This window comes from Geodermatophilus sp. Leaf369, assembly GCF_001424455.1.
In the GTDB taxonomy this organism is placed as follows: Bacteria; Actinomycetota; Actinomycetes; order Mycobacteriales; family Geodermatophilaceae; genus Klenkia.
Window position 1 is genome coordinate 226,040 of sequence record NZ_LMQA01000003.1, and the last position, 56,245, is coordinate 282,284.

Annotated in this window: 56 protein-coding genes, 1 tRNA gene and 1 pseudogene (2 of these 58 cut by a window edge); 29 read left to right on the forward strand and 29 right to left on the reverse strand. The window is 74.6% G+C overall.

Annotation, left to right across the window (positions count from 1 at the left end; genetic code table 11):
- From ASG36_RS15440 to ASG36_RS15450, 3 genes are all read right to left on the reverse strand, one after another.
- Positions 1-592, reverse strand: partial view of a glycosyltransferase family 4 protein gene (locus ASG36_RS15440; RefSeq protein WP_055765755.1) — the beginning only. Its footprint begins 680 nt before the window's first position; the window shows 592 of its 1,272 coding nt (coding positions 1-592); it begins with the start codon at positions 590-592; its stop codon lies off the left edge, out of view.
- A gap of 78 nt (positions 593-670) precedes the next feature.
- Positions 671-1,954, reverse strand: coding sequence for a serine hydroxymethyltransferase (glyA, locus tag ASG36_RS15445; RefSeq protein ID WP_055765758.1), 1,284 nt, complete (start codon positions 1,952-1,954; stop codon positions 671-673).
- A 77-nt stretch (positions 1,955-2,031) separates the two neighbouring features.
- Positions 2,032-2,673, reverse strand: coding sequence for an L-threonylcarbamoyladenylate synthase (locus ASG36_RS15450; RefSeq protein WP_055765760.1), 642 nt, complete (start codon positions 2,671-2,673; stop codon positions 2,032-2,034).
- A gap of 34 nt (positions 2,674-2,707) precedes the next feature.
- Here ASG36_RS15450 and ASG36_RS15455 point away from each other — a divergent pair, with 34 nt between their 5' ends.
- A complete protein-coding gene (locus ASG36_RS15455) occupies positions 2,708-3,469 on the forward strand; it encodes an endo alpha-1,4 polygalactosaminidase (RefSeq protein ID WP_055765762.1) in 762 nt (253 codons plus the stop codon).
- Here ASG36_RS15455 and prmC read toward each other — a convergent pair.
- The 9 genes from prmC to argS form a co-directional block, all read right to left on the reverse strand.
- The gene (gene prmC / locus ASG36_RS15460) at positions 3,466-4,320 is read right to left on the reverse strand and encodes a peptide chain release factor N(5)-glutamine methyltransferase (RefSeq protein WP_055765765.1); all 855 of its coding nucleotides are present in this window, start codon (positions 4,318-4,320) and stop codon (positions 3,466-3,468) included. The two genes, ASG36_RS15455 and prmC, sit on opposite strands and share 4 nt — an antisense overlap.
- Positions 4,317-5,387, reverse strand: a complete 1,071-nt coding sequence (prfA, locus tag ASG36_RS15465) for a peptide chain release factor 1 (RefSeq protein ID WP_157498845.1) — start codon at positions 5,385-5,387, stop codon at positions 4,317-4,319. The genes prmC and prfA overlap by 4 nt, the downstream gene beginning before the upstream one ends.
- A 90-nt stretch (positions 5,388-5,477) precedes the next feature.
- Positions 5,478-5,702 (reverse strand): 50S ribosomal protein L31, encoded by a 225-nt coding sequence (gene rpmE / locus ASG36_RS15470; RefSeq protein WP_055765767.1) that lies wholly within the window; start codon positions 5,700-5,702, stop codon positions 5,478-5,480.
- 123 nt (positions 5,703-5,825) lie between these two features.
- The gene (gene rho / locus ASG36_RS15475) at positions 5,826-8,234 is read right to left on the reverse strand and encodes a transcription termination factor Rho (RefSeq protein ID WP_055765770.1); all 2,409 of its coding nucleotides are present in this window, start codon (positions 8,232-8,234) and stop codon (positions 5,826-5,828) included.
- A gap of 253 nt (positions 8,235-8,487) precedes the next feature.
- Positions 8,488-9,411 (reverse strand): homoserine kinase, encoded by a 924-nt coding sequence (gene thrB, locus ASG36_RS15480; protein ID WP_055765773.1) that lies wholly within the window; start codon positions 9,409-9,411, stop codon positions 8,488-8,490.
- A complete protein-coding gene (gene thrC / locus ASG36_RS15485; protein ID WP_055765776.1) occupies positions 9,408-10,469 on the reverse strand; it encodes a threonine synthase in 1,062 nt (353 codons plus the stop codon). The genes thrB and thrC overlap by 4 nt, the downstream gene beginning before the upstream one ends.
- Positions 10,466-11,782, reverse strand: a complete 1,317-nt coding sequence (locus ASG36_RS15490; protein ID WP_055765779.1) for a homoserine dehydrogenase — start codon at positions 11,780-11,782, stop codon at positions 10,466-10,468. Before ASG36_RS15490 ends, thrC begins: the two co-directional genes overlap by 4 nt.
- Complete coding sequence (gene lysA, locus ASG36_RS15495) at positions 11,779-13,260, reverse strand: diaminopimelate decarboxylase (protein ID WP_055765782.1); 1,482 nt, start codon at positions 13,258-13,260, stop codon at positions 11,779-11,781. The genes ASG36_RS15490 and lysA overlap by 4 nt, the downstream gene beginning before the upstream one ends.
- Positions 13,257-14,918 (reverse strand): arginine--tRNA ligase, encoded by a 1,662-nt coding sequence (gene argS / locus ASG36_RS15500; RefSeq protein ID WP_055765784.1) that lies wholly within the window; start codon positions 14,916-14,918, stop codon positions 13,257-13,259. The genes lysA and argS overlap by 4 nt, the downstream gene beginning before the upstream one ends.
- Before the next feature lie 214 nt (positions 14,919-15,132).
- Between argS and ASG36_RS15505 the strand changes: the two genes are divergently transcribed.
- The 6 genes from ASG36_RS15505 to ASG36_RS15530 all read left to right on the forward strand — a co-directional run bounded on the left by ASG36_RS15505 (position 15,133) and on the right by ASG36_RS15530 (position 19,412).
- Positions 15,133-16,002, forward strand: coding sequence for a DUF3105 domain-containing protein (locus ASG36_RS15505; protein ID WP_082523209.1), 870 nt, complete (start codon positions 15,133-15,135; stop codon positions 16,000-16,002).
- The gene (locus ASG36_RS15510) at positions 15,999-16,691 is read left to right on the forward strand and encodes a DUF305 domain-containing protein (RefSeq protein ID WP_235495073.1); all 693 of its coding nucleotides are present in this window, start codon (positions 15,999-16,001) and stop codon (positions 16,689-16,691) included. Before ASG36_RS15505 ends, ASG36_RS15510 begins: the two co-directional genes overlap by 4 nt.
- A gap of 63 nt (positions 16,692-16,754) precedes the next feature.
- Positions 16,755-16,829 (forward strand) — tRNA-Arg (locus ASG36_RS15515).
- Positions 16,830-16,911: 82 nt separating this feature from the next.
- Complete coding sequence (locus tag ASG36_RS15520; protein WP_235495075.1) at positions 16,912-17,391, forward strand: SRPBCC family protein; 480 nt, start codon at positions 16,912-16,914, stop codon at positions 17,389-17,391.
- Complete coding sequence (locus ASG36_RS15525; protein WP_200944513.1) at positions 17,388-18,563, forward strand: MFS transporter; 1,176 nt, start codon at positions 17,388-17,390, stop codon at positions 18,561-18,563. Before ASG36_RS15520 ends, ASG36_RS15525 begins: the two co-directional genes overlap by 4 nt.
- Before the next feature lie 63 nt (positions 18,564-18,626).
- A complete protein-coding gene (locus ASG36_RS15530; RefSeq protein WP_157498846.1) occupies positions 18,627-19,412 on the forward strand; it encodes a hypothetical protein in 786 nt (261 codons plus the stop codon).
- On the opposite strand, the gene ASG36_RS15535 is transcribed toward ASG36_RS15530, so the two are convergent.
- The 3 genes from ASG36_RS15535 to ASG36_RS15545 form a co-directional block, all read right to left on the reverse strand.
- The gene (locus tag ASG36_RS15535; RefSeq protein WP_055765793.1) at positions 19,384-21,021 is read right to left on the reverse strand and encodes an ABC-F family ATP-binding cassette domain-containing protein; all 1,638 of its coding nucleotides are present in this window, start codon (positions 21,019-21,021) and stop codon (positions 19,384-19,386) included. The genes ASG36_RS15530 and ASG36_RS15535 overlap by 29 nt on opposite strands.
- 8 nt (positions 21,022-21,029) lie before the next feature.
- Positions 21,030-21,812 (reverse strand): adenylate/guanylate cyclase domain-containing protein, encoded by a 783-nt coding sequence (locus ASG36_RS15540; RefSeq protein WP_235495077.1) that lies wholly within the window; start codon positions 21,810-21,812, stop codon positions 21,030-21,032.
- Positions 21,813-22,092: 280 nt separating this feature from the next.
- Complete coding sequence (locus ASG36_RS15545) at positions 22,093-22,551, reverse strand: universal stress protein (RefSeq protein ID WP_055765799.1); 459 nt, start codon at positions 22,549-22,551, stop codon at positions 22,093-22,095.
- Between the two features lie 161 nt (positions 22,552-22,712).
- On the opposite strand from ASG36_RS15545, the gene ASG36_RS15550 reads away from it, so the two are divergent.
- The 6 genes from ASG36_RS15550 to ASG36_RS15575 all read left to right on the forward strand — a co-directional run bounded on the left by ASG36_RS15550 (position 22,713) and on the right by ASG36_RS15575 (position 31,310).
- On the forward strand, positions 22,713-23,567 hold the full coding sequence (locus tag ASG36_RS15550; RefSeq protein WP_055765802.1) for an ankyrin repeat domain-containing protein: 855 nt from the start codon (positions 22,713-22,715) through the stop codon (positions 23,565-23,567).
- 180 nt (positions 23,568-23,747) lie between these two features.
- Positions 23,748-27,545, forward strand: a complete 3,798-nt coding sequence (locus ASG36_RS15555) for a multifunctional oxoglutarate decarboxylase/oxoglutarate dehydrogenase thiamine pyrophosphate-binding subunit/dihydrolipoyllysine-residue succinyltransferase subunit (protein ID WP_235495079.1) — start codon at positions 23,748-23,750, stop codon at positions 27,543-27,545.
- 5 nt (positions 27,546-27,550) lie between these two features.
- Positions 27,551-27,742: a DUF6104 family protein gene (locus ASG36_RS15560; RefSeq protein ID WP_055765808.1), complete on the forward strand. Its 192-nt coding sequence runs from the start codon at positions 27,551-27,553 to the stop codon at positions 27,740-27,742.
- A 33-nt stretch (positions 27,743-27,775) separates the two neighbouring features.
- Entirely contained in the window at positions 27,776-29,089 is a 1,314-nt protein-coding gene (locus ASG36_RS15565) for an MFS transporter (protein WP_055765810.1), read from the forward strand.
- Positions 29,086-30,531, forward strand: coding sequence for an aminotransferase class V-fold PLP-dependent enzyme (locus tag ASG36_RS15570; protein WP_055765814.1), 1,446 nt, complete (start codon positions 29,086-29,088; stop codon positions 30,529-30,531). The genes ASG36_RS15565 and ASG36_RS15570 overlap by 4 nt, the downstream gene beginning before the upstream one ends.
- Positions 30,532-30,605: 74 nt before the next feature.
- Complete coding sequence (locus ASG36_RS15575; RefSeq protein ID WP_055765817.1) at positions 30,606-31,310, forward strand: metal-dependent hydrolase; 705 nt, start codon at positions 30,606-30,608, stop codon at positions 31,308-31,310.
- A 2-nt stretch (positions 31,311-31,312) separates the two neighbouring features.
- On the opposite strand, the gene ASG36_RS15580 is transcribed toward ASG36_RS15575, so the two are convergent.
- Positions 31,313-32,506, reverse strand: a complete 1,194-nt coding sequence (locus tag ASG36_RS15580) for an NADP-dependent malic enzyme (protein ID WP_055765820.1) — start codon at positions 32,504-32,506, stop codon at positions 31,313-31,315.
- A gap of 32 nt (positions 32,507-32,538) precedes the next feature.
- Positions 32,539-32,901, reverse strand: a complete 363-nt coding sequence (locus ASG36_RS15585) for a S26 family signal peptidase (protein WP_055765823.1) — start codon at positions 32,899-32,901, stop codon at positions 32,539-32,541.
- A gap of 51 nt (positions 32,902-32,952) precedes the next feature.
- On the opposite strand from ASG36_RS15585, the gene sodN reads away from it, so the two are divergent.
- From sodN to ASG36_RS15615, 6 genes are all read left to right on the forward strand, one after another.
- On the forward strand, positions 32,953-33,357 hold the full coding sequence (sodN, locus tag ASG36_RS15590) for a superoxide dismutase, Ni (protein WP_055765826.1): 405 nt from the start codon (positions 32,953-32,955) through the stop codon (positions 33,355-33,357).
- Positions 33,358-33,440: 83 nt separating this feature from the next.
- A complete protein-coding gene (locus ASG36_RS15595) occupies positions 33,441-34,679 on the forward strand; it encodes a PP2C family protein-serine/threonine phosphatase (RefSeq protein WP_055765828.1) in 1,239 nt (412 codons plus the stop codon).
- Positions 34,680-34,718: 39 nt separating this feature from the next.
- The gene (locus ASG36_RS15600) at positions 34,719-35,405 is read left to right on the forward strand and encodes a phosphatidylserine decarboxylase (protein ID WP_055765830.1); all 687 of its coding nucleotides are present in this window, start codon (positions 34,719-34,721) and stop codon (positions 35,403-35,405) included.
- Entirely contained in the window at positions 35,402-36,217 is an 816-nt protein-coding gene (pssA, locus tag ASG36_RS15605; RefSeq protein WP_235495082.1) for a CDP-diacylglycerol--serine O-phosphatidyltransferase, read from the forward strand. Before ASG36_RS15600 ends, pssA begins: the two co-directional genes overlap by 4 nt.
- Positions 36,214-36,699: a GNAT family N-acetyltransferase gene (locus ASG36_RS15610; protein WP_055765836.1), complete on the forward strand. Its 486-nt coding sequence runs from the start codon at positions 36,214-36,216 to the stop codon at positions 36,697-36,699. The genes pssA and ASG36_RS15610 overlap by 4 nt, the downstream gene beginning before the upstream one ends.
- Positions 36,696-37,475 (forward strand): HAD-IIA family hydrolase, encoded by a 780-nt coding sequence (locus ASG36_RS15615; protein WP_055765839.1) that lies wholly within the window; start codon positions 36,696-36,698, stop codon positions 37,473-37,475. The genes ASG36_RS15610 and ASG36_RS15615 overlap by 4 nt, the downstream gene beginning before the upstream one ends.
- Before the next feature lie 4 nt (positions 37,476-37,479).
- Here ASG36_RS15615 and ASG36_RS15620 read toward each other — a convergent pair whose 3' ends face one another.
- On the reverse strand, positions 37,480-37,989 hold the full coding sequence (locus ASG36_RS15620) for a hypothetical protein (RefSeq protein ID WP_055765842.1): 510 nt from the start codon (positions 37,987-37,989) through the stop codon (positions 37,480-37,482).
- A 41-nt stretch (positions 37,990-38,030) separates the two neighbouring features.
- Between ASG36_RS15620 and ASG36_RS15625 the strand changes: the two genes are divergently transcribed.
- A complete protein-coding gene (locus tag ASG36_RS15625; RefSeq protein WP_055765845.1) occupies positions 38,031-38,987 on the forward strand; it encodes a diacylglycerol kinase family protein in 957 nt (318 codons plus the stop codon).
- Between the two features lie 293 nt (positions 38,988-39,280).
- Positions 39,281-39,532, forward strand: a complete 252-nt coding sequence (locus tag ASG36_RS15630; protein WP_055765848.1) for a WhiB family transcriptional regulator — start codon at positions 39,281-39,283, stop codon at positions 39,530-39,532.
- A 78-nt stretch (positions 39,533-39,610) separates the two neighbouring features.
- On the opposite strand, the gene ASG36_RS15635 is transcribed toward ASG36_RS15630, so the two are convergent.
- Entirely contained in the window at positions 39,611-41,101 is a 1,491-nt protein-coding gene (locus tag ASG36_RS15635; RefSeq protein WP_055765851.1) for a sensor histidine kinase, read from the reverse strand.
- Between the two features lie 32 nt (positions 41,102-41,133).
- Between ASG36_RS15635 and ASG36_RS15640 the strand changes: the two are divergent.
- Positions 41,134-41,625, forward strand: a pseudogene (locus ASG36_RS15640) (GNAT family N-acetyltransferase); the annotation flags it as partial.
- A gap of 5 nt (positions 41,626-41,630) precedes the next feature.
- Here the strand turns inward: ASG36_RS15640 and ASG36_RS15645 are convergent.
- Together ASG36_RS15645 and ASG36_RS15650 are read right to left on the reverse strand one after the other, a co-directional pair.
- Entirely contained in the window at positions 41,631-41,852 is a 222-nt protein-coding gene (locus ASG36_RS15645; RefSeq protein ID WP_082523186.1) for a biotin/lipoyl-binding carrier protein, read from the reverse strand.
- 84 nt (positions 41,853-41,936) lie between these two features.
- The gene (locus tag ASG36_RS15650) at positions 41,937-42,962 is read right to left on the reverse strand and encodes a biotin carboxylase N-terminal domain-containing protein (RefSeq protein ID WP_235495084.1); all 1,026 of its coding nucleotides are present in this window, start codon (positions 42,960-42,962) and stop codon (positions 41,937-41,939) included.
- A gap of 175 nt (positions 42,963-43,137) precedes the next feature.
- Between ASG36_RS15650 and ASG36_RS23105 the strand changes: the two genes are divergently transcribed.
- Positions 43,138-43,212 carry a 50S ribosomal protein bL37 gene (locus ASG36_RS23105; protein ID WP_014742531.1) on the forward strand — a complete coding sequence of 25 codons (75 nt, stop codon included), beginning with the start codon at positions 43,138-43,140 and terminating at the stop codon, positions 43,210-43,212.
- A gap of 63 nt (positions 43,213-43,275) precedes the next feature.
- On the opposite strand, the gene rsrA is transcribed toward ASG36_RS23105, so the two are convergent.
- Both rsrA and ASG36_RS15660 read right to left on the reverse strand, forming a co-directional pair.
- The gene (rsrA, locus tag ASG36_RS15655) at positions 43,276-43,611 is read right to left on the reverse strand and encodes a mycothiol system anti-sigma-R factor (RefSeq protein WP_055765857.1); all 336 of its coding nucleotides are present in this window, start codon (positions 43,609-43,611) and stop codon (positions 43,276-43,278) included.
- Positions 43,608-44,465 (reverse strand): sigma-70 family RNA polymerase sigma factor, encoded by an 858-nt coding sequence (locus ASG36_RS15660; RefSeq protein WP_304437802.1) that lies wholly within the window; start codon positions 44,463-44,465, stop codon positions 43,608-43,610. Before ASG36_RS15660 ends, rsrA begins: the two co-directional genes overlap by 4 nt.
- 54 nt (positions 44,466-44,519) lie before the next feature.
- Here ASG36_RS15660 and ybaK point away from each other — a divergent pair, with 54 nt between their 5' ends.
- Positions 44,520-44,999, forward strand: coding sequence for a Cys-tRNA(Pro) deacylase (gene ybaK, locus ASG36_RS15665; RefSeq protein WP_055765860.1), 480 nt, complete (start codon positions 44,520-44,522; stop codon positions 44,997-44,999).
- Between the two features lie 7 nt (positions 45,000-45,006).
- Here the strand turns inward: ybaK and ASG36_RS15670 are convergent, their stop codons facing one another.
- Entirely contained in the window at positions 45,007-46,473 is a 1,467-nt protein-coding gene (locus ASG36_RS15670) for a fused MFS/spermidine synthase (protein ID WP_235495087.1), read from the reverse strand.
- A gap of 102 nt (positions 46,474-46,575) precedes the next feature.
- Positions 46,576-47,322 (reverse strand): SOS response-associated peptidase, encoded by a 747-nt coding sequence (locus ASG36_RS15675; protein ID WP_055765865.1) that lies wholly within the window; start codon positions 47,320-47,322, stop codon positions 46,576-46,578.
- 120 nt (positions 47,323-47,442) lie between these two features.
- Here ASG36_RS15675 and ASG36_RS15680 point away from each other — a divergent pair, with 120 nt between their 5' ends.
- From ASG36_RS15680 to ASG36_RS15695, 4 genes are all read left to right on the forward strand, one after another.
- Complete coding sequence (locus tag ASG36_RS15680; RefSeq protein WP_055765869.1) at positions 47,443-48,855, forward strand: NAD-dependent succinate-semialdehyde dehydrogenase; 1,413 nt, start codon at positions 47,443-47,445, stop codon at positions 48,853-48,855.
- A gap of 49 nt (positions 48,856-48,904) precedes the next feature.
- Positions 48,905-50,188, forward strand: a complete 1,284-nt coding sequence (aroA, locus tag ASG36_RS15685) for a 3-phosphoshikimate 1-carboxyvinyltransferase (RefSeq protein WP_055765872.1) — start codon at positions 48,905-48,907, stop codon at positions 50,186-50,188.
- Positions 50,189-50,204: 16 nt separating this feature from the next.
- A complete protein-coding gene (gene rsgA / locus ASG36_RS15690) occupies positions 50,205-51,221 on the forward strand; it encodes a ribosome small subunit-dependent GTPase A (protein WP_055765875.1) in 1,017 nt (338 codons plus the stop codon).
- Positions 51,222-51,333: 112 nt separating this feature from the next.
- The gene (locus tag ASG36_RS15695) at positions 51,334-53,082 is read left to right on the forward strand and encodes a bifunctional diguanylate cyclase/phosphodiesterase (RefSeq protein ID WP_157498848.1); all 1,749 of its coding nucleotides are present in this window, start codon (positions 51,334-51,336) and stop codon (positions 53,080-53,082) included.
- Here the strand turns inward: ASG36_RS15695 and ASG36_RS15700 are convergent.
- On the reverse strand, positions 53,049-53,597 hold the full coding sequence (locus tag ASG36_RS15700; protein WP_055765881.1) for a DUF2087 domain-containing protein: 549 nt from the start codon (positions 53,595-53,597) through the stop codon (positions 53,049-53,051). The genes ASG36_RS15695 and ASG36_RS15700 overlap by 34 nt on opposite strands.
- Positions 53,598-53,636: 39 nt before the next feature.
- Here ASG36_RS15700 and hisN point away from each other — a divergent pair, with 39 nt between their 5' ends.
- On the forward strand, positions 53,637-54,431 hold the full coding sequence (gene hisN, locus ASG36_RS15705) for a histidinol-phosphatase (RefSeq protein WP_055765883.1): 795 nt from the start codon (positions 53,637-53,639) through the stop codon (positions 54,429-54,431).
- Between the two features lie 19 nt (positions 54,432-54,450).
- Here the strand turns inward: hisN and ASG36_RS22365 are convergent, their stop codons facing one another.
- The 3 genes from ASG36_RS22365 to ASG36_RS15715 all read right to left on the reverse strand — a co-directional run.
- Positions 54,451-54,627, reverse strand: a complete 177-nt coding sequence (locus ASG36_RS22365; protein WP_200944514.1) for a hypothetical protein — start codon at positions 54,625-54,627, stop codon at positions 54,451-54,453.
- A 266-nt stretch (positions 54,628-54,893) separates the two neighbouring features.
- Positions 54,894-55,400 (reverse strand): XdhC family protein, encoded by a 507-nt coding sequence (locus ASG36_RS15710; protein WP_055765886.1) that lies wholly within the window; start codon positions 55,398-55,400, stop codon positions 54,894-54,896.
- A protein-coding gene (locus ASG36_RS15715; protein ID WP_055766313.1) for an aldo/keto reductase crosses the window boundary here: on the reverse strand, positions 55,397-56,245 show its 3' portion. The gene runs 153 nt beyond the window's last position; 849 of the gene's 1,002 nt are visible here — the last part of the coding sequence; its start codon lies off the right edge, out of view — the gene reads right to left on this strand; its stop codon occupies positions 55,397-55,399. The genes ASG36_RS15710 and ASG36_RS15715 overlap by 4 nt, the downstream gene beginning before the upstream one ends.

Genomic DNA, 56,245 nt, shown 5'->3' on the forward strand with positions numbered 1-56,245 from the left:
GGGCCGAGGCGGTGTCGTCGTAGCCGACGAGGCCCAGGTTGTAGCTGTAGGCGAACAGGGCCAGCGCCGAGATCGCCGAGACCCCGGCGGCGAGGCCGTCGAGGCCGTCGATGAAGTTCAGCGCGTTGACCACCAGCACCGTGACCAGGATGGTCAGCGGCACCCCGACGTCCCCCAGCGACAGCGTGCCGATGTTGGCGAAGGGCAGGAAGACGAAGAGGAACTGCACCCCGAGCAGCACCATGACCCCGGCGCAGGCGATCTGGCCGGTCAGCTTGGTGAGCGCGTCGATGCCGAACCGGTCGTCCAGCACCCCCAGCAGGCAGATCAGCCCGCCGGCGACGAGCACCGCGTAGGTCTGGGAGTCCTCGAAGGTGCGCTGCAGGGCCGGCAGCCGGCTGGCGACCAGCACAGCGGCCGCGACGCCGAGGTACATCGCCACCCCTCCCCCGCGCGGGGTGGGGATGACGTGCACGTCCCGGTCGCGCACGGCGGCCACGACCTTCAGCCGCACCGCGAGCATGCGGACGACCGGCGTGGTCAGGAAGGTGACCAGCGCTGCCACGAGGCAGACGACGACGTACTCGCGCACCGGTGCTCGGGCTCCTCGCGGTCGGACGTCGGGTGGGCGGTCACGTCCGGGCCGCGGGGGGCGGCCCGGACGCCGGGGTCAGCGGACGGGCTCGGGGTAGGCCGGGTGCGCGGTGACGAGCTCGTGGACGCGGCCGGCGACCTCGGCGGTGCGCGAGCCGTCGGTGTCGCGGATCGCGACGCCGATCAGCGAGGCGATCTCCTTCATGTCCGACTCGGCCATGCCCTGGGTGGTCACCGCGGGGCTGCCGACCCGGATGCCGGAGGCGATCGAGGCCGGCTGGGGGTCGAAGGGGATGGCGTTCTTGTTCAGCACGATGCCGGCGGCGTCGCAACGCGCCTCGGCCTCGGCGCCGGTGACCCCGGTGGACTGCAGGTCCAGCAGCGCCAGGTGCGTGTCGGTGCCCCCGGCGACCGGGCGCAGGCCCTCGGCGGTCAGGCCCTCGGCGAGCGCCTGGGCGTTGGCGATGACCTGGCGGGTGTAGGCCTGGTACTCGGGCGTCAGGCACTCCTTGAGGTTCACCGCCTTTGCGGCGACGGCGTGCATGAGCGGCCCGCCCTGCATCATCGGGAACGCGGCCTTGTCGATGGCCTTGGCGTGCTCGGCCTTGCAGACGATCGCGCCGCCGCGGGGCCCGCGCAGCACCTTGTGCGTGGTGAAGGTGACGACGTCGGCGTGGGGCACCGGTGAAGGGATCGCCTTGCCGGCGACCAGGCCGATGAAGTGCGCGGCGTCGACCATGAAGACCGCGCCCACCTCGTCGGCGATCTCCCGGAACGCGGCGAAGTCGATCAGCCGCGGGATGGCCGAGCCACCAGCGATGATCAGCTTGGGCCGGTGCTCGCGGGCCAGGTCGCGGACCTGGTCGTAGTCGATGTGCTCGGTCGTCGGGTCCACGCCGTACTGCACGGCGTTGAACCACTTGCCCGAGAAGGACACCTTGGTGCCGTGGGTGAGGTGCCCGCCCATCGGCAGTGCCATGCCGAGCATCGTGTCGCCGGGCTTGAGGAACGCGCCGTAGGCGGCCAGGTTGGCGCTGGCCCCGGAGTGCGGCTGCAGGTTGACGTGCTCGGCCCCGAAGAGCTCCTTGCCGCGCTCGATGCCGATGGACTCGGCCCGGTCCACGACCTCGCAGCCGCCGTAGTACCGCTTGCCCGGGTAGCCCTCGGCGTACTTGTTGCTCAGCGTGCTGCCCAGCGCGGCGAGCACCGCGGGGCTGGTGAAGTTCTCACTGGCGATCAGCTGCAGACCGCTGCGGAGGCGGTCGAGCTCGTCGGTGACGACGCCGGCGATGTCGGGGTCGAAGGACGCCAGGGCGTCGAAGTCCGGACCCCAGTAGGGGGTGTCGGCGAGGGTGCTCATCGCGGCTGCGCTCCAGAGGGAGGGGGCGCCGCGTGCCCGGGGACGGGCACGCGGAGGTCACCCCACGGTATCGCCCTTCAGTCGGTGACCGAGGGCACGACCTCGCGGAGGCGGTCGGGGTCGATGGCGCCGACGCGGAGGACGCGCGGGTGGTCGCCGGTGCAGTCGACGATGGTGCTGGCGGCCGAGGAGTCGCGGGGGCCGCCGTCGAGGACCACGGCCACGTGCTCGCCGAGCTGGTACTCCGCCTGCTCGGCCGTGGTCGCGGCCGGGCGGCCGGAGCGGTTGGCACTGGAGACCGCGAGCGGGCCCGTGCGGCGCAGCAGGTCGCGGGTCAGGTCGTCGTCGGGCAGCCGGACGGCGACGGTGCCCTCGGCCTCGCCGAGGTCCCAGGACAGCGTCGGGGTGTGCTCCAGGACCAGGGTGAGCCCGCCGGGCCAGAACGCCTCGGCCAGCCGGTGCGCCATCGGGGGCACGACGGTGACCAGGCCGGCCAGTGTCGAGGCCTCCCCGATCAGCACCGGCACCGGCATGTTCCGGCCCCGGTTCTTGGCCGCGAGCAGCTTGCCCACCGCCTCGGGGGTGAAGGCGTCGGCGGCCACCCCGTAGACGGTGTCGGTGGGCAGGAGCACCAGGTCACCGCGGGAGAGCGCGCCGGCCGCGGCCGTGAGGCCCGCGGTGCGCTGCTCGTCGTCGGTGCAGTCGTAGACGTCGGCCACGGTTGCCCAGTCTCCCCCACCTAGAGTCCCGGCCGTGCGCGGGTTCCTGCTGGTGGCGGTGCTGCTGCTGGGCGCCTGCGGCTCCCCCGCGGCCGACCGGCCGTCGATGGGCACCCGGGTGGACTACCAGCTGGGCGGCGCGTACGAGCCGGCCGACGACGTCACCGGCGTCGTCCGCGACCGCACCGACTCCCCCGCCCCCGGCCTGTGGTCCTCCTGCTACGTCAACGCCTTCCAGACCCAGCCGGGCGAGTCGGCCTTCCCCGAGGACGTGCTGCTGCACGACGCGGCCGGTGATCGCGTCGAGGACCCCGACTGGCCGGGTGAGTTCCTGCTCGACATCGGCACCCCGGAGCAGCGGCAGCGGGTGCTCGACGTCGTCGGCCCGTGGTTCGACGGCTGCGCCGCGGACGGCTTCGACGCCGTCGAGCCGGACAACCTGGACAGCTGGACCCGCTCGGAGGGCCTGCTGGACGCCGACGACGCGGTGGCGATGGCCCAGCTCCTGGTGGACCGCGCCCACGACGCCGGGCTGACCATCGCGCAGAAGAACACCGCCGAGCTGCTGGACGCCGACCTCGGCTTCGACCTCGCCGTCACCGAGCAGTGCCAGGAGTTCGACGAGTGCGACGCCTTCACCGACGTCTACGGCGCCGACGTCATCGAGGTCGAGTACACCGACGACGCCTTCGCCGCGGCGTGTGCGGCCCGGGGCGGGGAGATCGCCGTCCAGCGGCGCGACCTCGACGTCAGCACCCCGGACTCCCCGGACCACGTCTCGCGCTTCTGCGACTAGCCCCGACCCAGTCGTGCCGTCGTGTACCGCGGCCGGCCCGCGAGGTCGGGGTGGTCGACGACGTCGGCCCACGGGCCGTGCGCCCGGACCAGCGCCGGCAGGGAGTCGCCCTGCAGGTCGGCGTGCTCGATCGCGAGCAGCCCGCCGGGGCGCAGCAGCCGGGCGGCGGTGCGCAGCAGGCCCCGGACGACGTCCAGCCCGTTGGGGCCACCCCACAGGGCCAGCGGCGGGTCGTGCTCGGCCACCTCGCGGGGCAGCCCGGCGCCCTCGGGCACGTAGGGCGGGTTGGAGACCACGACGTCGACAGCACCCTCGAGCTCGGTGAGCAGCCCGGGGTCGGTCATGTCCCCCGCGGTGACGGTGACCGGGGTGTCCCCCGCGGCGGCGCGGGTGGCGGCGTTGGCCCGGGTCCAGACGATCGCGTCGGGGTCCCGCTCGACCGCGGTGACCCGGGCGCCGGGGTGCTCGTGCGCCACCGACAACGCGATCGCCCCGGAGCCGGTGCCCAGGTCGACCACGACCGGCACCTCGACGCCGGCGACCTGCTCCAGCACCCAGCCGGCGATCTGCTCGGTCTCCGGGCGGGGCACGAACACCCCGGGGCCGACGGCGAGCTCGACGTGCCGGAAGGCCGCGGTCCCGGTCAGGTGCTGCAGCGGCACCCGGTCGGCGCGCTGGTCGACCAGGGCCAGGAAGCGGGCGGGGTCGGCGACGTCGTCGGCGGTGATCAGCCGGGCCCGGGAGACGCCGAGCGCGTGGGCGAGCAGCAGCTCGGCGTCCACCCGCGGGGACTCGACCCCGGCGGCGGCCAGTCGTGCGGTGGCCTGCCGGAGGAGCTCGCGCGGGCTCAGCTGCCGGCCTCGAGCAGCTCGGCGGTGTGCGCGGTGACCAGGGCGTCGAGCACGGGGTCCAGCTCGCCGTCGAGCACGGCGTCGAGGTTGTGCGCCTTGAAGCCCACCCGGTGGTCGGAGATCCGGTTCTCCGGGTAGTTGTAGGTGCGCACCCGCTCGCTGCGGTCCACGGTGCGCACCTGGCTGCGCCGGGCGTCGCTGGCGGTCGCCGCGGCCTCCTCGCGGGCGGCGACCAGCAGCCGGGAGCGCAGCACCCGCAGCGCGGACTCCCGGTTCTGCAGCTGGCTCTTCTCGTTCTGCGAGCTGACCACGGTCCCGGTGGGCAGGTGGGTGATCCGGACGGCGGAGTCGGTGGTGTTCACGCTCTGCCCGCCCGGGCCCGACGAGCGGAAGACGTCGATCCGCAGGTCGTTCGGGTCGACGGTGACGTCGACCTCCTCGGCCTCGGGCAGCACCAGCACGCCCACGGCGGAGGTGTGGATGCGGCCCTGGCTCTCGGTCACCGGCACCCGCTGCACCCGGTGCACGCCGGCCTCGAACTTCAGCCGGGACCAGATGCCCTCGTCGGTGCGCGACTTCACCGCGACCGCGACGTCCTTGTACCCACCGAGCTCGGCGTCGACGGCGTCGAGGACCTCGGTGGCCCAGCCGCGCCGCTCGGCGTACCGCAGGTACATCCGCAGCAGGTCCCCGACGAACAGCGCGGACTCCGCGCCGCCCTCCCCGGCCTTGATCTCGAGGATGACGTCCTTCTCGTCGTCGGGGTCCTTGGGCAGCAGCAGCTCGCGCAGCCGCGCCTCCAGGCCCCCGATCTGTCCCTCGAGCTCCACGGCCTCGGCGGCGAAGGCCCTGTCCTCGTCGGCCAGCTCGCGCGCGGCGGTCAGGTCCTCGCGGGCGGCCTCGAGGGCGCGGGAGGTCTCCACCAGCGGGGCCAGCGAGGCGTACCGGCGGGCCAGCCGGCGGGCGCGGGACTGGTCGGCGTGCACGGCGGGGTCGGCCAGCTCCAGCTCGAGGGAGGCGTGCTCGGCGAGCAGGTCGGCGAGGCCGCCGTCCGGTGTGCCGCTCACGTGCGTCTCCTCATCGGTGGTGGTCTCCGGACACGACGACGGCGCCCGCTCCTCCCCCCGTGGGGGGCGGTGCGGGCGCCGTCGGTGGTGCTACTTGCTGGCTGCGGTCTCGCGCTTGCCGAACCGCTTCTCGAAGCGGGCCACGCGGCCACCGGTGTCCAGCACGCGCTGCTTGCCCGTGTAGAAGGGGTGGCAGGCCGAGCACATCTCGACCGACAGCGTGCCGCCGGCGATGGTGCTGCGGGTGGTGAAGGTGTTGCCGCAACCGCACGTGACAGCAGTCTCGTGGTAGTCGGGGTGGATGTCGGGCTTCATGTCCCTGGCCCTCTCTCTGTGGTCTGGCGGGCCGAGGTCAGTCGGCCTGTGCATGGGGTGAACGTCGTCAGCGGGCGGGGTTGTTCCACGCGCGCCGGGGCTCGGTCGGTCAGTCTCCCACAGTCAGGAGTTGCGACCGCCCTGGGGCTGGTCCTCGCGCAGGGTCGTCTTCTGGACCTGCATGAGGAACTCGATGTTGTTGCGGGTCTTCTTCAGCTGACCCAGCAGCAGCTCGAGGGCCTGCTGCGGCTCCAGCGCCGCGAGCACCCGGCGGAGCTTGATGACGATGGCCAGCTCGTCCGGGCTCATCAGCAGCTCCTCCTTGCGGGTGCTGGAGGCGTTGACGTCGACGGCGGGGAAGACCCGCTTGTCGGCCAGCCGGCGGTCGAGCTTGATCTCGGCGTTCCCGGTGCCCTTGAACTCCTCGAAGATGACCGTGTCCATCGTGGACCCGGTCTCCACCAGCGCCGAGGCGATGATGGTGAGCGAGCCGCCGTTCTCGATGTTGCGGGCGGCGCCGAGGAAGCGCTTGGGCGGGTACAGCGCCGTGGAGTCCACGCCACCGGAGAGGATGCGCCCGCTGGCGGGGGCCGCCAGGTTGTAGGCGCGGCCCAGCCGGGTGATCGAGTCGAGCAGCACGACGACGTCGTGGCCCATCTCGACCAGCCGCTTGGCCCGCTCGATGGAGAGCTCGGCGACCGTGGTGTGGTCGGTGGCCGGCCGGTCGAAGGTCGAGGCGATGACCTCGCCCTTCACCGAGCGCTGCATGTCGGTGACCTCTTCGGGCCGCTCGTCGACGAGGACGACCATGAGGTGGCACTCGGGGTTGTTCGTGGTGATCGCGTTGGCGATCGCCTGCAGCACCATGGTCTTGCCCGCCTTGGGCGGGGACACGATGAGCGCCCGCTGGCCCTTGCCGATGGGCATGACCAGGTCGATGACCCGGGTGGTGAGGGTCGTGGAGTCGGTCTCCATCCGCAGGCGCTCCTGCGGGTAGAGCGGCACCAGCTTCTGGAACTCCGGCCGGGTCTTGGCCTGGTCGGGGTCCAGCCCGTTGACCGAGTCCAGCCGCACGAGGGCGTTGTACTTGTCCTTGCGCTCGCCCTCGCGGGGCTGGCGGACGGCGCCGGTGATCGCGTCGCCGCGGCGCAGGCCGTAGCGGCGGACCTGGGACAGCGACACGTAGACGTCGTTGGGCCCGGTCAGGTATCCCGAGGTGCGGACGAACGCGTAGTTGTCCAGCACGTCGAGGATGCCGGCCACCGGCAGCAGGACGTCGTCCTCGGCGACCGCGGGCTCGCCCTGCTCGTAGCGCTCACGCCCACCCTGGCCGGTGGTGGCGGTGCCCCGCCGGTTGCGGTCGCGGTAGCGACGGCCCCGACGACGGCCGTTGCCGTCGAACTCGTCGTCGTCGTCGTCCTGCGCGGGGCCGGCGTCCCGGTCGGTGCGACCGGCGGGCCGGTCGTTCCGGTCGGTGCGACCGCGGTTGCCGTCGGGCCCGGAGCCGTTGCCGTTCTGCCGGTCGGTGCGGTCCTGGCGGTCCTGCCGGTCGCCCCGGTCCTGCCGGTCGCCCCGGTCCTGCCGGTCGCCCCGGTCCTGCCGGTCGCCCCGGTCCTCACGGGCCGGGCGCTCGTCCCGGTCGTCGCGGGCGGTGTCGCGCGGGGTGCGACCCCGCTGGCCGCGGTCGGCACCCTGGTCGTCCTGGGTGTCGCGCTCCCGGTCGCCGCGGTCGCGGTTCCGGTTGCGGGCGCCGCGCTCGGGGCGGTCGCCGTCCTGGGCGTCCCGACCGTCCTGGGACCGGCCGTCCTGCGACGGGCCGCCGTCCTGGTCCTGCTGGGCGCGCTCGGTGCGGCTGCGGTCCCGGCTGCGCGGGGGACGCTCGTCCTCACGGGGCTGCTCGGTGCGGGGCTGCTCGCTGCGGGGCTGCTCGGGGCGCTCGTCCTCGCGGGCGGGCTCGTCCCGGACCTGGCTGCGGGTGCGGCTGCGTCGTCCGCGGCCCTCCTCGGCCGGAGCAGCGTCCTGCTGCGCCGCGGCCGGCTCGGCGGCCTCGTCGGACGCCTGGACGGGCGCCTCCACGGGCGCACGGTCGCCGAGCACGGCGGCACCCGGGTGGGTGTCGGCCGGCGCAGGCGCCTCGACGTCCGGAGCGCCGGCCGGGCGGCTGGCCCCCCGGCGGCGGCGGGTCGGCGGGGCGGCCTCGGCGCGCGGCGGGGTCGCCACGGGCGCCTCGGCCGGCGTCTCGACGGTGGTCTCGGCGACCGGCTCGGCGACGGGGGCGTCCGCGACGGGAGCCGCGGCGGGGGCCGGGCTGCCGACCTGGCGCGCCTCGATGGCGCTCACCAGGTCGCCCTTGCGCATCCGGCCGGTGCCGGCGATGCCCAGTTCAGCGGCCAGGCGCTGCAGCTCCGGCAGGAGCATGCCCGACAGGCCGGTGCCGCGGCGGCGCTTGCCGGCGGCGGCCTCGGCGCCGGAGCCGGCGGACCCGGTGGGGTCGGCGGCGCCATCGGCGACGAGGGAGGTGGTCTCGCTCACGTACAGGTCCTTCCCTGCGGTGACCTGCGCCTACTGGCGCAGGGGGTGACCGGTGGTCCTCTCGGGTTCGCCACGACGTGGTCGTGGCGGGACCGAGGAGGGGTTCAGGTCTTCGGGGAGCGAGACGAAGGACGGCAGTCGCGCGTCGTCGACGTCTCGCGATCAGGCTCGCCCGAGGGCGGCTGCACGACGAGCCTAGACACCGGCCGACGCAACTCGCGACATCGGCTGTCCCCGATGCCTCCTCAGGCGGTCATGACGGTACAGCACGGTCTTCGTACCGGACCCGCGCTCCGGACGCCTCGACCGCCAGGTCCAGCACCTCCCAGCCGGCCGGCACGACGGTGCGGACCAGGGCGGCGTCCTCCGGTCCGGCATCGAGCACGAGCACGCTCGGCCCGGCCCCGGAGACCACGGCCGCGTGCCCGGCGTCGCGCAGGTCGGCGACCAGCGCAGCGGTGTCGGGCATGGCCGAGGCGCGGGGACCCTGGTGCAGGCGGTCCCCGGTCGCCTCCAGCAGGAACTGCGGTGCAGCCGTCAGGGCGTGCACCAGCAGCGCGGCCCGCCCGGCGTTGTACGCGGCGTCCTCGTGCGGGACCACCGACGGCAGCAGACCGCGGGCCACGTGGGTGGACAGCGTCCTCGTCGGCACGCACACCAGCGGGGTGACCTGGGCGTGGACCGGGAGCGACACCGCCCGCGGGCCCTCGTCACCGGACCAGGACAGCGTCAGCCCCCCGAGCAGGCAGGCGGCCACGTTGTCGGGGTGGCCCTCGATCGCGTCGGCGAGCGCGAGCACGCGGTCGTCGTCGACGCCGGTGACGGCCGGGCACAACGCCCAGGCCGCCAGGATGCCGGCGACGACGGCAGCCGCGGAGGAGCCGAGCCCCCGGCCCTGCGGGATGCCGTTGCGGGCGTGCAGGCGCAAGCCGGTCGGGAGCCAGCCCAGGTCGACGCACGCCGCGCGGAAGGCCCGCACGACCAGGTGGGACTCGTCGGTGGGCAGCTCGCCGGCACCGACGCCCTCGACGACGACCTCGAGGCCGTCGGCGACGGAGACCTCCAGCTCGTCGAAGAGGGCCAGGGCGAGGCCGGCGCTGTCGAAGGCCGGACCGAGGTTGGCGCTGGTGGCCGGGACCCGGATGCGGACCGTCCCACCGTTCACGGCGGCGCTCACAGGCCCAGCTGTGCGGCCGCGGCCTGCGCGTCGACCGGGATCGTCACCGGGGCCGGGGCCCCGGAGATGGCCCACTCCGGGTCCTTGAGCCCGTTGCCGGTCACCGTGCAGACGACCCGCTGGCCGGGCTCGAGCTCACCGGCAGCCGCCACCTGCAGCAGCCCGGCGACCGAGGCGGCCGAGGCGGGCTCCACGAAGACGGCCTCGGTGCGGGCCAGCAGCCGGTAGGCGGCCAGGATCGCCCGGTCGGTGACGGCGTCGATGCGGCCGCCGGAGTCGTCACGCGCGGTGAGCGCCTTGGCCCAGGAGGCCGGGTTGCCGATCCGGATCGCGGTGGCGATCGTGCTCGGGTTCTCCACGACCGCGCCGTTGACGATGGGGGCGGAACCGGCGGCCTGGAAGCCCCACATCCGGGGCCGCTTCGTGGCCGGGCCGTCGTCGCAGTACTCCCGGTAGCCCTGCCAGTAGGCGGTGATGTTGCCGGCGTTGCCGACGGGCAGGCAGTGGATGTCCGGGGCGTCGCCGAGCACGTCGACGATCTCGAACGAGGCGGTCTTCTGCCCCTCGATCCGGTACTGGTTGACGCTGTTGACCAGGCTGACCGGGTAGTCGATCGCGAGCTTGGAGGCCAGCGCCAGGCAGTCGTCGAAGTTGCCGGTGACCTGCAGCAGCTTGGCCCCGTGCACCAGGGCCTGGGCCAGCTTGCCGGTGGCGATCTTCCCCTGCGGCACGAGGACGGCGCAGACCAGACCGGCGCGGGCGGCGTAGGCCGCGGCACTGGCCGAGGTGTTGCCGGTGGAGGCGCAGATGACGGCCTGCGCGCCCTCCTCGACGGCCTTGGTGATGGCCATCGTCATGCCGCGGTCCTTGAACGAACCGGTGGGGTTCGCGCCCTCGACCTTGAGGTAGACGTCGCACCCGGTGCGGCGGGACAGCTCGGGGGCCGGCACCAGCGGGGTGGCGCCCTCCTGCAGCGTCACCACCGGGGTGCTGGCGGTGACCGGCAGGCGGTCCCGGTAGGCCTCGATGAGCCCGGGCCAGAACGGTGACGCGGTCATGACAGTCCCTCCACGCGCAGCACGCTGGTCACGGCCCGGACGGCCGGCATCTCGCGCAGCCGGGAGATGGTGGCAGACAGCGCCGCGTCCGGGGCGCGGTGGGTGACGATCACCAGGGTGGCGGCCTCGCCGGCGCCGTCCTGGCGGACGGTGGAGATGCTCACGCCCTGCGCGGCGAACTCCTGCGCGACGGTGGCCAGCACACCCGGCTTGTCGGCCACGTCGAGGCTGACGTGGTACCGGGTGGGGGTGTCGGCCATCGGCGCGACCGGCAGGCCCGCGTAGGCGGTGGTGCCCGGCCCGGCGACGCCGGCGACCCGGTTGCGGGCCACCGCGACCAGGTCACCGAGCACGGCCGACGCCGTGGGCTCTCCCCCGGCGCCCTGGCCGTAGAACATCAGCTGTCCGGCGGCCTCGGCCTCGACGAAGACCGCGTTGAACGCACCGCCGACCGAGGCCAGCGGGTGCGAGGTGGGGATCATCGCCGGGTGCACGCGGACCGCGATCGCGTCGCCGTCGGCGCCGGAGACCTTCTCGCAGATCGCCAGCAGCTTCACCGTGCAGCCGATCTCGGTGGCCCGGGCGACGTCGGTGGAGGACACCGCGGAGATGCCCTCGCGGTAGACGTCGGCGGCGGTGACCGGCGAGTGGAAGGCCAGCGACGCCAGGATCGCCGCCTTCGCGGCGGCGTCGAAGCCGTCCACGTCGGCGGTCGGGTCGGCCTCGGCGTAACCCAGCTCGGTGGCCTCGGCCAGCGCCTCGGCGAACCCGGCACCGGTCTCGGCCATCCGGGACAGGATGTAGTTCGTCGTCCCGTTGACGATGCCGACCACCCGGGTCAGCTGGTCCCCGGCGAGGGACTCGCGCAGCGGGCGCAGCAGCGGGATGGCCCCGGCGACGGCGGCCTCGTAGTAGAGGTCCACCCCGGCCTCGGCGGCCGCGGCGTGCAGCGCGACGCCGTCGTCGGCCAGCAGCGCCTTGTTCGCGCTCACCACCGACTTGCCGGCGTCGAACGCGGCCAGCATGAGCGAGCGGGCCGGCTCGATCCCGCCGATCACCTCGACCACGAGGTCGACGTCGGGTGAGGTGACCAGCGCGTGCGCGTCGGTGGTCAGCAGCCCGGCGGGCACCTCGGGGTGCCGGTCGGGCCGGCGGACGGCGACCCCGGCCACCTGCACCGGCCGGCCCACCCGGGCGGTGATGTCGTCGGCCTGGTCGGCGAGCAGCCGCAGCACGGCGGACCCGACCGTGCCGCAGCCGAGCAGGGCGACCCGCAGCGGGGCGCCGTTCGGGGCTGGCGAGGGTGCGGTCACGAGGGGCTCCCGACGGCGGGCTGCGAGGGTGCGACAGCAGGGGCGGGGACGTCGGCGAGGACGGCGTCGAGGGCGAACACGTCCGACAGTGTCTGCCGTCGGACGATCTCGGCCGACACCCCGTCCCGCACGGCGACCACCGGCGGCTTGAGCAGGTAGTTGTAGTTCGAGGCCATCGACCAGCAGTAGGCCCCGGTGGCGGCGACGGCGAGCAGGTCACCGGCGACCACGTCCGAGGGCAGCCACAGGTCCCTGACCAGCACGTCCCCGCTCTCGCAGTGCTTGCCGACGACGCGGCACAGCGCCGGCGGGGCGGTCGAGACGCGGTTGGCCAGCACGCAGGTGTAGTTGGCGTCGTACAGGGCGGTGCGGATGTTGTCGCTCATCCCGCCGTCCACCGAGACGTAGTTGCGCACCATCGGCGTCCCCGGGGACCCCGAGGCACCGAGCCGGACCGGCTTGATGGTGCCGATCTCGTAGAGGGTCACCGTGCCGGGTCCGGCGATGGCGCGGCCGGGCTCGACGGCCAGCCGCGGGACGGCGAGGCCGAGCTCGGCGCACTCCGCGGCGACGATCGAGCGGAGCTTGACCGCGACGTCCTCGGCGGCGACCGGGTCGTCGTCGGGCAGGTAGGCGATGCCGAACCCGCCACCGAGGTTGAGCTCGGGCAGCACCAGCCCGGTGGCGTCGCGGACGGCGCCCATCAGGCCGACCACCCGGTGCGCGGCCGCCTCGAAGCCGGCGGTGTCGAAGATCTGCGAGCCGATGTGGCTGTGCAGCCCGGCCAGCTGGAGCGCGGGCTCCCCCACCACCCGCACGGCGGCGGCGAGGGCGTCGCCGGTGGCCAGCGAGAAGCCGAACTTCTGGTCCTCGTGGGCGGTGGCGATGAACTCGTGGGTGTGCGCCTCGATGCCCACCGTCGAGCGGATGAGCACCGGCACCGGGGCGCCGCCGGCGGCGACCCGGGCGGCGGCCAGCGGCACCAGGCGGTCGATCTCGTCGAAGGAGTCCAGCACCACGTGGCCGATGCCAGCATCCACGGCCAGCGCCAGCTCCAGCACCGACTTGTTGTTGCCGTGCAGCGCGATCCGGCCCGCGGGGAAGCCCGCGGCCAGCGCGATCGACAGCTCGTTGCCGCTGCAGGCGTCCAGGTGCAGGCCGTCCTCGGCGACCCACCGGGCCACCTGCCCGCAGAGGAACGCCTTGGACGCGTAGTGCACGTCGGCGCCCTCGAACGCGGCGGCGAAGTCCGCGGCCCGGCCGCGGAAGTCGGCCTCGTCCAGGACGAACAGCGGGGTGCCGTGCTCCCGGGCCAGGTCGGTGACCGACCGGCCGGCCAGGTGCAGCTCGCCCTCGACCCGGGTCGCCCCGCGCGGCCAGACCTGCGCGTCGAGCTCGCCGAGGGAGGCCGGCGGTGCGCCGGCGGCCGAGGGCGGGGTGAGGTTGCCGTGCAGCGGACCTGCCGGGTGCGCCCTCACATCCGCTCCGGGGCGTGCACGCCGAGCACGGTCAGGCCGTTGCGCAGCACCGTGGCGGTCGCCGCGCACAGCCACAGGCGGGCGACGGTGGTCGGGGTGGACTCCTCGTCCCCGCGCGGGAGCACCCGGCACGAGTCGTAGAACCGGTGGTAGGTGCCGGCCAGCTCCTCCAGGTAGCGGGCCACCCGGTGCGGGGCGCGCAGCTCGGCCGCGGCGGTGACCACCCGGGGGAACTCGGCGATCGCGCGCAGCAGGTCGGTCTCCCGGGGGTGGGCCAGCGCGGTGGCGTCGACGTCGTCCGCGGTGCCCAGGGCGATGCCCAGGTCGGCAGCACCCCGCAGCAGCGAGGAGATCCGGGCGTGTGCGTACTGGACGTAGAAGACCGGGTTGTCGCTGGACTGCCGGCTCCAGAGGTCCAGGTCGAGGTCGATCTGCTGGTCGACCGAGGCCCGGGCCAGCGCGTAGCGGGCGGCGTCGGCGCCGACGGCCTCGGTGAGGTCGGCCAGGTTGATCACGGTGCCGGCCCGCTTGCTCATCTTCAGCGGCTGGCCGTCGCGGACCAGGTTCACCAGCTGACCCAGCAGGATCTCCAGGTTCTGCGCCGGGTCGTCGCCCAGCGCGGACACCAGCGCCTTGTAGCGGCCGACGTACCCGGCGTGGTCGGCGCCGAGCATGATCACGACCTTGTCGAAGCCCCGGTCCCGCTTGTCCTGGTAGTAGGCGCAGTCGGCGGCGAAGTAGGTGTAGTCGCCGTCGCTCTTGACCAGCGGCCGGTCCTTGTCGTCCCCGAAGTCGGTTGTCCGGAGCCAGGTGGCGCCGTCGGCCTCGTAGACGTGGCCGCGGGCACGCAGGGTGTCGATCGCCCGCTGCAGCGCCCCGCTCTCGTGCAGCGTGGCCTCGGAGAAGTAGGTGTCGAAGACGACGCCGAAGTCGGCCAGCGAGCTCTTGATCTCGGCGAACATCAGCTCGACCCCGCGCACCCGGAAGCGCTCCTGCTGCTCGGCCTCGGGGAGCTCGGCCACCCCGGGCTCGGCCGCGACCACGGCCGCGGCGATCTCGCCGATGTAGCTGCCGGCGTACCCGTCCTCGGGGGCGGGCTGCCCGTGCGCTGCGGCCATCAGGCTGCGGGCGAACCGGTCGATCTGGGAACCGGCGTCGTTGAAGTAGTACTCGCGGCTGACGTCGGCACCGGTGGCGGTGAGCAGCCGACCCAGCGCATCGCCGACCGCGGCCCACCGGGTGCCGCCGATGTGCACCGGGCCCGTCGGGTTGGCCGAGACGAACTCCAGGTTCACCTTGAGCCCGGCGAAGGCGTCGGTGCGCCCGTAGGCCGCACCGGCGGCGACGGCGTCGACCGCGATCTGCCCGAGCGCACCCTGGGTGAAGGTGATGTTGAGGAACCCGGGGCCGGCCACGTCGACCCGCGCCACGCCCGGCTGCTCCCGCAGGTCCGCGGCCAGCAGCTCGGCGACCTCCCGCGGCGGACGACCGGCGGCCTTGGCCAGCTTGAGGGCCACCGTGGTCGCGTAGTCGCCGTGCTCGGGGTTGCGTGGGCGCTCCACCACGACGTCGTCCGGGACGGGCACGGCCAGGGCGCCGCGCTCCACGGCCCCGGCCACGACGGAGCGGACGAGGGCGCTGAGCTGCTCGGGTGTCACCCGGTGATCCTAGAAGAGGGGAACGACCGCATTCCCCGCGCCGTTGAGGCACACAGGCCCCCGTGGGCGGTGTCACAGCACCCGGAGAGCACAGCTCCGCCACCTACACTCGCCCGCCGAGACGCCTGGGGAGCGTGCGCGACCGCGCGAACGCCCCGGGTGCACCCCGCGCGGGCGCACCACCCGAGTCAGACGAGCCGGAACTGGAGTGGCCTTGCCCGAGGACCCGAAGCCCGAGAACGCGAAGCCCGGGGCCCGCCCGGCGAACCGGACGCCCGGCAAGGGCGCCGGTGGCCGTGCGGCCACCCCGGCCGGCAAGGGCCTGGGCGGCTCGGCCGGCAAGGGCGGCGGCAAGGGCGCGTCGGCCAGCCGCACCGGCAAGGGCCGCACCCGGCCGGCCACCCAGGCCGCCGTCGCGAAGCCCAGGCCGTGGGGCCTCATCGCCGCCGCGGTCGCCGTCGTCGTCTTCGCCGGTGCGGTGATCGGCTACGCCGTCTACGCGGTGAACCGGGCCAACGCCGACCAGGTCACCGCGGCCGACCAGATCCAGGGTGTGCAGACCTTCGACTACGCCGCCGGCCAGCAGCACGTGTCCACCCCGGTGGACTACGAGCAGTCCCCGCCGGTCGGTGGGCCGCACGACGGCGAGTGGGCCGACTGCACCGGCACGGTCTACGACGTCGACATCCGGCACGAGAACGCCGTGCACGGCCTCGAGCACGGCGCCGTGTGGATCACCTACGACCCGGACACGATCAGCGACGACGACCTGTCCACGCTGACCGACCTGGTCGAGGGCAACTCGGGGATGATGCTGAGCCCCTACGCCGGGCTGACCTCCCCGATCAGCCTGCAGTCCTGGAACCACCAGCTGGCCGTGGACTCCGCCACCGACCCCCGGGTCGAGCAGTTCGTCGACTTCTTCGTGTTCGGCCAGGACGAGGACGGCGAGCCGCTGTACCCCGAGCCGGGCGCCAGCTGCGAGAACCCGCTGTTCGCCGAGACCCCCCTGGTCGTCGGGGACAGCAGCCGGTCCGGTGCCGCCGAGGTGCCCACCGACAGCGAGACGACGACCGCTCCGTGAGCACCGTGACGAGCGACCCGGAGACCACCCCCGACACCGACGGCGCCCCCGCCCGTGGGCCGGTCCGGTGGGTCAGCGGGTTGCTCGTCGCGGTGATCGCCGTGGCGGCGCTGCTGGCCGGCGTGGGGCTGGCGGTGGCCCTGGGCATCGGGCGCACCGACGACCCCACGGTCGGCTCGGTCGACGTCGGGTTCGCCCAGGACATGTCCCGCCACCACCTGCAGGCCGTGGAGATGGCCAACCTGGCCCCCGACCGCAGCACCGACCCCGAGGTCCGTCAGCTGGCCTTCGACATCTCGGCCACCCAGACCAACCAGGCCGGCCGCATGCAGGGCTGGCTGTCGCTGTGGGGAGCCCCGATCACCAACCGGGACACGATGACCTGGATGGGCGAGGGTGCGCACGACCACGCGATGGCCGAGGGCGACCTGATGCCCGGCATGGCCACCGAGGACGAGCTCGCCGAACTGCGGTCGCTGAGCGGCACCGCCTTCGACGTCCGGTTCCTGCAGCTGATGATCCGGCACCACCAGGGCGGGCTCGAGATGGCGACCGAGGGGGCCGACCGCGCCTCCGTCGGCGTCGTCCGCGGCCTGGCCCGGTCGATCGCGGAGACCCAGGCGGCGGAGTCCACGACGATGGCCCAGATGCTGGCCGCGCGGGGCGCCTCGCCCCTGCCCGCACCCTGAGCCCCCCGGTCGGGACACCGGTCCCCGGCTGCTAACGTCTGCACCGCTTCCCCAACCACACGAGCCCCCGTAGCTCAGGGGATAGAGCACTGCCCTCCGGAGGCAGGGGCGCAGGTTCGAATCCTGCCGGGGGCACCACCACACGCACCGGGCCGGGTCCACCAGGACCCGGCCCGACGTGCGTCGGGGGTCTGCCCAGGAGGAAGCCGTGCCGCGCCCGATGACGGTCTCGGACACCGTGCTGGTGTCCGCCCAGCCGGCCACCGTCTACGCCCTGGTCGCCGACCCCACCCGCACCGCGGAGTGGAGCCCGGAGAACCGGGGTGCCCGCACGCCCGGCGCCGGTCCGCTGGCCGTCGGGGCGGTGTTCACCGGCCGCAACGAGCGGCACGGCGCCCGCTGGACCACCGAGTGCGTGGTCACCGCCGCCGACCCCGGCGAGCGGTTCGCCTTCCGGGTGCGGGCGATCGGGCTGCGCACGCCGCGGGTGCGGGCCCGGATCGCCCGCTGGGAGCACCGGCTGGAGGCCACCTCCGACGGCGGCACCCGGGTCACCCAGACCTGGACCGACGAGCGACGCTGGCCGGACCCGGTGGCCGCGGTCGTCGACCGGGTGCTGACCCGCAGCAGCTTCGCGGCCTTCCAGCGGGAGAACCTGGCCACCAGCCTGGCCCGGCTGAAGCAGCTGGTCGAGGCGTGACCGGCCCCCGGTCGTGGGTGCCCGTCGCGGTCACCATGTTCGGGATCGGCTGGGGTGCCAACCAGTTCGTCAGCCTGCTGGTGGCCTACCGGCAGAGCGCGGGCTTCGGCGTCGTCACCGTCGACGGGCTGGTCGGGGTGTACGCCGTCGGGCTGGTCCCGGCGCTGCTGGTGCTCGGCCCGGTGTCGGACCGCTACGGCCGGTCCCCCGTGCTCAAGGTCGCCGCCGTGGTCAGCCTGCTGGCCACCGTGGTGCTCATGCTCGGCGGGCTCCCGGCGCTGTTCGCCGGTCGGTTCCTCGCCGGGCTGGCCAGCGGTGCGGCCTTCGCCGCCGGGTCGGCGTGGGTGAAGGAGCTGTCCAGCCCGCCCTACGACACCACCTCCCCCGACGGCACCGGCGCCCGCCGGGCCGCGATGGCGCTCACCGCGGGCTTCGGCCTGGGCCCGGTCGTCGCCGGCCTGGTCGCGCAGTGGGCCCCGGCCCCCCTGGTGCTCTGCTACGTGCCGCACCTGCTGGTGATGGCCGCGGTGCTGGTGCCGCTGTGGCGCACGCCCGAGACGGTGGACGCCGGCCACGAGGGCGGGTCGGTGCTGCGCCGGATGCGCGTGACGTCGGTGCGGCTCCCCCGGTTCCGGCGACTGGTCGCCCCGGTCGCGCCGTGGGTGTTCGGCGGCGCCACCGTGTCGATCGCGGTGCTGCCCGGCCTGGTCGCCTCCTCGGTCACCGGCTACGAGGTCGCCTTCAACGCCCTGGTCGCCGGGGTCACGCTGGGCACCGGCTTCGCCGTGCAGCCCCTGGGCCGTCGGCTGGCGGCCACCGACACCCGCCGGGGTGCTGGGGTCGGCGCCCTCGCGGTCACCGCCGGTCTGCTGCTGGCCGCGCTGGCCGCCGCGACGACCTCCCCGTGGGCGGTGCTGGCCGCCGCCGTGGTGCTGGGCGCGGGCTACGGGCTCTGCCTGGTCGCCGGTCTGGTGGAGACCCAGCGGCTGGCGCCGCCGCACGAGCTGGCCGGCCTGACCGCGGTCTTCTACGCGCTCACCTACCTGGGGTTCGCCGCCCCGGTGCTGCTCGCCGCGCTCTCGGCGGTGGCGCCCTACCCGGTGCTGCTGCTCGTGCTGGCGGCACTCGCAGCGGTCACCGCCCTCGCGACCCGGCGCCCAGACCCCGTCTGATCGTCGTCGGGTCGCGGCCGGCACGTCACCTCCCGGTCACCCCCGGGGTCCACGGTGGTCGGCATGAGCACCGGTCCCTGCTCGACCGCCTGCACCGCCGACGTCCACCCCACCGCCCCGGCCGCGTTGCGCCGACAGCGGTCCCTGCGACTGTCCGCGGCGCTGGCCCGGGCCACCGCCCGCCCCCCGGCCGGGGACGGACGACGCCACGGGACCTGCACCGCCGCCCGGCTGCTCACCGCCGCCGGCGTCCGGGTGCAGGTGCTCCCCCCGCCCGTCGCCTGGCCCGCCGGCCCGCGCCTGGTGGTCGCCAACCGGGTGTCCTGGGTGGACGACCTGGCGCTGCGCACCGCGGTCACCGCGCTGCCCGACGAGGACGCCGCGGTCTGGCCGGGGTTGGCCACCGTCCGCGGCGAGGACGTCACCGCCCAGCTCCGGGAGGGCCGCGGCGTGCTCGTCCGGCCCGAGGAGTCCGCCAGCTGCGGCACCGAGCTCGGGCGCTTCCGGCCGGCGTCCCTGCAGCCTGCACTGGACGCCGGGGTGCCGGTGTGTCCGGTCGCCGTCCGGGCCCGGGTCGCCGGCCGACCCACCACCGCCACCGCGCAGCTCCCCGGGGAGTCCTGGTGGCGCAGCGCCGCCCGGGTGCTGGGCGCGGTCGACCTCGTCGTCGAGGTGCACCAGCTGGCCCCGATCGACCCGCGCCGCGGAACGGCCACCGAGGTGGCCGCACTGGCCGAGTACGCCATCGCCGCGGTGCTCGAGACCGACCCGCCCCGGCCGCTGAGCCACCCCCGCCGGCCGCGCACCCACGCGCCGGCCGTCAGTCCTCGGACACCCGTCCCGCGCTGACCGTCAGCCGCCGGGTGGTGGCCACGGCCTCGAGCATCCGGCGGTCGTGGGTGACCAGCAGCAGGGTGCCGGTGTAGTCGGCCAGCGCCTGCTCCAGCTGCTCGATCGCCGGCAGGTCGAGGTGGTTGGTCGGCTCGTCGAGCACCAGCACGTTCACCCCCCGGGCCTGCAACAGCGCCAGTGCGGCCCGGGTCCGCTCCCCCGGCGACAGCGTGCCCGCCGCCCGCAGCACGTGGTCCGCGCGCAGGCCGAACTTGGCCAGCAGGGTGCGCACCTCGGCGTCGGGCAGGTCGGGCACCTCGGCACCGAAGGCCGCGGCGAGCGTCTCCTCCCCCAGGAACGCCCCGCGCACCTGGTCCACCTCGCCCAGCCGCACGCCCGAGCCGAGCGACCCCGCGCCCTCGTCGAGATCCACCCGGCCCAGCAGCGCGGCCAGCAGGGTGGACTTGCCCGACCCGTTGGCCCCGGTGATCGCCACCCGGTCGCCCCAGTCGACCTGCAGGTCCACCGGGCCCAGGGTGAAGTCGCCCCGCCGGACGACGGCGCCGCGCAGCGTGGCCACCACGGCACCGGCGCGGGGCGCGGCGGCGATCTCCATCCGCAGCTCCCACTCCTTGCGCGGTTCCTCGACCACCTCCAGCCGCTCGATCCGCCGGTCGGTCTGCTTGGCCTTGGCCGCCTGCTTCTCCGAGGACGCCCGCTGAGCGGCCTTGACGTGCTTGTCGCCGTCCTTGCTCTTCTTGATCGAGTCCCGGACGCCCTTGGCCATCCAGTTGCGCTGCATCCGCCCGCGCGCCTCGAGCCCGGCCTTGGTGTCGGCGTACTCGTCGTACTCCTCGCGGGCGTGCCGGCGGGCCACCTCCCGCTCGGCCAGGTAGGCCTCGTAGCCGCCGTCGTGCACCCGCACGAGCTGCTGGGGCAGGTCCAGCTCCACCACCCGGGTCACCGTGCGGGACAGGAACTCCCGGTCGTGGCTGACCACGACCACCCCGGTGCGCAGCCCGGTGACGAAGTCCTCCAGCTGGGTCAGCCCGGCCAGGTCCAGGTCGTTGGTCGGCTCGTCGAGCAGCAGCACGTCGTAGCGGCTGAGCAGCAACGAGGCCAACCCCACCCGGGCGGCCTGCCCGCCGGACAGACCCGCCGTGGGCGCGTCCAACGCGACCCCCGGCGCGACGGTGGCCACCACCTCCTCCGCGCGGTCCTCCAGGTCGGCCCCACCCAGGGAGAGCCAGCGCTCCAGCGCGTCGGCGTAGGCGTCGTCGGCCCCGGCGGCGCCCTCGGTCAGCGCCGTCAGCGCGTCGTCCATCACCGCCTGGGCACGGGCCACCCCGGTGCGTCGGGCGAGGGCCTCGAGCACGGTCTCGTCGTCCCGACGCTCGTGCTCCTGGGGCAGGTACCCGACCGTGGCCGAGGGCGGGGACACCGAGACCGCGCCGGCCTCGGCGGGCAGCAGACCGGCCAGGGTGCGCAGCAGGGTCGACTTGCCCGCGCCGTTCACCCCGACCAGCCCGACGACGTCCCCGGGGGCGACGACGAGGTCCAGGTCGGCGAAGAGCACCTTGGCGCCGTGTCCGGCGGCCAGACCGCGGGCGAGGAGGGTGGCGGTCACCCGGTCATCTAACCGAGGACGTCGTCGGCGATCTCGTCGAGGAGGTCCTCCAGCGGGCCGGCGTCCTCCCCGGGCACCGGCTCGCCCGGGCGGCGACGCACCAGCCAGGGCTGCAGGTGGTCGTAGCCCCGCACCGACACCCGGCGCAGCGGCCGGACGCGGTAGGCCCGCCGTCCGCGCAGCCGGCGGGCCAGCTCCTGGTCGACGAGCAGGGTGCCCGGCCGGCCCAGCGAGGTGAGCCGGCTGGCCAGGTTGACCACCGGTGAGTAGACGTCGCCGAGCCGGGTGAGCACGGTGCCGTACGCGGCGCCGACCCGCAGCGGCGGACGGTCGTCGGCGGCCCACTCCTCGGGCAGCCGCAGCCCGATCTCCACCGCCTGCACCGCCGACGTGCAGGTGAACAGCACCCCGTCGCCGACGGTCTTCACCACCCGCCCGTGGTGCCGGGCGACCAGGTCGGCGGTCAGGCCCTCGAAGTCCTCGACCATCGCGCCCAGCTCGCGGCCGCCCATGCCGCGGCTGCGCGAGGTGTAGCCCACCAGGTCGGCGAACCCCACCGCGAGCTCCCGGCGGTCCACGGCGGCACCGGACCCGACCGCCGACAACCGGTCGGCGTTGGCCGCCAGGTGGCGGCGCCACACGTGGTCCTGCACGTCACGCAGCAGCGGCAGCAGCACCTCGGCCGAGCGGACCGTGTCCAGCGAGGGGCCCGACCCCTCGGACCGCTCGGTGAGCAGCGCGGCCAACATGTCGGTCTGCCAGTCGGCCAGCCGGGACAGCGACTGGCCCATGGCCCGGGCGATCGAGGCCTCGCTCTCCAGGTCGACGAACCCCGAGTCGATCAGCGCCGACAGCGAGCCGAGGGCGGCGACGTCGGAGTCGGTGAACGCCGGTTCGTCGTCCCCGACGTCGGCGAAGCCCAGCGCCCGCCACAGCCGCTGGGTGCGCTCCGGGGGGACGCCGGCCTGCTCGGCGACCTGCAGCCGGGTCCACCGCCGGGGCCCGCCCAGCAGCAGCCGGTCCAGTGCGCCGGCCGGGTCCTCCGGGGGCGGTGCGTTCTCGTCCGTCGGGTCAGTCCGTGGTGTGCACGATCAGCACGTCGACGTCCGAGCGGCGGGTGGCGTCGGCGGGCACCGAGCCCAGCAGGCGGCCCTTGATCCCGGCGAGCCCCCGGTTGCCGACCACGAGCAGGTCGGCGGACTCCCGGCGGACGACGTCCAGCAGGGCCTCGACCGGCGAGCCGACGACGGCGACGGTGCGCACCTGGCCCGCGCCCGCCGCGGTGGCCCGCTCCTGCGCGGTACGGACGGTCTCCTCGGCCGGGGAGGACCCCATGACCTGATAGGCCTCGTCCTTGAGCACGTCGGCGGTGCGCTGGACCTCGCGGTCGTCGAGCTCGGTGGGCAGGTAGGCGCAGGCGATCACCAGCGTGGCGCCGCAGGCCCCGGCGAGCGCCCCGGCGCGCGCGACCGCACGCAACGAGGACTCCGACCCGTCCGTGCCGACGACGACCGTCCGATAGGCAGACACGGGCGGAACCTATCCGACCCCGGCGGGCCGGGCGTGTCGGGGGTCACGCCGCCGCGAGCCGTGCGGTGTGTCCCCGGCCCCCCGGCCTGCTCCGATACGGTCGCACCCGCTGCCGTGCTGGGCTCCGACCTGGCCGTCCGACGAGAGAACGGGGACGACCCATGACCCAGCCGACCACCCCCGCAGGGCCCTCCACCGGGGAGCTGCGGGCCCTCCGGATGACCGCCCAGCGCCTGGCCGGGCTGATCGACGCCGGGGACACCGCCGCGGTCTCGGCCGCCGTCGCCGAACAGCCCCGGCTGGTCGGCATCGCGGTGGAGCGGGACGGCCAGGACGGGTGGACCCCGCTGCACCTGGCCGTGGCCTCCGGCTCCCAGGCGACCGTCGAGGTGCTGGTCGCCGCCGGCGCGGACCTCGACGCGCGCACCGAGCACGGCCGCACGCCGTTGCAGGTCGCCCTGGAGTCCGCGCCCGACCTCGTACCGGTGCTGCAGTCCCTCGGCGCCCCGGTCGACGCGGCCACCGCCTCGTTCACCGGTGACCGGGAGACCCTGCTCGCCGCCCTCGACGGCGGTGCCCCCCTCACCGACCCGCACAGCGGGGTGGACCTGCTGACCTGGGCGGCGTTCGGTGGCCGCATGGAGACCGTGCAGCTGCTCCTGGACCGGGGCGCCGACGCCGACGGCGGCGCCCTGCAGGCCGCAGCCGGTGGTGTGCACCCCGACGTCGTCGACGTGCTGCTCGGTGCCGGCGCCCGGGTCGACCGCCGCGACCCCGACACCGGGCGGACCGCACTGCACGCCGCGGTCGCCGCCGGTGCCCGGCCGCACGCACCCGACGTCGTCGCCCGGCTGCTGGCCGCCGGCGCCGACGTCGACGCGACCACGGCCGACGGCGCCAGCGCCCTGGACATCGCCCAGATCGCCGCGGCGCGCGAGCGCCCCGGCTCCGCCGGTGGCGCCACCCCGCACGACGAGCTGGTCCGGCTGCTCGAGGAGCACCGCGCCCGCGACTGACCGCACCACCCCGCGGGTGAGCCGTGCCACGTGTGGCGGCTCACCTCGCGGGGGCGCAGCCCGCCCCGGGGCCGGTAGAGTCGGCGACCGGTCCAACGACGTCCACAGACGAAGAAGGCACTCGACCCCGTGTCAAGCGTGAGCTCATCCCAGCCCTCCCCCACCCGATCCTCGTCCGCGATGGGTTTCGGCACCAACGAGTGGCTGGTCGAGGAGATGTACCAGCAGTACTTGTCCGACCCCGCCAGCGTCGACCAGGCGTGGCACGACTTCTTCGACGACTACCGGCCCGGCAGCCCGATGTCCGACGGCGCCGACCGGCCGGCCCCCGCGGCCGCCGGGGACGACCCGACCGGAGACGACGCGGCAGCCGAGGCCGCGCCCGCACCCGCCGACGCCGAGGGCTCGGCCACCCGGCCCAGCTCCCCCGCCGTCGCGCCGAGCACCCCGACGCCGCCCAGCCGGGCGACCGCGCCGGAGCCGAAGAGCACCGGCACCGTCGTCGCCAGGCCCGCGGAGAAGGCGGCCGACGCCCAGCCGGCCGCGAAGCCCGCCGCCCCGAAGCCCGCCGCCGAGAAGAAGGCCCCGGCCAAGCCCACGGCCGGCGCCGAGGCCGAGAGCGGTGGCCCCAAGCAGTCGGTGCTCCGCGGTGCCGCCGCCAGCGTCGTGAAGAACATGAACGCCTCGCTGACCGTGCCGACCGCCACCAGCGTGCGGGCCGTCCCGGCGAAGATGCTGGTCGACAACCGCATCGTCATCAACAACCACCTGGCCCGCTCGCGCGGCGGGAAGGTCTCCTTCACCCACCTGATCGGCTACGCGCTGGTCCGGGCGCTGGACGACTTCCCCGAGATGAACGCGGCGTTCGCCGAGATCGACGGCAAGCCGAACCTGGTGCAGCCCGAGCACGTGAACTTCGGCCTGGCGATCGACCTGCCCAAGCCCGACGGCACCCGCTCGCTGGTGGTCGCCAACATCAAGCGCTCCGAGGAGATGGACTTCGCCGCCTTCTGGGGCGCCTACGAGGACGTCATCCGCCGGGCCCGCGGCGGCAAGCTCACGATGGACGACTTCACCGGGACGACGGTCAGCCTGACCAACCCCGGCACCGTGGGCACCAACCACTCCGTGCCGCGGCTGACCACCGGCCAGGGCACGATCGTCGGCGTCGGCGCGATGGACTACCCGGCCGAGTTCCAGGGGATGAGCCCGGAGACGCTGACCGACCTCGCGGTCGCGAAGACCATCACGCTCACCTCGACCTACGACCACCGCATCATCCAGGGCGCCCAGTCCGGGGACTTCCTGCGCAAGCTGCACGGCCTGCTGCTGGGCCAGGACGGGTTCTACGACGAGGTCTTCGCCTCGCTGCGGATCCCCTACGAGCCGGTCCGCTGGGTCCCCGACGTCTCGGTGCGCCACGAGGGCCAGATCGACAAGGGCGCCCGCGTCGTCGAGCTGATCGAGGCCTACCGGCGCAACGGCCACCTGATGGCCGACACCGACCCCCTCGAGTTCAAGGTCCGCACCCACCCCGACCTGGACATCACCCAGCACGGCCTGACCCTGTGGGACCTCGACCGGCAGTTCCCGGTCGGCGGGTTCGCCGGGGAGAAGGTCATGCCGCTACGCGACGTGCTCGGTGTGCTGCGCAACTCCTACTGCCGCACCGTCGGCGTGGAGTACATGCACATCACCGACCCCGAGGAGCGCGAGTGGCTCCAGAAGCGCATCGAGGTCAAGCACGACAGCCCCGACCGGGCCAAGCAGAAGCACGTGCTGGGTCGGCTCAACGCCGCCGAGGCCTTCGAGACCTTCCTGCAGACCAAGTACGTCGGGCAGAAGCGGTTCTCCCTCGAGGGCGGTGAGTCCGTCATCCCGCTGATGGACGAGGTGCTCGTCGCCTCGACCGAGCACGGCCTCGAGGAGGTCGCGATCGGCATGCCGCACCGCGGCCGGCTCAACGTGCTGGCCAACGTGCTCAACAAGCCCTACTCGAAGATCTTCGGGGAGTTCGAGGGCAACATCGACCCGGGCACCGTGCAGGGCTCCGGTGACGTGAAGTACCACCTCGGCGCCGAGGGCACGTTCCAGCACCCGGCCCGGGACGCCTCGATCGCGGTCACCCTGACGTCGAACCCCAGCCACCTGGAGGCGGTCAACCCCGTCCTCGAGGGCATCGTGCGGGCCAAGCAGGACATGATCGACAAGGGCGAGGGCGGCTTCACCGTCCTGCCGCTGCTGCTGCACGGCGACAGCGCGTTCGCGGGACAGGGCGTGGTCGCCGAGACCCTCAACCTGTCCCAGCTGCGCGGCTACCGCACCGGCGGCACGGTGCACGTCGTGGTCAACAACCAGGTCGGCTTCACCACCAGCCCGGCCGCAGCGCGCTCGAGCCTGTACTCCACCGACGTCGCGCGGATGATCGGTGCGCCGGTCTTCCACGTCAACGGCGACGACCCCGAGGCCTGCGTCCGGGTCGCCCGGCTGGCCGTGGACTACCGGCAGGCGTTCCGCAAGGACGTCGTCATCGACCTGGTCTGCTACCGCCGGCGCGGGCACAACGAGGGCGACGACCCCTCGATGACCCAGCCGCTGATGTACGACATCATCGACCGCAAGCGCTCGGTCCGGAAGCTCTACACCGAGGCGCTGGTCGGCCGGGGCGACATCACCCTGACCGAGGCCGAGGAGGCCCTGAAGGACTACCGCGGGCAGCTCGAGCGGGCCTTCTCCGAGACCCACGACGCCCGCGACTCCTCCACCCCCGAGCCGGTCGTGGACCAGCGGCCCTCGGCGTCGGCCAAGACGGCGATCACCACCGAGGTGCTCAAGACCATCGGCGACGCGCACGTCTCGCTGCCCGGGGACTTCACCGTCCACCCCAAGCTGCAGAAGATGCTCGAGCGGCGCGCGGCCATGGTCAGCGAGGGCGGCGTCGACTGGGCGATGGGCGAGCTGCTGGCCTTCGGCTCGCTGCTCATGCAGGGCGTGCCGGTGCGGCTGGCCGGTCAGGACTCCCGTCGCGGCACCTTCGTGCAGCGCCACTCGGTCCTCATCGACCGGGAGGACGCGAAGGAGTACACCCCGATCGCCAACCTCACCGAGGACCAGGCGAAGTTCTTCGTCTACGACTCGCTGCTCAGCGAGTACGCCGCGGTCGGGTTCGAGTACGGCTACTCGGTGGCCAACCGCGAGGCCCTCGTCCTCTGGGAGGCCCAGTTCGGCGACTTCGTCGACGGCGCGCAGCTGATCATCGACGAGTTCATCTCCTCCGGTGAGGCCAAGTGGGGCCAGCAGTCGGGCATCGTCCTGCTGCTGCCGCACGGCCTGGAGGGCCAGGGTCCCGACCACTCCAGTGGTCGGCCCGAGCGTTTCCTGCAGCTGTGCGCGGAGAACAACATGACCGTCGCCAACTGCTCGACCCCGGCGAACTACTTCCACCTGCTGCGTCGGCAGGCGCTGTCGGAGACCCACCGCCCGCTGGTGGTCTTCACGCCCAAGTCGCTGCTGCGCGCCAAGGCCGCGGTCAGCGCCGTCGAGGACTTCACCGAGCAGAGCTTCCGGCCGGTGCTGCCCGACCCGGGCGTCGGCGGGGAGCCGCTCGACGACGCCGCCGTGCGCCGGGTGCTGCTGTGCACCGGCAAGGTCGCCTACGACCTGCTGGCCGGCCGGGAGTCCGAGGGCGTCGCCGACGTCGCCGTGCTGCGGGTCGAGCAGCTGTACCCGCTGCCGGCCAGCGAGCTGGTCGAGCAGCTGCGCCGCTACCCCAACGCCGACGAGGTCGTCTGGGTGCAGGAGGAGCCGGCCAACATGGGCGCCTGGCAGTTCATGGCGGTCAACCTGCCCGCCGAGCTGCCCGCCGGGAAGACGCTGTCGGTGGTCAGCCGCAAGGCCTCGGCCAGCCCGGCCGTCGGCTCGGCCAAGGTGCACGAGGCCGAGCAGAAGGACCTCGTCGCCCGCTCGCTGGCCCAGTAGCCGCGGTGTACTTCACCGACCGCGGCATCGAGGAGCTGGTCACCCGCCGGGGCCAGGAGGAGGTCTCCCTCTCCTGGCTGGGTGACCAGCTGCAGGCCTTCGTCGACCAGCACCCCGACTTCGAGGTGCCGGTCGAACGGCTGGCGACGTGGCTGGCGCGGGGCGGCACCGACGACGAGGACGACCTCGACGACTGAGGGCTCTCGACGACCGAGGGCTACGGTGCCCCGGTGACCGCCCCCGCGCTGACCCGGGGCACCCACCTCGGCTACGCCGCGGGCTCCATCGGGACGGCGGCGTTCGGCACCGTCCCGGGGCTGCTGCTGCTCTTCTACCTGACCGACGTGCTCGGCGTGGGTGCCGGTCTCGCCGGGCTGGTGGTGTTCGCCCCCAAGGCGTGGGACGTGCTGCTCAACCCGTGGATCGGTGCCCGCTCGGACGCCACCACCAGCCGCTGGGGCCCGCGCCGGCCCTGGATGCTGGCCGGCGGGCTGACCCTGCCGCTGCTGTTCGTGCTGGTCTTCGCCGGCCCCGGGGCTCCCCCGGCGCTGGCCGCCGGCTGGGTCGCGGTCACCTTCCTGCTCGCGGCCACCGCGTACGGCTGCTTCCAGGTGCCCTACGTCGCCCAACCCGCCGAGATCACCACGGACCCCGGCGAGCGGGCCACCCTGATGTCCTGGCGGGTCGCGGCCCTGGCGCTCGGCATCCTGCTCGCCGGCGCCGGCGCGCCCGCGGTGGTCGAGCTCGCCGGCGGCGGCCGGGCCGGGCACCTGGCGATGGCCGCGTTCGTGGCGCTGCTGCTCGCCGGCGGGATGCTCGGCGCCGTCGTCGGCACCCGGCGGGCACCCACGCTGACGCGCACCAGCAGCGAGGGGCGCCTGCTGGCCACGCTGCGGGTCGCCGTCCGGGTGCGGCCGTTCCGGCTGCTGCTGGTCGGGTTCGTCGTCCAGGCGCTGGGGATCGGCGTGATGCTGGCCGGCGTCCCGTACTACGCCCGGCAGGTGCTGGGCGACCCCGCCGCCGGGACGCTGCTGTTCGTCGCCCTGGTCGGCCCGGCGATCCTGGTCATGCCGCTGTGGCTGCGGGTCAGCCGCCGGGTGGGCAAGCGGACCGGCCTGCTGGCGTCCTCCACGGTGTTCGCCATCGCCGCCGCCGCGCTCGCGCTGGGGGGTCCGGGCCGCACCGGGCTGGTGCTCGCCCTCGTCGTGGTGGTCGGGATCGGCTACGCCGGGATGCAGATGTTCCCGCTGGCGATGCTCCCCGACGTGGTCGCCGCCGACGAGGCGTCCTCCGGCGAGCGGCGGGCCGGGGTGTTCACCGGCGTCTGGACGGCGGCCGAGACGCTCGGGCTGGCGGTCGGACCGGGCCTGCTGGGCGTGCTGCTGGGGCTCGCCGGGTACCGCTCGTCGGTCGGGGACGCCGTCGTGGCGCAGACCGCGGCGGCCGACACCACCGTGCTGCTGTCGTTCAGCCTGCTCCCGGCTCTGCTGGTGCTCGCCTCGCTGCCGTTCATCGCCCGCTACCGACTGGAGCCCACCCCGTGACACCGCAGGACGTCCTGGCGGAGCTCACCGCGCTGGCCGACGGGGACGTCCCCACGCACGGCGGAGCCACCATGGCCTACGTCTACGACTCCGGGCTCACCGAGGTGGACGCGCTGGCCGCCGGCGCCCAGGCGGCGTACCAGTGGACGAACGCGCTGGACCCCACCGCCTTCCCCAGCGTCGCCCGGATCGAGAACGACCTGGTCGCCGCAGCGGCCGCACTGCTGGGGGGCGGGCCGGACACCGTCGGCACGGTCACCAGCGGCGGCACCGAGAGCTGCCTGCTCGCCGTCCTCGCCGCCCGCACCCGGTGGCGGGCCGCGCACCCCGACGACGACCGCCGTCCCCAGCTGCTGCTGCCGGTCACCGCGCACGCCGCCTTCCGCAAGGCCGCGCACCTGTTCGACCTGGCCGTGGTCGACCTGGGCGTGGACCCCGACACCTGCCGGGTGCGCCCGGCCGAGGTCGCCGCGCTGCTGACCACCCGCACCGCGCTGGTCGTGGTGAGCGCCCCGTCCTACCCGCACGGCGTGCTCGACCCGGTCACCGAGGTGGCCGCGCTGACCGCCGCGGCCGGGGTGCCCTGTCACGTGGACGCCTGCATCGGCGGCTGGCTGCTGCCGCACCTCGCCGACAGCACCGGCGCCAAGCCGTTCGACCTCTCGGTCCCCGGGGTGACCAGCCTGTCGGTCGACCTGCACAAGTACGGCTACGCCCCCAAGGGCGTCTCGGTGCTGCTGACCGCCGACCCGGAGTTCCGGCACGGCCACTGGTTCGCCACCGCGGACTGGCCCGGGTACCCGGTGGTCAACCCGACGCTGGCCGGCACCCGCCCCGCCGGCCCGATGGCCGCCGCGTGGGCGGTGCACCGCTGGCTGGGCACCGAGGGCTACCGGCGCCTGGCGCTGGCGGCCCGGGAGGCGACCACGGCGCTGGTCGCCGGGCTGGCCGACGTCCCGGGCGTGCGGGTGGTGGGCACCCCGGTGACCACCCTGGTGGCGCTCGCCGGCACCGACGGGCTCGACGTGCTGCACCTGGCCGACGAGGCCACCGCCCGGGGCTGGCTGCTGCAGCCCCAGCCGCCGTTCACCCAGCCCGACGGCAGCGTCCTCCCGGCCACGCTGCACCTGACCGTCACCGCGGCGACCACCGACCGGGTGCCGGCCCTGCTCACCGACCTCGCCGACGCCGCCCGCGCAGCGCGGGCCCTGGACCCGCCCGTCCCCGACCCCACGCTGGTGGCCGCCGCGGCCGACCTCGACCCGGCGACCCTCACCGTGGCCGACGTCGACGGCCTGCTCGCCCTCGCCGGCCTGGACGGCGGTCCGCTGCCGACCCGGATGGCCCCGGTGCACGCCCTGGTGGCCGCCCTGCCCCGCCCGCTGGCCGAACGCCTCCTGGCCGGCGTCCTCGACCGCGTCTACCGCCCCACCCGCACCTGACGACAAGCGCCCTTCTCGTCGGGGGGCGGGGGCGCCTCCCGGGGAGAGGGCGGTCCGGCGGTGACCATGGGTGGGTGCTCGGTCACTCCCACGCCCTGTCCGGGCTCGCCGTCGGCGCCGCCACCCTGCCGGTCGCCCCGCTGACCGGGACGGTCGCACAGCTCGGCTGGGTGGCCGCGGTCGGCGGGATGGCGATGCTGCCCGACCTGGACCAGCGCGGGTCGACGATCTCGCGCATGTGGGGGCCGCTGTCGGAGGTCCCGTCCGGGATCGTCGGCCGGCTGTCCGGTGGGCACCGCAAGGGCACCCACGACGCACTGCTCGCCCCGGTGGCGTTCGGGCTGCTGGCGGCTGCTGCCTCCCGGGCGACCTGGGCCTCGCTGCTCCTGCTGGCGCTGGCGATCGGGCTGGCGCTGCGGGCGCTGCACGTCGTGGTCCCCGGGAGGTTCGAGACCACGGTCGTCGGCAACCTGGTGCTGTCCTGGGGCGGGGCCTGGCTGCTGCTGGCGCACAGCCCGAGCCCGACGTGGTTGCCCTGGGCGGTCGCGCTGGGGGTGCTGGTGCACGTGGCCGGGGACTTCCTGACCTGCGGCGGGGTGCCCGTGCCGTTGGTCTGGCTGGCCCGCCCGCGCGCCACGGTCGCGTTCTCCCCGATGGAGACCGGCGGGTTCACCGAGAAGGTGGTGCTGGTGCCGCTGTTCGTCGTGGCCACGCTCGTGCTGCTGTGGCTGAACACGCCGGCGGCGGCCGTCCTGGGAGGACTGACCGCCGCCGGGTGAGATCAGTCGCGCGTCACGCCCTCGGCGCGGGCAGCCGCGCCGACCGCGGCCGCGACGGCCTCGGCGACCCGGCGGTCCAGCGGCGAGGGCACGATGAAGTCGGCCCGGACGTCGTCCCCGACCACGTCGGCGATGGCGGTGGCCGCGGCCAGCTTCATCCCCTCGGTGATCCGGGTGGCCCCGGCGTCGATCGCGCCCCGGAAGACGCCCGGGAAGGCCAGCACGTTGTTGATCTGGTTGGCCAGGTCGCTGCGCCCGGTGGCCACCACCGCGGCGTACTTCGCGGCCATCACCGGGTCGACCTCGGGGGTCGGGTTGGCCAGGGAGAACACGATGCACCCCGGGGCCATGGCCGCGATGGCCTCCTCGGGCACCGAGCCGCCGGACAGCCCCAGGTAGACGTCGGCGCCGGCCAGGGCGTCGACCATCGACCCGCTGCGGCCGGTGGGGTTGGTGTGCGCCACCAGCCACTGCTTGGTCTCGGTGAGGTCCTCGCGGCCGGCGTGCAGCAGGCCCTTCGAGTCGGCGACGGCGATCTCGCCGATGCCGGCCTCGAGCAGGATCTTGGTGCAGGCCACGCCGGCGGCCCCGGCCCCGGACACCACCACCCGCAGGTCGGCGAGCGGGCGGCCGACCACCTTCGCGGCGTTCCGCAGCGCGGCCAGGACGACGATCGCCGTCCCGTGCTGGTCGTCGTGCATGACCGGGATCGGCAGCTGCTCGCGCAGCCGGGACTCGATCTCGAAGCAGCGCGGCGCGCTGATGTCCTCGAGGTTGATCCCGCCGAAGGACGGCGCGATGGCCAGCACGGTCGCCACGATCTCGTCGACGTCGGTGGTCGCGAGCACGATCGGCACCGAGTCCAGTCCGCCGAACTCCCGGAACAGGCAGGCCTTGCCCTCCATGACGGGCAACGAGGCGGTCGGCCCGATGTCACCCAGGCCGAGGACGGCGGTGCCGTCGGAGACCACCGCGACCACCCGCGGGGCCCAGGTGAAGCGCCGGGCGAGCTCGGGCTCAGCGGCGATCGCGCTGGAGACACGGGCTACACCCGGGGTGTAGGTGAGGGCGAGGTCGGCGATCGAGGTGATGGCGCTCGTCGGCTGCACGGTGAGCTTGCCGCCCTCGTGCACCGCGAACGCGGGGTCGTCGCTGAACCGGTCTGACGTGTCGGTGCCACTCTGCACTGAGCCCATGGGACCGGGAGCGTAGAGCAGCCCTACGGCGGTCAGGGGGGCGCGGGCAGACGGCCGGGCCGGGGTGTGACGCGTCCCACCACGCGGCCGACGACGACGGCGGTCCCGAAGGAGCGGCTGTCGTCGGTGACGAACGGGTTGTCGCCCTGCACCCAGTGCCCCCCGGGGACGGCGCGGACCACCCGCTTGACCACCAGCAGGTCCGGGCGGGCCGGGAAGCGGGCGAGCACCACGTCGCCGGGTGCGGCGGTGTCACCCCGGCGGACCAGCAGCCGGTCGCCGTGCCGCACGGTGGGGCTCATCGAGGGCCCGGTCACCCGGGCGAGCACCCAGGGCGAGGGCAGCCCCGGGACGTCACCGGGGGGCCCACTTCTCGACGTGTCGGCTCTGATCACCGCGAGTAGTGTCCCGCACGACCCATCCCCACGAGCTCCGGAGGGACGACCATGCGTCTGTTCACCCTGTTCACCGCCGTGGAGGCCACCGCTCACTGCGACCTCCCCTGCGGCGTGTACGACCCCGCCCAGGCCCGCATCGAGGCCGAGTCCGTCAAGGCCCTGCAGGAGAAGTACCAGGGCAGCGACGACGAGGTCTTCAAGACCCGGGCGCTGATCATCAAGGAGCAGCGCGCTGACCTGGTCAAGCACCACCTGTGGGTGCTGTGGACCGACTACTTCAAGCCGCCGCACTTCGAGAAGTACCCGCAGCTGCACGAGCTGTTCAACAAGGCCACCAAGCAGGCCGGTGCCTCCGGTGCCAAGCAGTCGGTCGACCCGGCCGAGGGGCAGAAGCTCCTGGACTACATCGCCGAGATCGACACGATCTTCTGGGAGACCAAGGCCGCGGCCTGAACCTCCTGACGCACGGTGCCGGGTCGTCCCTCGTGGGCGGCCCGGCACCGTCGTCTCCACCCCACGACGAACCAGGTGACCCCATGGACGACCGCCCTCGGCTGGACCTGCGCCGCCTCCTGGAGAGGGTGGAGGCAGCCGCCCCGGTCGACGCCGTCACCGTGGTCGCTGCCGAGCTGTCCGACGTCGTCGGCGCCCGGGCGGTCTCCTTCCTGATCGCCGACTTCAGCGGTCACGCCCTGGTGCGGCTGGGCACCGTGCTGCCGTCCACGGCGACGACCCGCAGCTCCGGCGTGGAGAGCGCGCACACCGTCCCGCTGGAGGACTCCCCCCACGGCGAGGTGCTGCGCACCCAGCAGACCCGGGTCCTCCCCCACCCCGACGGCGCCCTGGTGCTGGTGCCGGTCACCGACCGCGGCGACGCCCTCGGGGTGCTCGAGCTGACCCTCCCCACGGCCCCGGACGACGAGGGGCTCGCGGAGCTGTCGTCGGCCGGGCACGCGCTGGCCTACGTGCTGATCGCCAACCGCCGGCACACCGACCTCTTCGAGTGGGGCCAGCGGACGACGCCGTTCTCGCTGGCCGCGGAGATCCAGCGCCGGCTGCTCCCGGCGAGCTTCACCTGCGAGGCCGGGCAGTTCACCGTGTCCGGGTGGCTGGAACCCGCGGCGACCGTCGGCGGGGACACCTTCGACTGGTCGCTGGACCGGCACACGCTGCAGGTCTCCATCACCGATGCCGTCGGGCACGACGTCGCCGCCGCCCTGCTGGCCACGCTGCTGGTGGGCAGCCTGCGCAACGAACGCCGGCGCGGCACCGACCTCGCCACCCAGACCCGGGTGGCCAACGACGCGGTGGCCGCCCACCTGCCGCCGGGGCAGTTCGTCACCGGGCAGGTGCTCCGGGTCGACCTCACCTCCGGTCGGGCAGTGGTGGTGAACGCCGGGCACCCGCTGCCGCTGCGCCTGCGCGACGGCCTGGTCGAGGAGGTCGAGCTCGAGGTCGACCTGCCCTTCGGCGTCGAGGCGGGCACCGAGTACCGGCTGCAGGAGTTCGACCTGCGGCCCGGGGACCGGCTGGTCCTGCTCACCGACGGCATGCAGGAGCGCGGGGCCGAGGTGATGGACGTGGCCGCCACACTGGCCGCCTCCCGCGGGCTGCACCCGCGCCAGGTGGTGCACGCCCTGGGCGCCGCCGTCGTCCGGGCGACCGAGGGCCACCTCGGCGACGACGCCACCGTGGTGTGCCTGGACTGGTACGGCGGGGAACCCCGTCCGCGGGACAGCAGCAGCGGTGCCAGCAACGAGCACGCCTCCCGCTGACCGGTCGACCGCCGCCTGCCCCGGTAGCCTCGGGCCTCGATGCGCATCGACCCGGCCGGCTGGCCCTTCATCACCGTGCCGCTGGCCCCCGCCCTCGCCCTGGGCGCCGCCGGACGGCTCACCGGCCGGCGCGCCGTCGGGCGGTCGGGCTGGCCCCTGCTGGGCCTGGCCGCCTACATGGCGCTGTTCTTCCGTGACCCGCAGCGCCGCTGCGACCACCAGCCGGCCGCCGCCGAGGACGTGCTCTCCCCGGCCGACGGCGTCGTCATGGTCGCCGGTCCCGCCCAGGAGGGCGTCGGGCCCGAGCCCGCCCCCGAGGGCGGCTGGCAGCAGGTCAGCGTCTTCCTCTCCGTCGTCGACGTGCACGTCAACCGATCGCCCTACCGCGGCACCGTGACCCAGAGCAGCTACACCCCGGGCAGCTTCCTCGCGGCCTACCGGGCCGAGAGCGCGCACCGGAACGAGAAGACCGAGATCTGGCTGGCCGACGGCGACCGGACCGTGGTGTTCCGGCAGCTTGTCGGGGTGCTCGCCCGGCGTATCGTCACCCGCACCGGGGTGGGCCAGCAGCTGGCCACCGGCGAGCGCATGGGGCTGATGAAGTTCGGCTCCCGGATGGACGTGTTCCTGCCCCAGGAGGCCACCCTGACGGTGACCAAGGGCAAGCGGGTGCGTGGCGGGGAGACGGTCATCGCGCGCTGGGACGCAGCAGGGTCCCGACCGTGACAGCCGACCGGCGGACCCCCACCCGGCGCACCCAGACGGTGGAGTTCGTCCGCAGCTCGGCCCGTGGCGGGCGGAGCCGGGCCCGCCTCTGGCTGCCCAGCCTGTTCACCCTGGGCAACATGCTGTGCGGCTTCGCCGCGATCCTGGTCGCCTTCCGCGGCCAGTACGACCTGGCGTGCGTGCTCATCGGCGCCTCGGTGGTGCTCGACATCGCCGACGGCGCGGTGGCCCGGCTGGTCGGCGCGGTGAGCCCCTTCGGCCTGCAGTTCGACTCCCTGGCCGACCTGGTCTCCTTCGGCCTGGCCCCCTCGCTGCTGGCCTTCGCCCTCTTCTCCGACGGCCGCGACGGCTTCGACCCCCTCGGGTGGATCGCCTGCTTCGTCTGGCTGGCCTGCGCGGCCATCCGGCTGGCCCGGTTCAACACCACGGTCGACCCGACGGCGGACAAGCGCTTCTTCGTCGGGCTGCCCAGCCCCGGCGCGGCCGGCGTGGTGATGGCCAGCGTGTTCGCGTTCTCCGACGTGCTGCAGGGCCGGGACCGGCTGTGGGTCCTGCTGGTCGTGATCGTGCCGGGGCTGCTGATGGTCTCGAACATCCGCTGGCGGTCGTTCCGGTCGCTGGTCAGCCCCAAGTCCGGCCGCCCGTTCGGGCTGGTGACGGCCGGGGTGCTCGTCGTGGTCGGGCTGGCGACGGTGCCGGTGTTCACCTTCTGCCTGGTCGCCTACCTGTACCTGTTCTCCCCGCTGCTGTTCCCGCTGGTGTCCCCCCTGGGCCGGCTGGTGCCGGCCCGGGTGCGCGAGCTGCTCTCGTGAGCGTCCGGCCGGTCACCGCGGACGACGTCGACGTCGTCGTGGGTCTGGTGCGCGAGCTGGCCGACTACGAGAAGAGCCTCGACGAGGCCCGGATGACCCCGGCGCAGCTGCACGAGGCGTTGTTCGGCGACTCCCCGGCGCTGTTCGGACACGTCGCCGAGGACGACGACGGCACCGTCGTCGGGTTCGCGCTCTGGTTCCTCAACTTCTCCACCTGGCGGGGCACCCACGGGGTGTACCTGGAGGACCTCTACGTCTCCCCCGCCCACCGCGGCACGGGCCTGGGCCGCGAGCTGCTGCGCACGCTGGCCGCGGTCTGCGTCGAGCGTGGCTACGCGCGGCTGGAGTGGTCGGTGCTGGACTGGAACACCCCGTCCATCGAGTTCTACCGCGCTGCCGGCGCCCGGCCCCAGGACGGCTGGTCGGTCTTCCGGCTGACCGACCGGGCCCTGCACGACTTCGCCCAGGAGAGGACGACATGACCGAGCGCAGGCACTCCGAGTGCTGGCTGACCGACATGGACGGCGTCCTGGTGCACGAGGGCCAGGCGCTGCCCGGCGCCGCGGACTTCCTCCGCCGCCTGGTCGAGCGGGAGCGCCGCTTCCTGGTGCTCACGAACAACTCGATCTTCACCCCGCGCGACCTCGCCGCCCGGCTGCACCGCTCCGGGCTGGAGGTGCCCGAGGAGGCGATCTGGACCTCGGCGCTGGCCACCGCGGACTTCCTGGCCTCCCAGCTGCCCGGCGGCTCGGCCTACGTCGTCGGCGAGGCCGGGCTGACCACCGCACTGCACGAGGCCGGGTACACGATCACCGACACGGAGCCGGACTACGTCGTGCTCGGGGAGACCCGGACCTACAGCTTCGAGGCCATCACCCGGGCCATCCGGCTGGTCGAGGCCGGTGCCCGCTTCATCGCCACCAACCCCGACGTCACCGGTCCCTCCCCCGAGGGCTCGCTGCCGGCGACCGGCTCCGTCGCGGCCCTGATCACCAAGGCCACCGGCGCCGAGCCCTACTTCGTCGGCAAGCCCAACCCGATGATGTTCCGCAGCGCGCTGAACCGGATCGACGGGCACTCGGAGTCCACGACGATGGTCGGCGACCGGATGGACACCGACATCGTCGCCGGCATCGAGGCCGGGCTGGAGACGGTGCTCGTGCTCACCGGCTCCACCCGGGCCTCGGACGTCTCGCGCTTCCCGTTCCGGCCCAGCCGGGTGCTCGACTCGATCGCCGACGTCATCGACCTGGTGTGAGGCGCTAGACCTCGGAGTACGCCAGCCGGGCCTCGGGGGTGGCCAGGAACCACAGCACGCCGGCCACGCACAGCAGCACCGGGACGCCTATGTAGGGCAGCCCGGACTCGAACGCGGTCACGTAGCCGGTGAGGCCCAGCAGCAGCTGCAGGACCACGACCGGGCCGCGCGCCCACGGGCCGGCCCGGCCCAGCCCCCAGGCGCAGAACCCCAGCGCCGCGGCGGCGGTGAGGGCGTAGGCGACCTCGGCCAGCGCCCGCCCGGTGCTGTCGGCCGTGCTGGTCAGCGTCAGGACGAGCACGACGCCGGCGATGACGAGGGCCGCGACCGCCTCCACCGCCACCAGCAGCGCCGCCCGACGCAGCGCGGGGGGCGCCGCAGCCGGGTCGCGGGGCGGCCGGGGCGCGGACTCCTGCGCGGCGCCACCGAGCAGCCGTTCTGCCCGGCGGCGCGGGGTCCCGTCGTCCCGGGGATCCCCGGCATCGGCAGCGGCGGCGTCCCGGGGTGCTGGCACGCCCGCGAGGCTACGCGGGGGCGCTGGATACCCTCGCCGGCGTGCGTGCGCTCCTCGTGACCAACCCGGCAGCCACGACCACCACCGCGAAGGTGCGCGACGTCCTGGTCCGCGCGCTGTCCAGCGACCTGTCCCTGGAGGTGGCCGAGACGACCCACCGCGGGCACGCCCGCGAGCTGGCCGTGCAGGCGGCCGCGGACGGCGTCGACGTCGTGGTCACCCTGGGCGGCGACGGCACGGTCAACGAGACGGTGGACGGGCTGCTGCAGGACGGGCCCGGACCGCACGTGCCCACCCTGGCCGTGGTCCCCGGTGGGTCCACCAACGTCTTCGCCCGTGCCCTGGGCCGCTCGCAGGACCCGGTGGAGGCGGTCGCGGAGATCCTGTCGTCGCTGCGGGCCGGCCGGACCCGCCGGGTCGGCCTCGGTTCGGCCAGCGCCCGGCTGGCGGGCGCGGACGGGTGGACCCGCCCGCGGTGGTTCGTGTTCTCCGCCGGCCTGGGGTTCGACGCCGACGTGATCGCCCGGGTCGAGGCCCAGCGGGCCCGCGGCCGCCGCTCCAGCGGCCTGCTCTACCTCCGGGCCGGCGCGGCGTCCTTCCTGCTCGGGCCCGACCGCCGGCGTCCGCCGATGACCCTGCACGTGCCGGGCGAGGAGCCCGTCCCCGGCCTCTTCCTCTGCCTGGTGTCCAACGTCAGCCCGTGGACCTACCTCGGCGAGACCCCGATCAACGTCAGCCCGGAGGCCTCCTTCGACACCGGGCTGGACGTGTTCTCCCTCGGCCGGGTCGGGCCGCTGGCGATGGTGAACCACCTCCGGCGGAGCATGGCGCGCGAACCGGACTCCCGGGGCCGGGGGGTGCACCGCTGGCACGACCTGCCCGAGCTGACCCTGACCTCGGAGCGCCCCCAGGGCTGGCAGCTGGACGGCGACCACCTCGGCGAGGCCACCGGCCTGCGGGTCCGCGCGGTGCCGCTGGCCCTCGACGTCGTCGTCTGAGGCGACCACGGGCGGGAACCGTCGGGGCGGCCACCACGCGTCCGGGTGACCCGTGCTGGGCACCCGGTCGGGAACAGGGGTGGCGGACCTGCTAGGACCGTGGTGAGGTTGCTCATACGGAGGACGGCTGAGCGGCTGAACTGCTTGACAGTCGGTCCTCGCGTGAAAGCATCGAACCCGAACGCAACCTGCTGGTAACACCAGCGTGCGGGAGCCGGACGACATCGAACAGACGGTGTCGGGCCCTCCGGGGCACAGGGCACACCGTAGACGACACCGAGGAGCACACCGACATGGACTGGCGCCACCGCGCCCTCTGCCGGGACGAAGACCCTGAGCTCTTCTTCCCGATCGGGACGACGGGCCCTGCGGTCACGCAGATCGAGCAGGCCAAGGCCGTCTGCCAGCGCTGCCCCGTGGTGCAGTCGTGCCTCGAGTGGGCGCTGACCTCCGGTCAGGACTCCGGCGTCTGGGGTGGGCTCTCCGAGGACGAGCGCCGCGCCCTCAAGCGCCGCACTGCTCGCACGCGCGTCCGCACCGCCTGACGACGTCCCCGCACCAGCGGGCACCCGGGAGCCGGACACCTCGACGAGGTGTCCGGCTCCTGCCGTCTGCGGCCCCGGTCAGCGGCGGACGCGACCGGCCCCGGGCAGGGTGAGGACGGCGACCGTCCCCTGCCCGCCCTCGGGGGTGCTGGTGGCCAGCTGCCCGTGCAGCTCGCTGGTCACCAGGGTGCGGACGATCTGCAGGCCCAGGCCCTTGCTGGTGGCGACGTCGAACCCCGGCGGCAGGCCCTGACCGTCGTCGCAGATCCGGACGACCAGGTCGTGGCCGTCCCGCTCGGCGGTGAGCTCGATGGTCCCCGGCTGCCCCTCGGGGAAGGCGTGCTCGACGGCGTTGTGCAGCAGCTCGGTGACCGCCATGACCAGCGGGGTCGCCGCACCGGCCGGCAGCTCCCCGAAACGGCCGATCCGGGTGATCCTGGCGGCCGGCCCGACCGAGGCGACGTCGCCCAGCATGGGCAGGACCTGGTCGAGCACGTCGTCGACGTCCACCACGTCCTCCCGGCTGCCGGCGAGGGTGTCGTGCACGACGGCGATCGACGCCACCCGGCGCACCGACTCCAGCAGCGCCTCCCGGGCGGCCGGCTCGCTGACCCGGCGCGCCTGCAGCCGCAGCAGGGCGGCGACGGTCTGCAGGTTGTTCTTCACCCGGTGGTGGATCTCCCGGATGGTCGCGTCCTTGGTCATGAGCGCGCGGTCGCGACGGCGCACGTCGGTCACGTCGCGCACGAGGACCAACGCCCCGGACTCCCCGCCCGGGGCCTGCAGCGGGAGGGCCCGGACGAGCATCGTGGCGGCCTCGCCCTCGACGTCCATCGGGTCGGGGAACCGGCCGGCGACCGCGGCGGTGATGCTGGCCGCGACCGCCTCGCCGGCCACCCGGTCGGTGGCCGCCGACCGGGTCAGCTCGGACAGCTGCCCGCCCACGACGTCCCCGGCCAGGCCCATCCGCCGGTAGGCCGACAACGCGTTGGGGCTGGCGTAGACCGCGGTGCCCCGGCCGTCCAGCCGCACCAGGCCGTCACCGACCCGGGGGCTCATCTCGGCGTCCTCGAGCATCCGCGGGGGGAAGGTGCCGGCGGAGACCATCAGGCACAGCTCACGGGCGATGTCGAGGTAGGTGAGCTCCAGCGGGGACGGCGACCGGGTGGCCGACAGCCGGGTGTCCCGGGCCAGCACGGCGACGACGGCGCCCTCGTGGCGCACCGGGATCACCTCGCGGCGGCGGGGAGCGGTGCCCGACCCGTCGAGCTCGTCGGTGACCTGGACGCCCTCGCGGTGGGTCTGCACGAACGCGGCGGCGTCGTCGCCGGCCACCTCCACCCCGACGAGGTCCTCGGGCTGGCTGGTGGGGGCGGTCAGGGGGCGCACTTGCGCCACGCACCACCAGGCGCCGCTGGCCAGCGGGACCCACAGCGTCAGGTCGGCGAAGGACAGGTCGGCCAGGAGCTGCCAGTCGGCCACCAGCCGGCGGGCGTGGTCGACCTGGGAGGGGCTGACCGAGGAGCCGCGGGCGAGCCGGTCGGAGAGGCTGCTGGGGGTGCTCGTCATGGTGGGGCGAGCCTAGGGCGAGGGCTGCCTACGCTCCTCCGGTGACCCTCGAGATCTCCCCGGCCGACCCGGCCGACTTCCCGGCCATCGGCGAGCTCACCGTCTCGGCCTACGTGTCGCAGGGCTGGGCCACCCCCGACTACGCACGGGAGCTCGCCGACGTCGCCGGCCGCGCCTCCCGCTCCGAGCTCCTGGTCGCCCGGCTCGACGCACGCCTCGTCGGCAGCGTGGCGCTCGTGCTGGACGGCGCCTTCGGGGAGATCACCGAGTCCTCGGACGAGGCGGCCTTCCGGATGCTGGTGGTGGACCCGTCCGCGCGGGGACAGGGCGTCGGGGAGGCCCTGGTGCACGCCTGTCTGGACCGCTCGCGCGCGGCGGGCAGGACGGCGGTGGTGCTCTCGACCGACCCGCGGATGCACGCCGCCCACAGGCTGTACGAGCGGATCGGGTTCACCCGGCTGCCGGCCCGCGACTGGTCGCCGGTGCCGGGGGTCGACCTGCTGGTCTACCGCCTGGGGCTCTGAGCCGCTCAGCCCTCGACGGTGGCGATGAGGTCGCCCTCCTGGAGGACCTCGCCCTCGACCACGTGCAGCTCGGCGACGGTGCCGGCGCGCTCGGTCAGCACCGGGATCTCCATCTTCATCGACTCGAGGATGACCAGGGTGTCCCCCGCGGCCACCTCGGCGCCCGGGGCCACGAGGACCTTCCAGACGCTGGAGACCATCTCGGCGTGGATCTCCTCGACCGCCACGGGTCCTCCTCCAGCTCGCCGTGCCCGCGCCGGGGCTGCTGCCCCGTCGCGGTCATCCAACCACCACGCGGGGGGTGGGCAGGTTCAGCCGTCGGCGAGCCGGTGCAGCACCGCGCAGACCGCGTCACCGTCGTGCGGCACCCCCGTCTCGGGCAGCCCGGTGAGCACGTCGGCGGCCCGGCGGGCGGCGGTCGCGGTGTCCGCCCCGGTCGCGCTGACCGTGGCCAGCAGCGCGTCGTACCAGCCGTCCAGCCGGTCACCGGGGTCGTAACCGCTCACCGCGGCCAGCTCGGCGTCCCGCTCGCTGGGCCAGACGTCGGGCAGCCGACCGGTGACGCGACCGGCCTCCCCCGGCGGCAGGGTGGACCGCAGCTGCACCGCGACCGCCGGCCGCGGCTCGCCGTCGGTGCCCGGCCGCACCCGGCCGGTGGCGCTGCGCAGCGCCAGGGCGACGGCGTCCACCCCGTGGGCGCGCTCCAGCACCGCGAGGTCCAGGGAGAAGCCGGCCGACACCTCGGCCAGCTCCCCGTCGGGGTCGATGCCCACGGTCACCAGCCCCCGCCAGCCCAGTTCCGGGAGCCGCCCGGCCGCTGCCGGCAGCGCGACGTCGTCCCCGGCGCCGGGGACCCAGGACACCCGGGCGGTGCCGGCGTCCCGGTCCCGACGCACCGGGGTGACGTGCCGCAGCCCGTCCGCGGTGACGACGGCGAGGAACCCGCGCGCGCTGGCCGGCTCGACGCCGTCGCCCCCGAGCCGCTCCAGCACGCCCGCCTCGGGACCCACCCAGGTCAGCCCGGCACCGACCACGGCCGCAGCCAGCTCGCTGTTGCCGGCCAGGGCGGGGGGCACCGGCAGCACGGCCGTCACCCCGCTGCGCCGGGCGGCCTCGACCAGGCGCGGCACCGACAGGTAGGACTCGGCTGCCGGCGCCGGGCCCAGCCACACGGCGTCGTCGGCCAGCCGCACGTGCCGGGCCTCCCGCTCGGTCGCCGAGTGGACCGCCACCGTCTTCACGCCCAGCGCGGCACAGCTGCGCACCACCGCACAGGCCATCGGCCCCCGGCCCGCCACCAGCACGCTGTCGATCCCCGTGTTCCCGGTGTCCGCCACGTCCCCCACGCTGCCGCACCGGTCGGGTCGGCGCCCGCTGGGCCGGACGTGAGACCCTGGAACGTCAGCTCGGCCGGTCCGCGGGGTCCGGTCGGGCACCGGCGGGCCCAGCGACACCGGGTCCGCCCGGGAAGGCCCAGCAGCACCCCGTCGGAGGAGTGAGAGGAGGGCAGCGATGTCCAAGCGAGGACGCAAGCGGCGCGCCCGCAAGAAGAGCGGCGCCAACCACGGCAAGCGCCCCAACGCCTGAACCGTGCACAGCAGAGGCCCGGGACGACGACGTCGTCTCGGGCCTCTGTCGTGCGCGGGTGGGTCAGCGGTCGGTGGTCTGCTCCACCGTGACCCGCTCGACGCTGACCGAGGTGCCGTCCTCCTCGAAGGAGACGGTGGTCAGCTGCATCTTGATCCGGTCCTTGAGGCCCAGCGGCGTGGGGTCGCCGCCGCAGCGGCGACGGACCAGGGCCTTGAACTCCTGCTCGATGCCGAACTCCCGCAGGCACGGCGAGCAGTCCTCGAGGTGCTCGGCGATGACCGCCCGCCGGGCGTCACCGGTCTCCTGGTCCAGGAACTCGAAGACGTGGGACAACACGTCGTCGCAGCTGTTGATCTCGTGGTCGTCCTCGGCCGGTACCGGGCTCTCCGCGGTCATGACGCAGTCCCCTTCTCGGGTGCCCCGGCGCGGGCGAACCCGCGGTCCCGGGCGTAGTCGGCGAGCAGCTTCTGCAGACCCCGTCGCCCGCGGTGCAGCCGGGACATGACGGTGCCGATCGGCGTCCCCATGATCTCGGCGATCTCCTTGTAGGCGAACCCCTCGACGTCGGCCAGGTACACGGCCAGCCGGAAGTCCTCCGGGAGCTGCTGCAGGGCGTCCTTGATGTCGGAGTCCGGCAGGTGGTCCAGGGCCTCGATCTCGGCCGACCGCAGGCCGGTGGAGCTGTGCTGCTCGGCGGCGAACAGCTGCCAGTCCTGCACCTGGTCGGTGGGGTACTGCTGCGGCTGCCGCTGCTTCTTGCGGTAGTTGTTGATGTAGGTGTTCGTCAGGATCCGGTACAGCCAGGCCTTGAGGTTCGTGCCCTCGGCGAACTGGTGGAACGCGGAGTAGGCCTTGACGAAGGTCTCCTGGACGAGGTCCTCGGCGTCGGCGGGGTTGCGGGTCATCCGCAGCGCCGCCGGGTACAGCTGGTCCAGGAAGGGCAGGGCGTCGCGCTCGAACCGGGCGTCGCGCTGGGCGCGCGTCTCGGCCTGCTCGGAGCGGCTGCCGTCCGCCCGCGCCTCGGGGGTCTCGGTCACCACCGGCGCACTCGCGGCGACCGTTGTCGCTGTGGTCTCGTCCGTGGTCTCGTCGGGCACCGACCGTCCTCTCTGCGGGGCCCGCAGACGGGACACCACGTCGGTCGATGCTAGTCGTGCGGTCACCGGACGGCCGGGCGGACGGCGGACGATCACGACGTCGGAGGACGCCGTGGACCGCGGGGCCCGGGTCGGTGCGGAGGAGCTGCTCACGCCTCCTACAAGGTCCCCACCCCGGCTGCTCATTCCCACACCTAGGGTGTCGGCATGGCGGCGGCGACCCCCGCGGTGCGGGTGCTGGAGAGGGCGCAGGTCCCCTTCGGACTGCGCACGTACGACCCCGACGAGCACGCCGACGGCCAGGGCTGGGGGGAGGCCGCGGTGGCGGCGCTGGGCCAGGACCCGGCCGCGGTGTTCAAGACCCTGGTCGCCCGGGTGGACGGCGCACTGACCGTGGCCGTCGTCCCGGTGGCCGGGCAGCTGGACCTCAAGGCGCTCGCCGCGGCGGTCGGCGGGCGCAAGGCGGTGATGGCCGACCCCGCCGACGCCGAGCGCAGCAGCGGTTACGTGCGCGGGGGCATCAGCCCGCTGGGCCAGCGGAAGGCCCTGCCCACGGTGGTGGACGACTCGGCGCTGCAGCTGGCCGCGGTGTGCGTCAGCGGCGGCCGGCGGGGGCTGCAGATCGAGCTCGCACCGGCCGACCTGGTCGCCCTCACCCGGGCCCGGACCGCGCCGATCGGCCGCTGAGGACGACTCAGCCGTAGGGCGTGAGCAGCTGGTCGACCGGGGCCAGGTCGTCGGTGAGCACCGGGGCGTCGGCGACGAACGCGGCCAGCTCCTCGCCCTCGACGACCTGCCAGTCCAGGCCCCGCTCGGCCAGCACGGCGGCGATCGCTGCGGCCGGCAGGGGCTCCCGGGAGGCCACCGCGACCACGTTGCCCCCGTCGGTGCCCGCCACCACGGGCTCGCGGGCCAGCAGCAGGACGTGGTCGAACACCGCGCCCATCGTGGCCAGCTCGGCCCGCACGAAGTCCAGCGGCGGGTTGTCGATCAGGTTCGCCGCGTAGACCCCGTCCGACGTCAGGGCCCGGTCGACCAGGTCCAGGGCCTCGACCGTGGTCAGCTGCCAGGGCACGGACAGGCCACCGAACGCGTCCCCGACCACCAGGTCCCGGCCGTCGGCGGGTTCCCGGGTGAGCCCGATCCGGGCGTCCCCGACGTCGACCCGCAGGTCCGCCGACGTCTGCAGGTCCAGCAGGTCGCGGTCGATCGCCAGCACCCCGGCGTCGACCTCCAGCACCCGGCTCTGCGTCCCGGGGCGCACCTCGGCGAGGTAGCGGGGCAGGGTCAACCCACCGCCGCCGAGGTGCAGCGCGGACAGCGGGTCGTCGGCCGGGGCCATCGCGTCGGTGACCGAGGCGATCGCCTGCACGTACTCGAACTCCAGGTACGTCGGGTCGTCGAGGTCGACGTAGGAGTGCCGCAGGGTGTCCAGCACCAGGGTCCGTCCACCCTCCCGCTCGGGGTCGGCGACCACCCGGGCGCAGTGGTAGGTCGTCTCCTCCTCGCACGGGTCCGGCGCGATCACGGCCATCCCGGTGCCGGCCAGGGTCAGCACCAGCAGGGCGCCCGGGAGCCGGGCGGCGGCGGTGGACCGGCGCCGCAGGAACAGCCACAGCCCGATGCCGGTGGCCACCACCACCAGGCCGGTGCCGACCAGGATGACGGTGGTGGGCAGCACGGCGACCAGCACGAACCCGGTGCCGAAGGTGGCCGCGATGCCCCCCAGGGTGCCGATGCCCGACAGCCTGCCGACCACCGAGCCGGTCTCGCGCAGGCTGCCCAGCTGCAGGGTGACGATCATCGGCGGCACCGCCGACAGCAGGGCCGCGGGCACCACGACGGCCACCGCGGCCAGCAGCAGCACGTTGCCCGCGGCCGCACCGGTCAGCAGGGCACCGGCGAACCGGACCAGCGGCACGACCGCGATCAGCAGCGCACCCCCGGCCACCAGCAGCGGGGCGAGCAGCCCACGCGGGTCCCGCCGGTCGGCCACGGCTCCCCCGGCCCAGGCACCGACGGCGATCGCGGCCAGCGCGAACCCGATGACCGCGGTGTTGGTCTGCAGCGTGATGCCCACGTAGGGCGCGATCAGCCGCAGTCCGGCGATCTCGAGCACCAGCACCGCCCCGGAGGCCAGGAAGGTCACGACCGCGGCCACCCAGCCCGGCAGCGCCCGACTCGGGGTGGCGGGTGGTGCGTCGACGGCGGGGTCGGGCGTCGTGCTCAGCGGGTCACCTCGGGGTGGCTCGGGTGCGAGGGGTCAGAACAGGGCCGGCTGGTCGGCCGGCTCGCTGACCGACTCGACGCGGGCGGTCAGCTGCGGGCCGTTGTTGGCGACGTTGCCCACCGCGGCACCCACCGGCCGGATCTCCAGGGTCTCGACGAACTCCGGCGGGGTGGGCGCGGCGAGGGCCTCGACGTCGTCGCGGGCCGGGTCCAGCCAGTCGGCCCAGCGGTCGGGCGGGAGCACCAGGGGCATCCGCTCGTGGATCTCGGCCAGTGCTCCGACGGCCGGTGCGGTGACCACGGTGCAGGAGTACAGCCGGTCCTCCCCGCGCCCCCAGACCTCCCAGAGCCCGGCGAAGGCCAGGCCCGACCCGTCCTCGGGCGTGACGAACCAGGGCTGCTTGCCCGGGGCGTGCGGCTTCGGTGACCACTCGTACCAGCCGTCGGCCGGCACGAGGCAGCGGCGGGCCCTCGCGGCCTTGCTGAACGCGGGCTTGCTGGTCAGCGACTCGACCCGGGCGTTGAGCATCCGGTTGCCGACCGAGACGTCCTTGGCCCAGGAGGGCACCAGCCCCCACCGGACGACGCGCAGCTCACGGTGCGAGCCCCCGGTGGGCGCGCCCTCGGCGTCGCGCTCCTTCGCCTGCCGGACGACGTACACGTCCTTGGTGGGGGCCACGTTGTGGTCGGCGGCCAGCGGCGGCTGCCCCGGGGCCGGCACCGCCTCGAACTCCACCGTCAGGTCCTCGGGACGACGACTGGCTGCGTAACGCCCGCACACGGTGACCTCCTGGGCTGGCCGGACTCGACAGCGACTGTAGGTGCGCCCGCCGACCGTGCGTGCTGTCGGACCCCACGGGTAGGACTGGACGGACGCACCCGTTCGACGAGAGGCACCTCCGTGACCAGCACGACCCAGGACTCCCCCAGCACCGATCGCGCCTACGCCACGGTCAACCCCTTCACCGGGGAGACCGAGCGGGAGTTCCCCGCCCTGGCCACTGCCGACGTGCCCGCCGTCGTGGAACAGGCGCACACCGCCTTCCTCGAGTGGCGCCGGCGCAGCGTCGCCGAGCGGGCCGCCGTGGTCGGGAGGGCCGCGGACCTCATGCTCGAGCGCACCGACGCCCTGGCCGCGCTGATCACCCGCGAGATGGGCAAGCGCATCCAGGAGGCGGCCGGTGAGGTGCAGCTGGCGGCCAGCATCCTGCGCTACTACGCCGACCACGCCGAGGAGTTCCTCGCCGAGCGCACGATCCAGGTGATGAAGGGCGAGGCCGTCGTCGTCAACGAGCCGACCGGTGTGCTGCTGGCCATCGAGCCGTGGAACTACCCGCTCTACCAGGTGGTCCGGGTAGCCGGCCCGAACCTGACGCTGGGCAACACGATCCTGCTCAAGCACGCCGAGAACAACCCGCAGTGCGCCCTCGCGCTCGAGGAGCTCTTCCGGGACGCCGGTGCCCCCGAGGGCGTCTACACCAACGTCTTCCTGGCCATCTCCGACGTGGAGAGCGTCATCGCGCACCCCGCGGTGCAGGGCGTGACGCTCACCGGCAGCGAGAAGGCCGGGTCGTCGGTGGCCTCGCTGGCCGGCAAGCACCTGAAGAAGTCGGTGCTCGAGCTCGGTGGCAGCGACCCGTTCGTCGTGCTGGACACCCCCGACCTGGGCCGCACGGTCAAGGCCGCGACGATGGGCCGGATGGCCAACACCGGCCAGGCCTGCATCGCGGCGAAGCGGATCATCGTGCTCGAGGACGTGTACGACGACTTCGTCGCCGGCATGACCCAGGCGTTCTCCTCCTTCACCCCCGGCGACCCGGCCGACCCGGCGACCACGCTGGGCCCGCTGTCCACCGAGAAGGCCGCGGCGGAGCTGGCCGCCCAGATCCAGGACGCCGTCGACAAGGGCGCGACCGTGCTGGCCGGCGGTGGCCGCCCCGACCACGCCGGCGCCTTCGTCGAGGCCACCCTGCTCGCCGACGTCACCCCGGAGATGCGGGCGTACTCCGAGGAGCTGTTCGGTCCGGCCGCGGTGCTCTACAAGGTCGCCGACGAGGACGCCGCCGTGGCGCTGGCCAACGACAGCTCCTACGGGCTGTCCGCGGTGGTCTACAGCGGGGACGCCGAGCGCGCCCGCGGGGTGGCCGACCGGCTGGAGTCCGGGATGGTCTGGATCAACCAGCCCTCGGGCTCCTCCCCCGAGCTGCCCTTCGGCGGGGTGAAGCGCTCGGGCTACGGCCGCGAGCTCTCCGAGCTCGGCATGTTCGAGTTCGCCAACCGCCGCCTGGTCCGCACCCTGCCGGCGACGAGGTGAGCGGCGGGCAGGGCGTCGGCGGCTCCCGGCGGCGGGCAGGATGGGCGGCATGACCAGCTGGACGACGCCGCACCACCCCGCGCCGGTCGACGCCGTCGTCACCCTGCCCGGCTCCAAGTCGATCACCGCCCGGGCCCTGGTGCTCGCCGCGATCGGCGAGGGCCCCTCCCGGCTGGTGCGCCCGCTGCGCGCCCGGGACACCGACCTGATGGCCGAGGGTCTGCGCGCCCTCGGGGTCGGGATCGAGGTCGACGGCGACGACTGGCTGGTCACCCCCGGTCCGTTGCGCGGCCCGGCCACCGTCGACGCCGGCCTGGCCGGCACGGTGCTCCGGTTCCTGCCACCGGTGGCCGCCTTGGCCGACGGCCCGGTCACCCTCGACGGCGACGAGCGGCTCCGGGACCGGCCGAACGCCGGTCTCATCGAGGGGCTGCGCGGCGCCGGGGTGACCGTGGAGGACGGCGGCCGCGGCAGGGCCCCGTTCACCGTGCAGGGCACCGGCGCGGTGCGCGGCGGCACGGTCACCGTGGACGCCAGCGAGTCCAGCCAGGTGGTCAGCGGCCTGCTGCTGGCCGCGGCCCGGTTCACCGAGGGCCTGGACCTGCGCCTCACCGGGGGCGTGCCGTCGATGCCGCACGTGCAGATGACGGTGGAGACCCTGGCCGAGCACGGTGTGCTGGTCGACCGCACCGACACCGGCTGGCGGGTGCACCCCGGCCCGGTCGCGGCCGTGGACCGGGTGGTCGAGCCCGACCTGTCCAACGCCGCCCCGTTCCTGGCCGCCGCGCTGGTCACCGGTGGGCGGGTGACCGTCCGGGACTGGCCGCTGCGCACCACCCAGCCCGGGGCCCAGCTCGAGCACCTGCTCACCGTGATGGGCGCCGACGTGCAGCGCACCGCGGACGGGCTGCAGGTCACCGGCGGCACGTCGGTCCGCCCGCTGGTCGCCGACCTCTCCGAGGTGGGCGAGCTGACCCCGGTGCTGGCCGCCCTCTGCGCCCTGGCCGACGGCCCGTCCCGGCTGACCGGGATCGCCCACCTGCGCGGCCACGAGACCGACCGCCTGCAGGCCCTCGACGAGGTGCTGACCGCCGTGGGGGCCCGGGTCGTCCAGCTGCCCGACGGCCTGGAGATCACCCCCGGCCCGGTGCACGCCGCCGAGCTCGACTCCTACGCCGACCACCGGATGGTGATGGTCGCGGCGGTGCTGGGCCTGGTCGCCGACGGCGTGGTGGTGCGCGACCCCGGAGCGGTCACCAAGACGCTGCCCGACTTCACCGACCGGTGGGCCGGGTTGCTCGACGCCGACGCCCCGGCCGCGGTGTCGTCCTGACCGGGCGGGCGCTCTGATGGCCGGCCGCACGTTCGACAGCCGCTCCGACGAGGACGACGTCCGGGTCCGCCCGGGCCGCCGCGGCTCCCGGCCGCGCACCCGCACCCGGCCCAGCCACGACGATGCCGTCCCCGGCCTGGTGGTCGGGGTCGACCGCGGTCGGATGAGCGTGCGGGTCACCGGGCCCGAGGGCGGGGACGTCGAGGTCACCGCGATGCGGGCCCGCGAGCTGGGCAAGCACGGTGTCGTCACCGGCGACCGGGTGCGCCTGGTCGGGGACACCAGCGGCCGCACCGACAGCCTGGCCCGCATCGTGGTGATCGAGCCCCGCGCCACCACGCTGCGGCGCACCGCCGACGACACCGACCCCACCGAGCGGGTCGTCGTGGCCAACGCCGACCAGCTGGTGGTGGTCACCGCGATCACCGACCCCGAGCCGCACGTCGGCTTCCTCGACCGCTGCCTGGTCGCCGCGTTCTCCGGCGGGCTGACCCCGCTGCTCTGCCTGACCAAGGCCGACCTGGGCAGCCCCGACGAGCTGCTGGCCCGCTACGCCGGGCTCGAGGTGGAGGCGATCGCGGTCTCCCAGGACACCACCCTGGCCGAGCTGCAGCCGCGGCTGGACGGGCGGATGAGCGTGTTCGTCGGGCAGTCCGGGGTGGGCAAGTCGACCCTGGTCAACCGGCTGGTGCCCGACGCCTACCGGGCCACCGGCGGGGTGAGCAAGGTCGGCAAGGGCCGGCACACGTCCTCCTCGGCGGTGCTGCTGGACCTGCCCGGCGGCGGGATGGTCATCGACACCCCGGGCATCCGCAGCTTCGGCCTGGCCGACACCGACCCCGCCGACGTGCTGGCCTCCTTCGACGACCTGGCCGAGGTCGCCCGGGACTGCCCGCCGCTGTGCGCGCACACCGCCGACGTCCCCGACTGCGCCCTGGACGAGTGGGCCGCCGAGGGCCCGCCCGCCCGGGCCGAGCGGCTGGGCAGCTTCCGCCGCCTGGTCGCGGCGGTCAGCCAGACCCCGAACTGGTAGCGGCACCGCCGGGGTGGCCCGCACGAGGGAGTAACTACCGTTTCCGGATCCGGTCTATCCGGAAACAGCCGATGTGTCCTGCGTGTCCGCTCACCGTCGAGCCGCCCCCGAGGTGGCCACCCCCCGCGTGATGGCCCGGGTGACCGGTGGTCTCTACCTCGCCGGCGCCCTGGCCGTCCTGGTGCTGGGCTCGGCCGCCTGGCCCCGGCCGGGCGCGGGCGTGCTGCTCGCGGTCGCGGCCACGGCTGCGGTCACCGGTGCCGTGGTGAGCTGGTCGGGACGGCGCCTGCCCCGCTGGGCCTACCACGGCCTGGTCGCTGCCGGGACCGCGCTCATCACCGTCACGGTGGTCGCGTCACCCGGACCGGCGACCGCAGTGGCCGGGGCGGCGATCGGTGCGTTCGTCGCGCTGGACGCCTTCTTCTTCTTCGGCTGGCCCGGGGCGGTGGCGCAGCTCGGGTGGCTGGTCACGACCCTCACGGTCGCCCTCGCGTCCCGCCCGACGGTCCCGGTCAGCGCCGTGGTCGTGGTGGACCTGGTGCTGCTCGCCGTCGCCGTCGTGGTGGGCGGGCTCGTCCAGCGGGCGTCCAGCGCCGGCCGGGACCCGCTCACCGGCCTGGCCAACCGTCGGGGCTTCGACGAGGCCGCCACCGACCTGGTGCGGGGCTGTCGACGCTCGGGCCTGCCCCTGTCGGCCGCGCTGCTGGACCTGGACCACTTCAAGGCGGTCAACGACCGTTCCGGCCACTCGGCCGGGGACGACCTCCTCCAGTCGGTGGCGTCCCGGTGGCGGCCCGCGCTGCCCGCCGGTGCGGTCCTCGCCCGGCACGGCGGGGACGAGTTCGCCCTGCTGCTGCCCGACGCGACCGGACCGGTGGCCCTGGCCGTGGTGGAGCAGCTGCGGTACGCCGTCCCGGGGGTGGGGCTGTCCTGCGGGGTGACCCAGTGGCGTCCGGGCGAGACCGTGGCCCAGCTGATGCGGCGCGCGGACGGGGCGCTGTACCAGGCCAAGAACACCGGCCGTGGCCGCAGCGTGCTCGACGACCAGGGCCCCGACCCGCTCGTGGCCGAGCTCACCGCCGCCCTGGCCGCCGGCCCCGGCGAGTCCGGACTGGAGGTGCACTACCAGGGCATCGTGGCCGTCGGGTCGGGGCAGCTCGTCGGCGTCGAGGCGCTGGCCCGGTGGGAGCACCCGACCCTGGGGGCGCAGAGCCCGGCCCGCTTCGTGCCGCTGGCCGAGGACCACGGTCTGATCGACGTGCTGGGTCGCCGGGTGCTGGACCAGGCCTGCCGCGACCTCGCCGAGCTGCACCGGCAGACCGGCCAGCGGCTGCTGCTCACGGTGAACGTCTCCGGCCACCAGCTGTGCGACCCCGACTTCCCCGGCGACGTGCGCTCGGCCCTCACCGCCGCCGGCTGGCCCGCCGCGTCCCTGGTCCTCGAGGTCACCGAGAGCCTGGTCGAGGCCGACTCCGCCGCGGCGGTGGCCGCGCTGACCGCCCTGCGGGACACGGGGGTGTCCGTGGCGATCGACGACTTCGGCACCGGCTTCTCCTCGCTGGCCCGGCTGGACACCCTGCCGGCGGACTACCTCAAGCTGGACGACTCGTTCACCGCCGCCCTGACCACCTCGACCCGCCGGGCCCGGCTGATGCGCAGCATCGTGGGCATGGCCGAGGCGCTGGACCTGCAGGTGATCGCCGAGGGGGTCGAGACCCCGGAACAGGCCGAACGCCTGCGCGCCCTGGGGTGCCGCTACGCCCAGGGCTTCCTGTTCCACCGGCCCTCCCCCGTCGCCGGCCTGCGGGAGCTCCTCCGGGAACGGGCTCAGACGTCGACCGGGCCGCCGCTGCGCCAGTAGACGCCGGCGTCCCGGCTCAGCAGGTCGCCGTCCACGAGGTACCGGCGCAGCGCCGCGGTGTCCGGGTGCCAGACCGCGAGCAGGGCGTTGACCTCGCGCTCGGGGTAGCGCAGGCCGGGCTCGAAGACCCGGACCAGGTGCTCGAGCACGATCCGGCGCTTGGCCCGGGGCACCGGGATCGACGTGAGGCGGCCGTCGGTGATGAAGGTCTGCAGCACGGCGTCCTCGGCCGGGTCCGACGACAGCGGCTCCGGCGGCGGCGTGGCCTCGGCGGCACCGCGGGCCGCGGCACCGAAGAGCTCGCGGCGCAGCTCCAGGCCGGTGCCGTCCCGGCGGACCAGGCCGCCACGGCCGAGTCGGCGGGCGGCCAGCGCGACCTGGGTGCCGGTCAGCCCGGTGGCCTCCGCGACCGAGTCGATGTCGGTGGCACCCGGGGCCAGTGCCGCGACGACGGCCAGCCGGGTGTCGTCGGCGAGCAGGCCGACCAGCTTGGCGGCATCGGGGGCAGGACTCACCGCCCGACGGTAGAACGAGGCCGCCAGTACGGTCGCCCCATGACGGGCTCGCGGGGTTACACCGAGGACATGCAGCTGGCCCACGTGCTGGCCGACCAGGCCGACGCGATCAGCCTCGACCGGTTCAAGGCCCAGGACCTGGTGATCGACACCAAGCCCGACCTGACCCCGGTGACCGATGCCGACCGCGCGGTGGAGCAGCAGCTGCGCAGCTCGCTGGGCCGGACCCGCACCCGGGACGCCGTGCAGGGCGAGGAGTTCGGCACCACCGGGCACGGTGCCCGCCGCTGGGTGGTCGACCCGATCGACGGGACGAAGAACTTCGTCCGCGGCGTGCCGGTCTGGGCCACCCTGATCGCCCTGCTGGACGGCGACGTCCCGGTGGTCGGCATGGTCAGCGCACCGGCGCTGGGCCGCCGCTGGTGGGCCGCCGCCGGGGTGGGCGCCTACACCGGGCGGCGGCTGGAGTCCGCGACCCGCTGCCGCGTCTCGGGCGTCGACAGCCTCGCCGACGCCAGCCTCAGCTACTCCAGCCTCTCGGGCTGGGAGGAGCGCAACCGGCTCGACGGCTTCCTCGACCTGACCCGCTCGGTGTGGCGGACCCGCGCCTACGGGGACTTCTGGAGCTACACGATGCTCGCCGAGGGCGCGGTCGACGTGGCCTGCGAGCCCGAGGTGTCGCTGTGGGACATCGCGGCGATCGACGTCATCGTGCGGGAGGCCGGTGGGACGTTCACCGACCTGGACGGCACCCCGGGCCCGGCCGGTGGGTCCGCGGTGGCCACCAACGGCCACCTGCACGGCGAGGTGCTGACGGCGCTCGCCCCCCGCTGAGGGCGAGCACCGCCCGGCCTCAGTGGGTGCCGGTCCCCTTCGAGCCGCCGCCCTGCAGACGACGCCGGACGTCGTCGATCTTGGCGCGGTTCTTCGGGTCCTTGGCGAACTGCTGGGCCTTGTCGGTGGCCTGCCGGATCGCCCGCTGACCCTGCGGGCTCTTGGCGAACTTCATGATCTTGTCGATGAGCGGCATGGCGCACATCCTCCTCGTGCTGGGACCCGGTCGGTCCGATCGCTGACGTCAACGTCGGTGCGGGTCGCGGCGTTCCGCCCACGTGTCGGTCCGCCGGGCCGCGGCCCGGCGGCCGTCGTACGTGTCGGCCCAGGTGTGGACGCGGGGGCCGCCGACCGGCCAGGGGGTGGACGCCGGGCGGCGCACCTGCCCACCCGCACCCCCGGTGGACGGGATGACCCTCGGGCGGAGGTCGAGACAGCAGCCGCCCCGACCGGCCACCCGGGTCAGAAGTCGAACCCGCCGGGGCGTCCGTTGCGGTCGGCGAGCAGCCCGGCCAGCGTGGACACCGCGATCTCCGCCGGGGCCCGGGAGCCGATGTTGAGCCCGATCGGCCGGTGCACCCGGGCCACCTCGGCGTCCGCCACCCCCAGGGCGGCGAGCGCGGCGACGTGCGGGCCCTCGTGGTGCGGGTTGCCCATCACCCCGATCCACCGGTTGCGCACCGCCAGCGCGTCGCGGAGGACCTCGCCCAGCTCCTCGCGGTGGTGGTCGCAGGCCACCACGTCGGCGTGCGGCTCGTCGGGCACCGCGGTCAGCACGACGGTGCCCTCCGGCAGCCCGTCGACCTCCCGCCCCGCCGGGTCGACCAGCACCGGCGCGTACCCGCACTCCGCACCCAGCCGCAGCAGCGCCGCAGCGACCGGGGAGGCGAAGACCGCGACCAGCACGCGGTCGGCCGCGGGCTCGCCGGCGGAGTGCCCGTGGGCCACCCCGCAGGTCGGGTCGCTCATCGCGCCGGGCTGTCGCCGTAGGCGTAACCGGCGTTGGCGTAGCGACCGCCCTCGGCGGCACCGGGCGGGGCGATCTCCTCCAGCCGCGCCAGGTCGGCGTCGGTCAGCTCGACGGCGTCCGCGCCGGCGTTCTCCGCCAGGTAGGTGCGCCGCTTCGTGCCCGGGATCGGGACGACGTCGTCGCCCTGGGCGAGAACCCAGGCCAGCGCGAGCTGCCCGGCGGTCGCGCCCTTCTCCCCCGCCATCGCCGTCACGGCCTCCACCAGGCGCAGGTTGGCCTGGAACGCCTCGCCCTGGAAGCGCGGCATGTCCTTGCGGAAGTCGTCGTCCCCGAAGTCGGCCGGGCTGGTGATCGCACCGGTCAGGAAGCCCCGGCCCAGCGGGGAGAACGGCACGATGCCGATCCCGTGCGCACGCGCCTCGGCCAGCACGCCCGAGGACTCGAGGTCCCGGGTCCACAACGACCACTCGCTCTGCAGCGCGGTGATCGGGTGCACTGCGGCGGCCCGGCGGACCGACTCGGCCGACGCCTCGGACAGGCCCAGGTACCGGACCTTGCCCTGCTGCACCAGCTCGGCCATCGCGCCGACGGTGTCCTCGATCGGCACCTGCGGGTCGACGCGGTGCTGGTAGTAGAGGTCGATGGTGTCCACACCGAGGCGGCGCAGGCTGTCGGTGCAGCGGGCGTGCACGTTCTCCGGGCGGCCGTCGGTGACCATCGCCCCGGAGGCGTCGCGGGACAGGGTGAACTTGGTGGCGAGCTGGACGTCGTCCCGGCGGGTGCGCAGCCGCTCGGCGAGCAGCTCCTCGTTGTGCCCGTCGCCGTAGACGTCGGAGGTGTCCCA

What these genes read in the sequence shown, in the direction of transcription:
- ASG36_RS15555 (WP_235495079.1), top strand. Translation starts at nt 23,748, where the DNA reads ATGGGTTTCGGCACCAACGAGTGGCTGGTCGAGGAGATGTACCAGCAG.
- ASG36_RS15710 (WP_055765886.1), bottom strand. Translation starts at nt 55,400, where the DNA reads ATGAGCGACCCGACCTGCGGGGTGGCCCACGGGCACTCCGCCGGCGAG.
- ASG36_RS15600 (WP_055765830.1), top strand. Translation starts at nt 34,719, where the DNA reads ATGCGCATCGACCCGGCCGGCTGGCCCTTCATCACCGTGCCGCTGGCC.
- rsrA (WP_055765857.1), bottom strand. Translation starts at nt 43,611, where the DNA reads ATGACCGCGGAGAGCCCGGTACCGGCCGAGGACGACCACGAGATCAAC.
- ASG36_RS15520 (WP_235495075.1), top strand. Translation starts at nt 16,912, where the DNA reads ATGACGGTCTCGGACACCGTGCTGGTGTCCGCCCAGCCGGCCACCGTC.
- ASG36_RS15530 (WP_157498846.1), top strand. Translation starts at nt 18,627, where the DNA reads ATGAGCACCGGTCCCTGCTCGACCGCCTGCACCGCCGACGTCCACCCC.
- thrC (WP_055765776.1), bottom strand. Translation starts at nt 10,469, where the DNA reads ATGACCGCGTCACCGTTCTGGCCCGGGCTCATCGAGGCCTACCGGGAC.
- ASG36_RS15615 (WP_055765839.1), top strand. Translation starts at nt 36,696, where the DNA reads ATGACCGAGCGCAGGCACTCCGAGTGCTGGCTGACCGACATGGACGGC.
- rsgA (WP_055765875.1), top strand. Translation starts at nt 50,205, where the DNA reads ATGGCCGGCCGCACGTTCGACAGCCGCTCCGACGAGGACGACGTCCGG.
- aroA (WP_055765872.1), top strand. Translation starts at nt 48,905, where the DNA reads ATGACCAGCTGGACGACGCCGCACCACCCCGCGCCGGTCGACGCCGTC.
- glyA (WP_055765758.1), bottom strand. Translation starts at nt 1,954, where the DNA reads ATGAGCACCCTCGCCGACACCCCCTACTGGGGTCCGGACTTCGACGCC.
- ASG36_RS15630 (WP_055765848.1), top strand. Translation starts at nt 39,281, where the DNA reads ATGGACTGGCGCCACCGCGCCCTCTGCCGGGACGAAGACCCTGAGCTC.
- ASG36_RS22365 (WP_200944514.1), bottom strand. Translation starts at nt 54,627, where the DNA reads ATGCCGCTCATCGACAAGATCATGAAGTTCGCCAAGAGCCCGCAGGGT.
- ybaK (WP_055765860.1), top strand. Translation starts at nt 44,520, where the DNA reads ATGGCGGCGGCGACCCCCGCGGTGCGGGTGCTGGAGAGGGCGCAGGTC.
- sodN (WP_055765826.1), top strand. Translation starts at nt 32,953, where the DNA reads ATGCGTCTGTTCACCCTGTTCACCGCCGTGGAGGCCACCGCTCACTGC.
- ASG36_RS15580 (WP_055765820.1), bottom strand. Translation starts at nt 32,506, where the DNA reads ATGGGCTCAGTGCAGAGTGGCACCGACACGTCAGACCGGTTCAGCGAC.
- ASG36_RS15635 (WP_055765851.1), bottom strand. Translation starts at nt 41,101, where the DNA reads ATGACGAGCACCCCCAGCAGCCTCTCCGACCGGCTCGCCCGCGGCTCC.
- ASG36_RS15550 (WP_055765802.1), top strand. Translation starts at nt 22,713, where the DNA reads ATGACCCAGCCGACCACCCCCGCAGGGCCCTCCACCGGGGAGCTGCGG.
- rpmE (WP_055765767.1), bottom strand. Translation starts at nt 5,702, where the DNA reads ATGAAGCCCGACATCCACCCCGACTACCACGAGACTGCTGTCACGTGC.
- ASG36_RS15540 (WP_235495077.1), bottom strand. Translation starts at nt 21,812, where the DNA reads ATGGGCCAGTCGCTGTCCCGGCTGGCCGACTGGCAGACCGACATGTTG.
- ASG36_RS15595 (WP_055765828.1), top strand. Translation starts at nt 33,441, where the DNA reads ATGGACGACCGCCCTCGGCTGGACCTGCGCCGCCTCCTGGAGAGGGTG.
- hisN (WP_055765883.1), top strand. Translation starts at nt 53,637, where the DNA reads ATGACGGGCTCGCGGGGTTACACCGAGGACATGCAGCTGGCCCACGTG.